Source organism: Rhodopirellula islandica, assembly GCF_001027925.1.
GTDB lineage: Bacteria > Planctomycetota > Planctomycetia > Pirellulales > Pirellulaceae > Rhodopirellula > Rhodopirellula islandica.
This window is the reverse complement of the sequence record NZ_LECT01000044.1, coordinates 57,672-115,342: the sequence shown is the minus strand read 5'-3', so window position 1 is coordinate 115,342 and position 57,671 is coordinate 57,672. Positions and strand designations below refer to the sequence as shown.

The 57,671-nt window shown below is 55.3% G+C and carries 42 protein-coding genes, 21 tRNA genes and 2 pseudogenes (2 of these 65 cut by a window edge); 14 read left to right on the top strand and 51 right to left on the bottom strand.

Going from position 1 to position 57,671, the window contains the following annotated elements:
- The 4 genes and pseudogenes from RISK_RS21705 to RISK_RS32320 all read right to left on the bottom strand — a co-directional run.
- A pseudogene (locus RISK_RS21705) lies at positions 1-883 on the bottom strand (type I restriction endonuclease); its annotated part reaches 62 nt to the left of the window's first position; the annotation flags it as partial.
- Between the two features lie 493 nt (positions 884-1,376).
- Positions 1,377-2,867 carry an ATP-binding protein gene (locus RISK_RS21695; RefSeq protein ID WP_047816410.1) on the bottom strand — a complete coding sequence of 497 codons (1,491 nt, stop codon included), beginning with the start codon at positions 2,865-2,867 and terminating at the stop codon, positions 1,377-1,379.
- Positions 2,864-4,255 carry a restriction endonuclease subunit S gene (locus RISK_RS21690; protein ID WP_236696552.1) on the bottom strand — a complete coding sequence of 464 codons (1,392 nt, stop codon included), beginning with the start codon at positions 4,253-4,255 and terminating at the stop codon, positions 2,864-2,866. Before RISK_RS21690 ends, RISK_RS21695 begins: the two co-directional genes overlap by 4 nt.
- Before the next feature lie 48 nt (positions 4,256-4,303).
- Positions 4,304-4,867: an N-6 DNA methylase family protein gene (locus tag RISK_RS32320; RefSeq protein ID WP_047816408.1), complete on the bottom strand. Its 564-nt coding sequence runs from the start codon at positions 4,865-4,867 to the stop codon at positions 4,304-4,306.
- Between the two features lie 178 nt (positions 4,868-5,045).
- On the opposite strand from RISK_RS32320, the gene RISK_RS21680 reads away from it, so the two are divergent.
- Entirely contained in the window at positions 5,046-8,819 is a 3,774-nt protein-coding gene (locus RISK_RS21680) for a DEAD/DEAH box helicase family protein (RefSeq protein ID WP_047816407.1), read from the top strand.
- Positions 8,819-9,283: a DUF6884 domain-containing protein gene (locus RISK_RS21675; RefSeq protein ID WP_047816406.1), complete on the top strand. Its 465-nt coding sequence runs from the start codon at positions 8,819-8,821 to the stop codon at positions 9,281-9,283. The genes RISK_RS21680 and RISK_RS21675 overlap by 1 nt, the downstream gene beginning before the upstream one ends.
- Positions 9,284-9,338: 55 nt before the next feature.
- Here the strand turns inward: RISK_RS21675 and RISK_RS21670 are convergent, their stop codons facing one another.
- The 7 genes from RISK_RS21670 to RISK_RS21640 form a co-directional block, all read right to left on the bottom strand.
- Positions 9,339-9,899: an endonuclease V gene (locus RISK_RS21670; RefSeq protein ID WP_047816405.1), complete on the bottom strand. Its 561-nt coding sequence runs from the start codon at positions 9,897-9,899 to the stop codon at positions 9,339-9,341.
- A 39-nt stretch (positions 9,900-9,938) separates the two neighbouring features.
- Positions 9,939-10,361, bottom strand: a complete 423-nt coding sequence (locus RISK_RS28710; RefSeq protein ID WP_047816404.1) for a protein kinase domain-containing protein — start codon at positions 10,359-10,361, stop codon at positions 9,939-9,941.
- Positions 10,362-10,408: 47 nt separating this feature from the next.
- Entirely contained in the window at positions 10,409-13,666 is a 3,258-nt protein-coding gene (locus RISK_RS21660; protein ID WP_236696551.1) for a hypothetical protein, read from the bottom strand.
- Between the two features lie 230 nt (positions 13,667-13,896).
- Entirely contained in the window at positions 13,897-14,787 is an 891-nt protein-coding gene (locus RISK_RS21655) for a M28 family peptidase (RefSeq protein WP_047816402.1), read from the bottom strand.
- Positions 14,788-14,805: 18 nt separating this feature from the next.
- Entirely contained in the window at positions 14,806-15,888 is a 1,083-nt protein-coding gene (locus tag RISK_RS21650; RefSeq protein WP_047816401.1) for an ADP-ribosylglycohydrolase family protein, read from the bottom strand.
- A complete protein-coding gene (locus RISK_RS33195; protein ID WP_236696550.1) occupies positions 15,885-16,133 on the bottom strand; it encodes a dual specificity protein phosphatase family protein in 249 nt (82 codons plus the stop codon). The genes RISK_RS21650 and RISK_RS33195 overlap by 4 nt, the downstream gene beginning before the upstream one ends.
- Before the next feature lie 208 nt (positions 16,134-16,341).
- A complete protein-coding gene (locus RISK_RS21640) occupies positions 16,342-16,872 on the bottom strand; it encodes a macro domain-containing protein (protein WP_047816400.1) in 531 nt (176 codons plus the stop codon).
- 212 nt (positions 16,873-17,084) lie between these two features.
- On the opposite strand from RISK_RS21640, the gene RISK_RS21635 reads away from it, so the two are divergent.
- A complete protein-coding gene (locus RISK_RS21635) occupies positions 17,085-17,990 on the top strand; it encodes a 3-keto-disaccharide hydrolase (protein ID WP_236696549.1) in 906 nt (301 codons plus the stop codon).
- A 184-nt stretch (positions 17,991-18,174) separates the two neighbouring features.
- Here RISK_RS21635 and RISK_RS21630 read toward each other — a convergent pair whose 3' ends face one another.
- The gene (locus RISK_RS21630) at positions 18,175-19,242 is read right to left on the bottom strand and encodes an ARPP-1 family domain-containing protein (RefSeq protein ID WP_047816399.1); all 1,068 of its coding nucleotides are present in this window, start codon (positions 19,240-19,242) and stop codon (positions 18,175-18,177) included.
- 154 nt (positions 19,243-19,396) lie between these two features.
- Between RISK_RS21630 and RISK_RS21625 the strand changes: the two genes are divergently transcribed.
- Entirely contained in the window at positions 19,397-19,753 is a 357-nt protein-coding gene (locus RISK_RS21625; RefSeq protein ID WP_047816398.1) for a four helix bundle protein, read from the top strand.
- Here RISK_RS21625 and RISK_RS21620 read toward each other — a convergent pair.
- Together RISK_RS21620 and RISK_RS31865 are read right to left on the bottom strand one after the other, a co-directional pair.
- Positions 19,731-21,365, bottom strand: coding sequence for a vWA domain-containing protein (locus tag RISK_RS21620; protein WP_047816397.1), 1,635 nt, complete (start codon positions 21,363-21,365; stop codon positions 19,731-19,733). The genes RISK_RS21625 and RISK_RS21620 overlap by 23 nt on opposite strands.
- A gap of 557 nt (positions 21,366-21,922) precedes the next feature.
- Positions 21,923-21,993: transfer RNA gene (locus RISK_RS31865), tRNA-Cys, on the bottom strand.
- Positions 21,994-22,198: 205 nt separating this feature from the next.
- Between RISK_RS31865 and RISK_RS21610 the strand changes: the two genes are divergently transcribed.
- Positions 22,199-22,546 (top strand): four helix bundle protein, encoded by a 348-nt coding sequence (locus RISK_RS21610; RefSeq protein WP_047816396.1) that lies wholly within the window; start codon positions 22,199-22,201, stop codon positions 22,544-22,546.
- Between the two features lie 267 nt (positions 22,547-22,813).
- On the opposite strand, the gene RISK_RS21605 is transcribed toward RISK_RS21610, so the two are convergent.
- The 21 genes from RISK_RS21605 to RISK_RS31835 all read right to left on the bottom strand — a co-directional run bounded on the left by RISK_RS21605 (position 22,814) and on the right by RISK_RS31835 (position 27,219).
- A complete protein-coding gene (locus tag RISK_RS21605; protein ID WP_047816395.1) occupies positions 22,814-23,620 on the bottom strand; it encodes a hypothetical protein in 807 nt (268 codons plus the stop codon).
- A gap of 71 nt (positions 23,621-23,691) precedes the next feature.
- Positions 23,692-23,763, bottom strand: a tRNA-Arg gene (locus tag RISK_RS21600).
- Between the two features lie 14 nt (positions 23,764-23,777).
- Positions 23,778-23,863, bottom strand: a tRNA-Ser gene (locus tag RISK_RS31860).
- A gap of 184 nt (positions 23,864-24,047) precedes the next feature.
- Positions 24,048-24,120: transfer RNA gene (locus RISK_RS21595), tRNA-Val, on the bottom strand.
- Positions 24,121-24,290: 170 nt separating this feature from the next.
- Positions 24,291-24,388: transfer RNA gene (locus RISK_RS31855), tRNA-OTHER, on the bottom strand.
- Between the two features lie 15 nt (positions 24,389-24,403).
- Positions 24,404-24,477 (bottom strand) — tRNA-Leu (locus RISK_RS21590).
- Positions 24,478-24,489: 12 nt separating this feature from the next.
- Positions 24,490-24,561 (bottom strand) — tRNA-Leu (locus RISK_RS21585).
- Between the two features lie 13 nt (positions 24,562-24,574).
- A tRNA-Ala gene (locus tag RISK_RS21580) sits at positions 24,575-24,645 on the bottom strand.
- An 81-nt stretch (positions 24,646-24,726) separates the two neighbouring features.
- Complete coding sequence (locus RISK_RS21575; protein ID WP_236696548.1) at positions 24,727-24,996, bottom strand: hypothetical protein; 270 nt, start codon at positions 24,994-24,996, stop codon at positions 24,727-24,729.
- Between the two features lie 50 nt (positions 24,997-25,046).
- Positions 25,047-25,118 (bottom strand) — tRNA-Val (locus RISK_RS21570).
- Positions 25,119-25,138: 20 nt separating this feature from the next.
- Positions 25,139-25,209 (bottom strand) — tRNA-Trp (locus RISK_RS21565).
- A 439-nt stretch (positions 25,210-25,648) separates the two neighbouring features.
- Positions 25,649-25,723, bottom strand: a tRNA-Glu gene (locus tag RISK_RS21560).
- Positions 25,724-25,830: 107 nt separating this feature from the next.
- Positions 25,831-25,903: transfer RNA gene (locus RISK_RS31850), tRNA-Asp, on the bottom strand.
- Between the two features lie 15 nt (positions 25,904-25,918).
- Positions 25,919-25,994, bottom strand: a tRNA-His gene (locus tag RISK_RS31845).
- A gap of 83 nt (positions 25,995-26,077) precedes the next feature.
- Positions 26,078-26,168, bottom strand: a tRNA-OTHER gene (locus tag RISK_RS31840).
- 108 nt (positions 26,169-26,276) lie between these two features.
- Positions 26,277-26,348 (bottom strand) — tRNA-Gly (locus tag RISK_RS21555).
- Positions 26,349-26,433: 85 nt separating this feature from the next.
- Positions 26,434-26,505 (bottom strand) — tRNA-Asn (locus RISK_RS21550).
- 8 nt (positions 26,506-26,513) lie between these two features.
- Positions 26,514-26,584: transfer RNA gene (locus tag RISK_RS21545), tRNA-Gly, on the bottom strand.
- Between the two features lie 52 nt (positions 26,585-26,636).
- Positions 26,637-26,707: transfer RNA gene (locus RISK_RS21540), tRNA-Thr, on the bottom strand.
- Positions 26,708-26,727: 20 nt separating this feature from the next.
- Positions 26,728-26,800: transfer RNA gene (locus RISK_RS21535), tRNA-Ile, on the bottom strand.
- Between the two features lie 325 nt (positions 26,801-27,125).
- A tRNA-Phe gene (locus RISK_RS31835) sits at positions 27,126-27,219 on the bottom strand.
- A gap of 553 nt (positions 27,220-27,772) precedes the next feature.
- Between RISK_RS31835 and RISK_RS21530 the strand changes: the two genes are divergently transcribed.
- From RISK_RS21530 to RISK_RS21500, 7 genes are all read left to right on the top strand, one after another.
- The gene (locus RISK_RS21530; protein WP_150122673.1) at positions 27,773-28,495 is read left to right on the top strand and encodes a hypothetical protein; all 723 of its coding nucleotides are present in this window, start codon (positions 27,773-27,775) and stop codon (positions 28,493-28,495) included.
- Between the two features lie 400 nt (positions 28,496-28,895).
- Positions 28,896-29,258, top strand: a complete 363-nt coding sequence (locus RISK_RS21525; RefSeq protein ID WP_047816393.1) for a hypothetical protein — start codon at positions 28,896-28,898, stop codon at positions 29,256-29,258.
- 3 nt (positions 29,259-29,261) lie between these two features.
- Positions 29,262-29,456 carry a DUF2997 domain-containing protein gene (locus RISK_RS21520; protein ID WP_047816392.1) on the top strand — a complete coding sequence of 65 codons (195 nt, stop codon included), beginning with the start codon at positions 29,262-29,264 and terminating at the stop codon, positions 29,454-29,456.
- A gap of 56 nt (positions 29,457-29,512) precedes the next feature.
- On the top strand, positions 29,513-30,979 hold the full coding sequence (locus tag RISK_RS21515) for an AAA family ATPase (RefSeq protein WP_047816391.1): 1,467 nt from the start codon (positions 29,513-29,515) through the stop codon (positions 30,977-30,979).
- A gap of 348 nt (positions 30,980-31,327) precedes the next feature.
- Entirely contained in the window at positions 31,328-31,642 is a 315-nt protein-coding gene (locus tag RISK_RS28410; protein ID WP_150122672.1) for a membrane or secreted protein, read from the top strand.
- Between the two features lie 112 nt (positions 31,643-31,754).
- Complete coding sequence (locus tag RISK_RS21505) at positions 31,755-32,723, top strand: hypothetical protein (protein WP_236696547.1); 969 nt, start codon at positions 31,755-31,757, stop codon at positions 32,721-32,723.
- Entirely contained in the window at positions 32,723-33,010 is a 288-nt protein-coding gene (locus tag RISK_RS21500; RefSeq protein ID WP_047816390.1) for a hypothetical protein, read from the top strand. The genes RISK_RS21505 and RISK_RS21500 overlap by 1 nt, the downstream gene beginning before the upstream one ends.
- A gap of 138 nt (positions 33,011-33,148) precedes the next feature.
- Here the strand turns inward: RISK_RS21500 and RISK_RS31830 are convergent, their stop codons facing one another.
- From RISK_RS31830 to RISK_RS21465, 7 genes are all read right to left on the bottom strand, one after another.
- Positions 33,149-33,400 carry a hypothetical protein gene (locus RISK_RS31830; RefSeq protein ID WP_150122671.1) on the bottom strand — a complete coding sequence of 84 codons (252 nt, stop codon included), beginning with the start codon at positions 33,398-33,400 and terminating at the stop codon, positions 33,149-33,151.
- 537 nt (positions 33,401-33,937) lie between these two features.
- Entirely contained in the window at positions 33,938-34,855 is a 918-nt protein-coding gene (locus RISK_RS21490; protein WP_150122670.1) for a hypothetical protein, read from the bottom strand.
- A gap of 439 nt (positions 34,856-35,294) precedes the next feature.
- On the bottom strand, positions 35,295-36,191 hold the full coding sequence (locus tag RISK_RS21485; RefSeq protein WP_047816387.1) for a hypothetical protein: 897 nt from the start codon (positions 36,189-36,191) through the stop codon (positions 35,295-35,297).
- Positions 36,191-37,351 (bottom strand): hypothetical protein, encoded by a 1,161-nt coding sequence (locus RISK_RS21480; RefSeq protein WP_150122669.1) that lies wholly within the window; start codon positions 37,349-37,351, stop codon positions 36,191-36,193. Before RISK_RS21480 ends, RISK_RS21485 begins: the two co-directional genes overlap by 1 nt.
- Before the next feature lie 218 nt (positions 37,352-37,569).
- Complete coding sequence (locus tag RISK_RS21475; RefSeq protein WP_236696546.1) at positions 37,570-37,869, bottom strand: DUF1580 domain-containing protein; 300 nt, start codon at positions 37,867-37,869, stop codon at positions 37,570-37,572.
- A 608-nt stretch (positions 37,870-38,477) separates the two neighbouring features.
- Complete coding sequence (locus tag RISK_RS21470; protein WP_047816385.1) at positions 38,478-39,716, bottom strand: tyrosine-type recombinase/integrase; 1,239 nt, start codon at positions 39,714-39,716, stop codon at positions 38,478-38,480.
- A gap of 119 nt (positions 39,717-39,835) precedes the next feature.
- A tRNA-Val gene (locus RISK_RS21465) sits at positions 39,836-39,909 on the bottom strand.
- A 631-nt stretch (positions 39,910-40,540) separates the two neighbouring features.
- Here RISK_RS21465 and RISK_RS21460 point away from each other — a divergent pair.
- Complete coding sequence (locus RISK_RS21460) at positions 40,541-40,879, top strand: hypothetical protein (protein WP_150122668.1); 339 nt, start codon at positions 40,541-40,543, stop codon at positions 40,877-40,879.
- 105 nt (positions 40,880-40,984) lie between these two features.
- Here RISK_RS21460 and RISK_RS21455 read toward each other — a convergent pair whose 3' ends face one another.
- The 7 genes from RISK_RS21455 to RISK_RS21425 form a co-directional block, all read right to left on the bottom strand.
- Positions 40,985-41,491, bottom strand: coding sequence for a hypothetical protein (locus tag RISK_RS21455; RefSeq protein ID WP_047816383.1), 507 nt, complete (start codon positions 41,489-41,491; stop codon positions 40,985-40,987).
- Positions 41,492-42,741: 1,250 nt separating this feature from the next.
- A complete protein-coding gene (locus tag RISK_RS31825; RefSeq protein ID WP_150122667.1) occupies positions 42,742-43,269 on the bottom strand; it encodes a hypothetical protein in 528 nt (175 codons plus the stop codon).
- 33 nt (positions 43,270-43,302) lie between these two features.
- The gene (locus RISK_RS21445) at positions 43,303-44,706 is read right to left on the bottom strand and encodes a hypothetical protein (RefSeq protein ID WP_150122666.1); all 1,404 of its coding nucleotides are present in this window, start codon (positions 44,704-44,706) and stop codon (positions 43,303-43,305) included.
- Positions 44,707-45,699: 993 nt separating this feature from the next.
- Positions 45,700-46,140 (bottom strand): hypothetical protein, encoded by a 441-nt coding sequence (locus RISK_RS21440; RefSeq protein ID WP_047816380.1) that lies wholly within the window; start codon positions 46,138-46,140, stop codon positions 45,700-45,702.
- A complete protein-coding gene (locus RISK_RS21435) occupies positions 46,137-48,419 on the bottom strand; it encodes an RHS repeat-associated core domain-containing protein (protein WP_083435105.1) in 2,283 nt (760 codons plus the stop codon). The genes RISK_RS21440 and RISK_RS21435 overlap by 4 nt, the downstream gene beginning before the upstream one ends.
- A gap of 44 nt (positions 48,420-48,463) precedes the next feature.
- Positions 48,464-49,501 carry a WG repeat-containing protein gene (locus RISK_RS21430; RefSeq protein ID WP_047816378.1) on the bottom strand — a complete coding sequence of 346 codons (1,038 nt, stop codon included), beginning with the start codon at positions 49,499-49,501 and terminating at the stop codon, positions 48,464-48,466.
- 13 nt (positions 49,502-49,514) lie between these two features.
- Complete coding sequence (locus tag RISK_RS21425; protein ID WP_083435104.1) at positions 49,515-56,789, bottom strand: RHS repeat-associated core domain-containing protein; 7,275 nt, start codon at positions 56,787-56,789, stop codon at positions 49,515-49,517.
- Here RISK_RS21425 and RISK_RS33190 point away from each other — a divergent pair.
- A complete protein-coding gene (locus RISK_RS33190; protein ID WP_053061264.1) occupies positions 56,767-57,216 on the top strand; it encodes a hypothetical protein in 450 nt (149 codons plus the stop codon). The genes RISK_RS21425 and RISK_RS33190 overlap by 23 nt on opposite strands.
- Before the next feature lie 11 nt (positions 57,217-57,227).
- Here the strand turns inward: RISK_RS33190 and RISK_RS33690 are convergent.
- Positions 57,228-57,293: pseudogene (locus RISK_RS33690) on the bottom strand (LEPR-XLL domain-containing protein); the annotation flags it as partial.
- A gap of 247 nt (positions 57,294-57,540) precedes the next feature.
- A protein-coding gene (locus RISK_RS21415) for a sulfotransferase domain-containing protein (RefSeq protein WP_150122664.1) crosses the window boundary here: on the bottom strand, positions 57,541-57,671 show its 3' end. It continues 715 nt past the right edge of the window; the window shows 131 of its 846 coding nt (coding positions 716-846); the start codon falls outside the window, past its right edge; the stop codon is at positions 57,541-57,543.

The following is a 57,671-nucleotide window of genomic DNA, read 5'->3' as shown; positions in this document are numbered from 1 at the left end:
GGCGTTTGCGAACGGCTCCATCGTCGGAATCGTCAGCCGCGATCGTGGTGACACGGACGGCTTCGCGGACTCCGTGGAACTGATGGTATCCAGCGATCTTTTTGATCAGCGAGTCGCCATCGTCTTCAAACAGGACGAAGTACCGCATGTAATTCACAAACAGCTCAGGATCGAAGAAGCCGCGAACGACTTTCTCCAACTGGTATTCCAGCAGCGGCCGATCGTCTTCGTTCTTGATCGTGTTCCATGGCATGAACCGTTCTTTGTTGGCCGTCAGCGAACCGACTCGCGCCGTAATCCCATCGCTGATGACCAGTGCCACGTTGTAGGCCAGCAGGTCGGAGATTTCGTCCTTGTAAGTCTGCAGTTGCGAGTAAGCCTTCCACACATCGGCCGATTCATCCGCCGGGTTCTTCAGCTCGACGACTGCCAGCGGCAAACCATTGACAAAGACCACGACGTCGGGCCTGCGAGCCTGCTTGGTTCCCGCCACGCTGAACTGGTTGACGACCAGCAAGTCGTTGTTGTCCGGGTTTTGGAAGTCGATGATCTGAGCGTAGAGCGTTTCCTTTCCATCATCGGTGCTGTATTCGACTTTGACGCCGTTGGTGTAAAGCCTGTGCAGTTGTCGGTTGTTTTGTTCCAAGCTGGGATGATCGGGATTGGCGACGACGTGCACCACATCATCGACGGCCGATTGCGGAAGATCAGGATTCAGTCGAGCCACTGCCTCGGCCAAGCGATCTTTCAAGACGACAACTCGGTAGTCATCCCGCTCTGGATCGTCTCCGTCGGGCGAGATGTCCACACCGTTGGCGTAGTCCCAGCCCGTCTCACGGAACCAGTCGAGGGAAAGTTGTTCGAGTTGGTCTTCGGTAATCATGGCGCTCCGTCATTGCTGCTGTGGTGCGAGATGCCGAACACGAGTGGTGCAGTAGCTAATCGTTCATTTTGCCCCAATGCCAAGACCGCAGCCGTTTCCACCGCCGCTGCTTCTTCGGTAGACGTAGCCGCCGCCGAAAACGCCGACAACGATGGCGCCGAGCACGAAGATGACGAAGACCAGTGTGCGGCGATGGGGTCAGTCGGGTGCTGATGTCCCATTTGTCGAATGCGTGAGCGCGCAGAACCCATTGCTGCGCAGCACTTTATGGCGCGCGTACGCGCGACCGATCGCGTGATGTCCCATTTTTGTACCATTTCGTCTGTCGCGCCGTCTCGGCGCGATTTTCGGCCGGATAGCGCGAAATCGACAGAAATGGAGCTGCAATAGCGCCGTCGCGGCGCTTTTAGCGGCGCTATTAGCCAAAACTTGCCGAGAACAGGGGGGGATAGCGCCGTCGCGGCGCGTTTGGCGGCGCTATTACATGCTCGGCTCATTGCGCCACCACCCTGTATGTCGTTGACCTTCCACGTCCCGAACCCGCGACCTCGACAAGGCCGAGCTTCTTAAATTGCCCCAAGTGAGTGGTCGCCGTTCGATCGGCGATCTTCATTGCATCCGCATACTCGCCCCGTGTCACCGTGCTCCGTTTCGAGAGCCATTCCCAGCCTTTGCGTTGACTGTCCGTCAGTTCGCTCAGAACTTCTTCGTCCAAACTTGTCACGACCGCCTCGGTTGAGCGATAAATCGTCAACACAAGATACGGGTCGTCGAACGTGAACTTTGGCAGCGGTAGCCCGCTCGTCTCTGCCGCCTGCCTCATCGAAGTCAGCCCCAAGCCGCGTTCTTCTGCGAGTCCCATCCGGTTGAAGACGTAATGCAAAGTTGGGTTGCGACTTCGCATTGGAGCGTTCAATGAACGAAGTTGCTCCATCGTGACCAATGGGGAACCGGGGCTCATGATCGTGACCGAATCTTTGGTTACGATTACCTGTGTCTTCGATCCCGAAACGGTGTAGTCACGATGAACGATCGCGTTGACCACGCCTTCACGCACAAGCCGAAAAAACGCTTCATCTCGTTCTTTTCGCGTGGCATCGGTGCGATCGTTTGGATTGGGAACTTTGGCTTTGATCCAGTCCATAATCTCTTGAGGAGCCAAGACCTGCGGTCCGTCGAAATCCTTCGTTTCTTCAGAACCGTCTTCAAAACGAATTGTCCCTAACACGCCTGCATCAACAATTGTTTCGCGCGGTTCATTCCCAAACAAAATGATGCCGTTGATTGTTGGCTCCGACTCTGCATCAAGTACGTTGAGACGCGTTAGCCGATTTCTAAAATCCTCAGATGCAATTGCCTCGTTGAGGTTTGCCCACGAGATGAACTGAGATAGCGCGTCGGGTGAGAGATTGCCGAAGTTGACGTTCGCTGCGGATGCCTCCAGCATCGAAGCTGAATCTTCCGATTCCTCCGCCTTTTTCCTTTCGTTGGCATTCTCGATGAACTTCTTGTTGATCTCCTCGATTTGCTCCTGCAGGTCCCGGTCATACATCACGACATCAACGCCTTTGTTCTCAAGGTGTTTGATGCCTTTTCCGTCTACGGTCACGTCAGGATCAGTGATGCCAACGTACACGGTCTTGATACGCGCGTTCGTGATGCGTCGCGCGCACGGTACTTTCGGCGGGTTTCGCTTCATGCACGGTTCGAGTGTCGTAAACAGAATGCAGTCGTCAAGTTTTCGATTGGCGAGCTTTCGTTCGAGCAACGTGAACTCACCATGGTCCCCATCGCGAAGTTCACCTCGGTAGGCGACCATATACTCCTTTTCTTCCGGGAACCAAATGAGCGCGCCAACGGCGGGCGGCACTTTGTCGCCACGATCTTCCGGGATCGACAGCTTCATCACGTCGATAGACAGTTCCATCAGCTTGTGAGCATCGAATTTGCTCAGCTTGTGCACTTTGTTCGTATCAATGGTCACGCCAATGCCTCCTCGGTTGCGGTAAGGGCGGCGGGAACGGGAAGTTCGCCGGAGAGGAGTTGGGGAAGAAGCGTGTAGCGAAGCCTCGCAAGTTCCTGTGACTGAGCGCCGTGTCTCGCAATCATCTCATAGTATCCCGCAGCAACACGATCGAATTCCTGCATGACCTCCTCTGGCGGTGAAAGAAGCTGGTGCGTGCTCGCAAACAATTTGAACGCAAGATTCTTAATTCCTGTCGTGCCATTTTCGTACTGCAAGAACTCGTCGCGGTCGTAGAGCCACCGAAGCATTGTGTAGACGTAAAACGGTGAAACACTCTTTTTCAAACGAATGAAACGGCAAAAGTTGGAACAGGTTACGGGTGTGGGAATACGGTCTAAGAACGTCTGCGTGATGAGTACCGGGCGACCGGTTGACTGCGTAGGACTTCCACCAGAAATCTCAAAGGCAAGGCTGCCTGCCAACAGGGAGCGTTTCTTCAAACTATTTGATTTGATGAATCGAGTCGGCATCTTCCCGACGCCACCATCTTGAAGATCAGGTATATCAGCACCACGAATACACCGAACTTCCTCGACAAAATCATCTCTGAACGTTTCTTTGCCCCAGTCACCTCCGATAACAAAGTCGATGAGGTCGTCGAAAACACACGGTTCCCAACCCTCCGGTATTGGTCCGAGATCGGAGTCTTGGAAGGTGGAGGGGAAAAGGTCGAGAACCTTTGGGTCGTGTCCATCCTCAGGCATCTGGCCCGCGTTGATTTTGACCGGGTCGAAATCGACGAACCAACTCTTGAAGATCGCCCGCGCAAGAGACTCCAGCGTCGCATTCATCCGACGGTTCAACTCGATCTTGTCGTCCAACGCTCCAAGGATCGACGCGATCGTGTTCTGTGTCTCGATCGGCGGAAAAGTGAGGTCAAAGTTTCGTTGGTCAGCGAGACTTACATAGTCGGCAGCCATTGATCCATGCGTCATTACCGCATGCAATTCTGACTGAAACTCATGCGAGGTCATCAGATAGAAAAGGAAGCGGGGGTTGATTTCGTTGTAGTCCAAACTTCGCCAGTAGCAAACCTGCGGAGAAAAGACGACTTCCGGCTGTCCCGGACGCAACATTCCAACCCGTCCGACCGTACCCTTTGAGATGAATGCAACATCGAGAGGTCTGGCAAGTTTGGTCTGAACCCGTTCTGATAATTCAGGACGAATGTGATCTTCAACCACGGTCGAGATATCACCTGTACCAATATCGCCGCCACGCACAAAAGGTATACCAATCGGTCCGAGTTCGACTCTTCGTACGCGATAACCGTCGTCGATGCGTAGCGCGCCACTCTCAATCAGTGATGCGACTTTTCGCTTTGGCCAATGCACTGACTTAGACACAATTCGCCTCTTCGCCGACCGGAGCGACTTGCAACGATTTCGCCCGACTCATTCCCCCGCCTCCGGCAAGGCAAAGCCCAGCTTTTGCATGTTGTCGCGGATCGCCGACTGCAGTTTTTCCGACTCGTGAAATTGAGTGGCTAACTCGCGGGTCAAGCCCTCCATCTTTCCGGCGAAGGGGACGCCGTCGTCTTCCACCTCTTCGGCTCCTGCGTAGCGACGGAGCGTGAGCACGTAGCCATGTTCGGCGGTCTCGACCAACGTTGGGCTCCTGCAGAAGCCAGGGATGGTGCGGTTGTCGACTTGTCCAGCTTCCCCTCCCCTCGTCGTCGTTCCTCCTCCTCGACCCTCCCGGAGGGAGGGTGATATGACGGGGGCGTTCTTCCACTTGGGAAAAGTCCTGGCATGCCTTGTGGTGTCTTCCTTGTTGGCCTGGAGGAATCGGTCCATCATGCACGCCAGTTCGTGGGCGTCGATGAACAGCACTTCACGCGTCTGGTCTCGACATGCGACGGCTTCATCGTCTGCGTCATGTTTCGAATTGGGGTCGGCTGCCGTCCCAAGTTTTTTGGCGAGATCCTTGAGGAACTTCTGGCCATCCGCCTCTGACATAGGCTTGCTTCATTCATTGAAATTGCGAACACACATTGCCACGTGAATCCCTCACGTGGTTGCAAACTGAAGCCCATCATCCTATTGTGCCAGAGACGACGGGACAAGCAGGCAGGGGGTCTGCCGGGCTCCAGTAGGTGAACTCGCTGGTTCGACACGACACACGTTTGAGTAACGCATGGACCGCTCACCGTTCTTAAGCGTCAACGAAAAGGATTGGATCGCTTCGAACGAACTGGCGTTCGCGTTCCTCGATCGTTTTCCAGTGACACGCGGCCATGCATTGGTGGTGACTCGCCGCGTCGTGCCGACTTGGTTTGATGCGTCGCCAGAAGAACAAGCTGCGTTGATGAGCTTGGTCAACATGGTCAAGCAACGGCTGGATGAAACGCTGGCCCCCAAGCCCACTGGATACAACGTCGGTTTCAACTGCGGCGAAACCGCGGGCCAAACGGTCATGCATGTTCACGTTCATGTGATCCCTCGCTACCTCGGCGATGTACCGGATCCACGGGGCGGTGTTCGATACGTGATCCCCGAGAAAGCAAACTACCTGGTCGACGAGACATCGGTCCAGACAGCGGAGGCGACGCCTGGGAACACGACGAACGCTCCGCGTTTGGAACTGGCGACGGGGTACCCGGATTCCACTTTGTGGGAACGACTCTCGGATCGGATGGCTGATGCGAGGAAGATCGACGTGTTGGCTTCGTTTGTCCAGCCTTCAGGTCTCGCCGTGATCGAAGGTCGGCTGTTCGAAACTCTGCGAAGGGACGCCGCCGTTCGAATCCTCGTCAGCGATTACCTGTACATCTCGCATCCCAAAGCCTTGGCTCGATTGCTCGCGTGGCAGGATACAGTCGGAGACGATCAAGACTTGCGTGGTGAGCTGCAGGCGCGGCTGGTGAAATATAAGTCGCTCTCGGGTCAACCAGAATCATTCCATCCCAAGGCGTGGCGAATCATGGATGATCACGGTTCGCTGGTGGCGGTCGGAAGCAGCAACCTGTCAAAACCCGCTTTAGAAACCGGCGTCGAATGGAATCTGATCTGTTCTAGCCGTGGACACGATGGCGTGCCCGACGATTTTGTTCAGGCGTTTGATGAATTGTGGCGGGCCGCGGAGCCGCTGACTTCTGATTTGGTGGAGCAGTATCGGCTAGAAACAAAGGCCTTCCGCAAGGAACACTTCGAACCCCAAAGCATCGACAACACAACGATTCCCGAGCCTCGGCCGTGGCAATCGGCGGCGCTTAAATCGCTTGCAAGGCTGCGTGCCGACGGTTTTGCGAAGGCGTTGATCTCGGTCGCCACCGGGATGGGAAAGACTTGGCTGGCTGCGTTTGATGTGCGGCAAGTCGGGGATGCACTCGGACGCCGCCCGCGAGTGCTGGTGATTGCACACCGCTCGCACATTTTGACGCAAGCCGAAATTGTTTTGTCCCAGCTGCTGGACGACGCGTTCAAAGAGGGCGATTCGCTGGCATCGCGTACGTCGTGGTACCGCGGCTCATGCAGCAAACTGGACGGTGAGTTGGTGGTCGCCTCGATTCAGAAACTCGCTCGCCCCGAGGGCCTGGAGCGTCTGGCGAATGAACACTTCGACTACGTGATCATTGACGAAGTTCACCACGCTGAGGCCCCGACATACCGCCGCGTGCTAGCGAAGTTGGACGCTGACTTCATTCTGGGACTGACCGCGACTCCCGAACGCACCGATGGCGTCGATGTGGTCAGTGTCTTCGACGACAACTTGGCCTATCACGCCTCCATCGGAACGGGCATCGAAGAGGGAGCGTTGGTCCCGTTCCACTATGTCGGCATTCGAGACACGGTGGACTTCGAACAAGTCCCTTGGCGCAACGGCCGGTTCGATCCCGACGAACTGGAACAACGCGTCGCCACGAGCGAGCGGATGGAACGACTGTGGCAAGCGATCAACGAGCATCCCGGTGAGCGAACGATCGTCTTTTGTTGCTCCCGGCGTCATGCCGTGTTCGCGCGTGATTGGCTGCGTGGAAAAGGCGTCAGCTCGGCAGCGGTCTTCTCAGGAGGAGGCGGTGACAGCTACGGCGAGTCATTGGAACAGTTGCGTGATGGCTCGCTTGAAACACTCTGCGTGGTCGACATGTTCAATGAGGGGCTGAATGTCCCGGCGGTCGATCGCGTCGTGATGCTGCGGCCCACGGAGTCGAAGGTTGTCTTCCTTCAGCAGCTCGGCCGTGGATTGCGAGCCAGCATGGGCAAGACACGGTTGTTGGTGATCGACTTCGTCGGCAATCACCGCTTGTTTGCTCGGCGAATGCTCCACCTGTTGTCGCTGGGAAACCACGCGGCCCAGTGGGGTGATTTGCGGAAGTGGATCCAGGGGGCGTCCCCGGAGCTGCCCGAGGGCTGCTTGCTGGATGTTGAACTTGGAGCCAAGGATCTGCTGAAGCAATTCCTTCCAACGGGAGCCGCGGCCGGGGTCGAGGCGTATCGCGGGATGCGTGATGAACTGGGGCGTCGCCCGACTCCATCGGAATTGATCGCTCGCGGGTACATTCCAGGAACGATCAGTCGCAGTGCGGGAAGCTGGTTTGCGTTTGCCGATGAGGAAGGTGATCTGAACAATGCGGAACAGCAAACGCTTCGCTTGTTCGGTGATTGGTTCAAGACGGTCGAGACGACCAGCTTGAACAAGTCGTACAAGATGGTGGTGCTTCGCGTGCTGCTGGATCAATCGTCGTTCTTTGATCCGGTTGATTTGCCAGAGTTTGCCAAACGCTGTCGGACTCACATGCTGGAACACCCTGTTCTCCGGCGAGATCTGCTGGAGGGCAAGCACGCAATCGACCATCGTCATGCAAGCGACACGGAGTGGATGGCGTGGTGGATCAAATGGCCCATTGATCGATGGCTGGATAACCAAAACGGATCGCGATGGTTCAAGCGGACAGGTGATCAACTGCAGTTGGCAATTGATTGCCCACCTGAACTGCATGCTTCCCTTGAATCCATGACGGAAGAACTGGTCGAGGGACGTCTGGCTCGGTACATCCAATCGAAACGCCTGGCAGAGTCGCCCGAGACAGCGAATTCGTTCACGGGAAAGGTCTCGCATGCGAATGGAAAAGCAATCGTGTTCATCCCAACGGTGGAGAAAGAACCGGGGCGACCGGTGGGGCCAACCGAAGTGCAATTGCCCAATGGAGACCTTTGGACGTTCAAGTTTGTGAAAGTCGCCTGCAACGTCGCGTACCCGAAAGGTGAAAAGAAGAATCGTTTGTCGGAGTTGCTCCGCCAGTGGTTCGGGGAGGACGCGGGGCTGCCGGGAACGGATTTCCGTGTGCATTTTCAATTGAGTGAGGGGCGTTGGCATGTGCAGCCGACCGGCGTTGAGAACGCGGTTGCTGCTGATACTTCCGAACGTCCAATCGCGGATGCACTGACCGAACCGGATGAACCGGAATGGGCCATTGAGCCGTCGGTCAAAGACTCCGCGAAGTACGCGAGCCACGTGCCCGTGTACGACTTGGTTGCCGCGGCCGGAGGTTTTGGACCGGAAGGTGTTCCGGAAGAGATCGGATGGATCGAGGTTGCCGACCGCAAGCTCTCAACGGGAATGTTCGCCGCTCGGGTGATCGGTCGCTCCATGGAGCCGCGAATCACCAGTGGAAGCTTGTGTCTGTTTCGTCCCAGTTCGGCTGGTTCGCGACAGAACCGCTTGGTGCTCGTTCAGATCAACACGCATGCGGACCCGGTGGATGGTGGACGTTATACGGTGAAGCGATACCATTCCACCAAGGGCGGAGGCGAAGACGGTTGGCAACACCAAACGATCGAATTGCAGCCACTCAATCCCGAGTATTCGGCAATCCAAATCGACGAGGAAGCGGCAACGGACCTCAGGGTGCTCGGTGAATTTGTTGCGGTCTTGCACGAAGCAATCTCATACGATGAAAGCCGCTGATGCCAAAGACGACTCTCGTGATCGTTCCATGCGGTAGCAGCAAGGTTTGGTCGAAGAATCCAACGGCCGGACCAACGATTGCCCGCGATGCGTACGTGGGATCGCCGTTCAAGGTGAACCGCAAGTACGCGGAGTGCATCGGCGATCAATGGCTGATCCTCAGTGCGAAGCACGGTTTCATTGATCCGGACTTCGTGCTGCCGGGCCCCTACGAAGTCACCTTCAAAAAGAAGTCGTCGGGGCCGATTGACTTGGAAACGCTGTCGCAACAAGTCAAAGATCGCAGGCTGGCAACGTTCGATGCAGTGATCGGTTTGGGTGGGAAGGAATATCGGCACGCGATCGAGACTGCATTCGAGGGAACGGAGGTGGACCTTCAGTTCCCGTTCGCTGGCCTGCCAATCGGCAAAGCGATGCAGGCCGCCAAGCGAGCGGCCGAGAATGCGGTTACTGGCGATGGTTGATCCTTCGAGCAGAATGCCGCTCTAAGCAGTTCGAAGATTGATTGGCAGTACACGGTCAGCGTGATCGTTTGCTGGTGCTGTGGGCTGACGATTGCATGGGCTGTTCTCCTCGACTGAGGCGGTCGACTCGTTGGAGGATGCTTGGAAATCGGTGCGGGCCGTGCATTGCCGCGATGTTGTGGACGGCCTGCGCAATTGGGACTCCTGCTGCGGTGATGTACAGCGGTCGTGTGCTACCGCCACGTGTCAGTGCGGTTGCGTGTTCGGACCGCTTGAACGGATTCTTGGCGACGCCGATCACGGGGATGGATTCCGCAAGCGATCGGTGCAAGTGTGCGCCCAAGCCAGGATGGTCCAAGTCGTCCAGCCAGACGTAGCCATCGATGACAATGCAAGACGGCGTGTGAGAAAGCTCCGCCAATACGGCTTGGACGCACGGCAATTCTCGGCGGTAGAACTCACCGGGCTGGTAAGCTTGGACGTCGGTCAAATGGACGACGTGCTCGGACGATGACACGGCATCTCTCCAGTTGCCAATGATCACGCAGGCAGCGATCGCTCTCGTTGGCTTTGATTCAGACTCGGTGTAGCCGACGTCGATGCAGGCGATGTTCATGTTGCGATATCCATGCCCTCAAAGATAACGAATCCACCATCAAAGAACGCCCGCGGGGATCACAACGTCTCGCAATGAGCATCCGTCAATCCACTCGCAGATGACGTACGGGCCGCCGTGAGGTGATTTGCCGTAGCCCAGATAGCGGATGACGCCGGGGTGTTGGATCTGAGACGCAATGCCTATCTCTCGAACGAACGACAGTCGTGCGGCTTCGTTTTGCCAGAACGCTTTGCGAAGAAATTTGACTGCGACGGTGCTGGCGTCGGATTGCATGTTGGCGCGGTAGACCTTTCCGAAACCGCCGCTGCCGATCAGCTTGCCGAGCACAAACTGGTTGTCGTTCACTCGCGGCAATGCGTTCCCGAATGCCCGACCGAAGCGATCTTCTACGAGGACGACGTCCCGGACCAATGGAAAGGCTTCATCGAACTGAACGCCGCGAAGTCGGCGGAATGCCATCGGCTCACGAATGAAGGATGAGATCCATTTCCAATCACACCAGTCTTCTACTTCGCACTCAGCTTGGCCGCCAAATGCTCGCGTCCCAGCAGTCGGTGTACGTGGGCCAGGGCACTACGACGAGTTCGGTTGGGGTCGCTGGTGTCATCTTTGATGAATGAGGGGCGTGATGCCCGAATCGCTCGCAGAGCAAGCGTCGGGTGGAAATCGCTCAGGACGCGGAAGACGCGTGAATACTCTGCGATCCCGTGGAAAACATCGCACTCATTGCATTGATGCCGATTGACCAAGCCGACAATCTCCGACCATCGCAACTGTGAAAGCAGTCGATGGCTGATGGCGATGGAATCGACGTTGACTCCGATTGTGAACTTGTGCCTGACGCTCAATTCGTTTTCAAATTCATCCAGCAACGACTGTAGGAATTGGGGCTTTTCGCGAACACGTGTATTGGTTGCCAACTCAGTTACGCGGCGTTTCAAGAAATCTCTGCCTACCTCCTCCAACAACACAGGCAGCAGACTTGCGTCACCCCCGTCTTTCGTCAGCCTTGCGAGCAACCCGTCATCACCGAGCCAATTTGAATTCGTTTGCCAGGGCCCGTCATCGTACCAATCCTTCGCGACCAACTTGGAAACCTTGCCGCCAGTCGCGATTGAAGTCTGCATCTGCGAAGCAAGTTGCTCTGCAAATTGATCCACCGCTTCTGCGAAGCCATCTCGAGGATTGTGCGAGTAGCGATAGTAGGTGAGGACTTCGCCAGAATCATTCAACGCAAACAAGCAGCGGCCGATAACTTTCCCCGTATCCGTTTTTGCGTAAACGACGCGTTTGTTCAAATCGACCGCATTGGCAACGGTACTGAAAAAGTTGAACGAATCGGGCGACAAGCAGGTGTCGAAATGAAAACCCATCAGAAGGAAGTCGATGACATCGCGAGTGAAGGCCAATTGATAGGGGAAACCATCGGCGGTGGTTGCGGACTGTCTGACTTGATCGCTCAACCAAGGCTCCATCCGCACTCCCGTGGCTTCCATTCGCTGGCGAAACACCACGTTTCGGGGCTCTTCGTCAAAATTTCGAGTGGTTCGTTCCGAAGTCTCAAACAAGAGCCGAATGCCCAAGTCTTGCATGGGATTATCCAAGCCATTGATTTCGCGGAGCACGCGATCAAACGGCGGGCTGAGCCATTCATCCGGAAACGTCTTTAGGCTGAAACGTCGTTGCATCGCTGCGGCGGCGTGCGATCGAGACGTCGCTGCGTACTGTTGAAGAAGTTCAAGCTCCGTTCGCTTCCTCAACTTCTCGATCAGCTTTTTACACCGCGCCGTCGACACGGACGCCACTTGCATTCTCCTTCGCCGAAGGTTCGCCAGACGACCACGCATGCGGTCTTCGTTAATGGGCTGCGCAGTATCGGCCGGCTCCGCGGGTTGGTCCCGCTGCGCGGTGCCATTCCGCTTCGCCGCGTTTTCGGCAAGTTTCGATTCAAGAGCCTCGATTTGCTGGTTCAGTTTTTCTGGGGATGGAAACGCTTTGCCCAACACGCTTTCTGCGATTCGGGGTGCGTCATCGGCTGCTTGGCCGAGTGACTCGAGAGCCGAATGGAATTCGCTCGGATACCGATTCACCCAACCCGCAGCCTGATCAAACCGCTCGCACTTCGGGATTGGCTGTTTCAGGTTGCGGAGAATCGACGTCGTTGCAGCAATCCTCGATAGAACCTTCCCATCGTTGTCAGCCAAACGCCGTGCAATTATCCGTTTCAAATCTTGGTCGTCGGAAAGTGGCTTCAACTGAGTCGCCAACTCCGTCAGATCGGAATGGTTGTCCAACGAGAGCAAGACATCGGAGATAACCTCAACCGAATCGCCAAAGTGATACGCGAGTCGCAATTCAATCGCGGTGTAGGTCGTGTCGGGTTTTCCCGTCAAGTGCTCGATGAGTGAGCATGACAAGTCGTCGTTGTCGGTCGCTTGTGCGAATTCCACAAGTGACGAAATCAATTCGGATCCGATATCCATTTGAAGGTCATAGGCAACCTTTTCCAACAGACACACCGTGCGAATTTCCAGCTTGGGCTGATCCGCTAATTCGTCTGCTGTATCCACGACGAATTCGTTGTACGCACGTTTCTCGTCGACATGGTGGTACCAATGTTTCAGCATTGACTGTGGGATTCCACGTCGCTGAATCAATGCCGAAACCAATTTGATGACTCGAATGAAGTTCCTTCGATGATCTGCCTTGTAGTTCCAGCTGTGGCACCATTTGGCAATCAGACGTATCGATAGTGCGACATGGTCAGTCGGGAATCCAGTCAAGAAATCAATCCAAAGTCTCGATTCCGTCGAACTGAACGTCTTTTGCAACTGCAGGCAATTTCCCAGCGCAGTGATGGTCGTGATTCGAACGCGGTCGATCTCCGAAGTTGCTGCGACCTTGCGTTTTAAGTCACGGTAACTGAAATCTGGCTGCGGATCTTGGCCATGCCGAGGCTGAAGCCGCCGCAATAACTTCGACAATTCTTCTTCACTGGCGACGACCTTCGCCTGAGTCTCGGCGACGACGTCAACCAGCTCAGGCGTCAGGAGTTGATTGAGCAGGCCAAAACGGTCGCGTTGTTGTTTTGGACGATCGGCACAAACTTCGAGGAAAGTGGTCGTGACTAAATGGGCGAGTGATTCTTCGGACGAATCCTTCGGGAAAACGAACTCGACTTGTTTCGCTGCCTTCAGTGTGGTTTCGCACAACTGACGCAGCCGAGCGTCAGGTCGCTTCCACAGGCAGGTGCAAATCAATGGATCAGTCAAACACCGAACGAGAACATTCAACAATTCCGACGGGAGATTCTCTCGTACGGTCAGGATGCGAATCGGAAGTTGGAGTGGTTGTTCGCGGTTGACACTGCTGAGCAACGTGAGTTCGGCAGCATGCAGCTCAATCCACACCAATGACTCGAGATCGCAATTTCGCTGGTCGGATAGCGTTTGGAACGTGACCGCATCCAGCAGACTCGCGAGCTGTGGATGCGTGGATTTCATCCGGCCAGCTAAGTTCGTCCAACGCGCCGGCAATACTCCGCTTTGAAGAACATCGTCACTGCCGAAAGTCTGGCCGTGGTGAACGAACCCTTTCAGCAAGCCCAACAGAAAGTCGATGCGTCTTAGCCAATCATCGGCATCATCCACAATTTTCGGAAGCGCACGAGGAAACCGATGACGCAGCTTGGTGACCGTCATTTGAGCCCGCCGTAGGTGTTCCCCGTCAATCGACCAGCTCGTGGAATCGTTTTCAGACGTCATCGAATTGGATTGCCAGGGACAAGGATTTTCGGGTGCGCCTTCGATCTTTGTCATCCTCATCGGGTAGCCGGGCAACCAAGCCAAATCGCGTTTGAGGAGCAAACGCGCACGGGCGATCCCCGATTGAATCTTGGTGCGTTTGTTCTCAAGCGGTTGCATGGCGACTGTGAACTATTTGAAGTCCGAGTTGAGTTGGAGGTAGTTTGACCACTTGCACGACGATCGCGTGTTCAATGCAGCAACCTTCGCATCGCCGAGGCCACGCCGAGGGTAACTTCGGTCATGCGGGGGTAGTCGAGTGTTTCGGGGGTGTCGGTGGATTGGTGGTAGTTAGGATTGCGCAGGAAGCTGGTGTCGGTCAGCATCAAGGCCGGGTAGCCCTGGTCCCAAAACGAACTGTTGTCGCTGAGCCGGATCTCGTTGATCTTTTCGGGCAGGCAGATCGAGAACAACGGCATCCGGCGGGTGCCGCGTTTGAAGCCTCGACGGAATTGCCAGTTGAGTTTCCAGGACGGCATGTTGCCGACGGCGGCCAGGAAATTGCCGCGTTGCGGGAAGAAACGATGCAGGAACTTGGGGATCGTGGGTGGGACGATCTGCGAGCCTTTGTGCAACGCGTAGTAGCCCACCATTTCTAGGCACAACATGCCGACGATCTTGTCGCCGCGTTGGCGTGACCCGCGAGCATGGTGTTGGCTGCCCATCGCATCGACGTTGAAGTACGGCGGCTCCTCGCAAGCGAACGCGACGTAGCGTGCGGTCCGCCGGCCGGTGTGCTCGCGCAGCAACCGGCTGACTTCCAGGAGGACGGCCACGGCCGAGGCGTTGTCGTCGGCTCCGGGTGTGGTTGCGACCGTGTCATAGTGGGCACCGAGCAAAATGATTTCGTCAGCCCGTTTGCTTCCAGGTTGCTCGACGATCAGGTTGGTGGCTTCGTCGCCGAGTGCGTCGTAGCATTCGCGATCATTGGAATAGCCCATCTCGGACCACTGGCCTTCGATGTATCCGAGGGTCGCTTCGATCGTCTTCGGCTTTGTGAGCGTGCGCGGACCGATCAACCCGGCAAGTCGATCGACATGCAGGCGAAGGTTCGCTTCGATGGAATCGCGGTCGGGATTCATGGGCCCAAATTCTTCGTTTCAGTAAGGCGGTGCGAGTCGGCGGAAACCGTGGAAGAGGACGATGAGTAAGAAGAGCAGATTGCGAAACAACACCGCGATCGGATTGATACGTGGAGCTCTTGTAGTGGATCTTGTTATAGATCCTTCCACACTGGGATCTTTGACAAGATCCACTACGGCTAGGCTTTCACCAAGTGATCGCATCCAGGCGATGCTTCGTGGGTATTCCCAAATGCGGTTGATCCAATTGGACGGGATGCCGGCTTCCCCGACACCGGCACCCACGATCCCGCCCATGATTGCCGCGGTCGTATCGGCATCGCCGCCGCATTCGATGATGGCGGTGACCGCTTGTAGGAAGTCTTCCGAGTGCGACAACCAAGCGTGAATGACGACCGGGACGGTGTGGTACGTGTAGCCGGTGATGCCTTTGGATAGCCCAAGCGAATCTGCAAACGACTTGGTTGATTCGCCAGCCGAAACGCTATCGACGGATCGATGCAAGAGATTGGTCAACTCCGAAGCGTCGTCACCCACTGCGTTGACAACATCGGACAGCCACAGGTTCGCATCGACCTGTTTGTGAACGCGAGAGTGTCGAGCGGCAAACGCCACCGCGATCGCACCGAACTCCGCTTTGGGATCACTGTGTGTGACACGCGAGGAAACACGCACGAATTCGAGCATCTGCGGCACGTCGTCGATCGCCGCGCCGAAGATCGCGGCTCGCATCGCCGGTCCATTGCCTGCCGAGAAGACGCCGGAGGTAGCGGGCGTTGCACCCAACCAAAGCTTGATGCCCGCACGCGCCGTTGCTTTCCCGACGCCCGCCGGCAAAGCCAGAATCCACCATCGCAGTCGACTCGCGAAGAGACGTGCGAATCGATCCACATCGCCGTTAGCTTCGATCAGCGATTGAGCCACCATGCAGGTGTGTTCGGTATCGTCCGAGATCATGCCACGCCGGAAAAAGAACCGGTACCGGTCGGGCGGCCCAAGCAACTTTGGAGCACGCTGCGTGGAAACGCCTTCGTATGGCAAGCCGAGTGCGTCGCCAATAGCAATTCCCAGAATGCATCCGGTGATGGCGTTGCGGGTCATTGGACTTGCTCCAAGATGGATCTTTGAGTGGCGTTCAATTCGATTCCTGGCCTCACGGCTTGGACCATTGCGATCGCGTCGGACGCTGTTTGCGCTGCTCCTGACACGAGAAGCACCGCTGACGCTACCAAGCCTGTTCTTCCGTGGCCTTGGGCGCAATGAATCAGCACCGGTTTGGGCATTTGCTGAATTTCGTTGGCTAGCTCGCGGAGTTCTTTGGCGGTCGCACCCGTACCATCCAACATTGGCACGCACAGGTAGTTCTTGATGTTCCAAGCGGTGACCTCCGTCCATCAAACCGTTTCCTGAAGACACTTGGTGCTGAAAAGAGATACGCCGCGGCGACAACTCCGAATGAGAACGCGGGATAGAGCAGCACCCATGCCCACGGCCCGGCCCGCAACGCGGTGCCGGCGATTCCAATGGCCAGCAGAAGGAAGAGAAAACCGTACTTCACTCGACCATCCGTGAATCGCTGAAAAAAATTAACGCCTGGTCGAGTTCCGATCGGTCACCCTTCGAACGAACGACGACCGTCAATGCCAACGAGTCAAAGCGTCGTTCATTCGCGAGCGGAGACAATGCCTTGCCAAACTCAGCAATCGACATCGGGCCATAGCCAGTCGCGAGCGTTGGTGCGGAAACCGCCATGGCTCCCAGATCAACCGCCATGTCCAGTGCTTTGGTAAGTGTTCCTCGCACAAGGTCAACCGATGAATCATAGAACGGATCAATCGCAACCGCGTGTAGGATGCAACGAAACGGCAGTCCGCCGGACTGGCTCTGAACCACCGTTCCGGCGGGGACAGCAGACACGCCGAGGTTTTTCAGGTGCAAATGCAATTCGCCTTGAATGACTGGTCCAACCGCGGACAAGATCGCTCCGTTGACACCGCCCGACAGATTTAGCCATGGGTTCGCCGTGGAGATCAGAACGTCGGCGGGAGTCTGCAGCACATCACCGACCTGCGTTTTGATCTTCATGATTCAATCTCGTGATCGTTGGCTTGTTTGAAATTAGACGATGACGATACGACCAGTGAAGTTAGCGTCCGCCAGTTAATCCTTCATCGTAGCTAGCACCGCTTCTGACGACCCACGATTCGTGCCAAGCAATACGATTGTCGAGAACACTTGGGTACGAAACAACACTGGGTACGAAACACCGGACGACGCGGCTTAGGCGGATTCATTGGATGAACGTCAATGCTGATCGGGCGCGTCTGAAGTCACTGGGGCAAGGACGAAACGATGCCGGTGGAGAAATGGGCTATAGTGATCGATTGTCGCTAGCCCGTTATTTCTCGTTCAAGAGCCTGCTGATGCGTCTTCTCTGCTTCACTTCATGGTGTGTTTTCTGGGTCGGGTTTCTTGCGCCGGCGGTTTCCAGGAGTGACGATGCGATTGGTGTCGGTGCCCGGCCGATTGCGGGAGCAGAGCTGATCCTTGATGGGTCGCGAGAAATGCTGGACGAGAAATGGACTTACTGGGAAGGCCCTCGGTTCAGTTCTTCGCTGCCTATCAAATGGAAGGTGGTCGAAGATCCGGTGGACGATGGATCGACGATCATGACTGATGATCCAGCCGCCGCAGGGGGCAAGTACGGAACCGCCGATATCGTGACCCAACAGAAATTTCGTGACTTTCGATTGCACGTCGAGTTTTTGATTCCGAACGCGGGTGGCAATAGCGGCGTTTACCTGCAGAACCGCTACGAGATTCAGATTCTTGATGGCGACAAGACCAAGCATGGACTTGGTGCTGTGATCAACGAAACGCCCTCGCCCTATCATGCCTACAACGGGCTCGGCAAATGGAATGCTTACGACATCCAATTTCGGGCGGCTCGATTTGAACAGGGCAAGCTTTCCGAGAAGCCAATGGTGACGATGTACTTCAATGGTGAAAAGGTTCATCTCAATCAGCAGATCAACAAAGTTTGGGGCGGAGCCAATTCAGGAATTGACGGTGGCAACGACAACGGATTTGGAATCACGGACACTCCCGGTGGCATTAAATTGCAGTGTGAGGGTCACGAAGTGCTCTACCGAAACATCTGGATCAAGCCGATCGAACTGAGCGACCCTAGCACGGATTTTTAGAACGATGACGAACGGCCGCAGGACCGGCTCACGTTCAGCGTTGGTTCCAGCCAAGATCCATGTGAGACCACAAAGCCCTGGGTAGCCGGCTGATTCATCATGCAACATCAACCAGAACCCGAAAACGCCTGCACCGGATTGCTCCGACGCAGGCGTTTGGCTTGGCTTTGATCTCTCGACCCTATCAGATCGAGAAGGGCTCGGCTCGTGTCCACTCTTGACTCTTGACGAAGGCACTCGTGGCTGGAAGTGATGCGTAGACGATCTTGTCGCCGTCGCGGATCACTTGGCCGGTGAAGTGTTCCGAGGTTGCGGTGTCGATCGACACGTCGGCCCCAACCCGTCGGTCAGACACCGTTTCTTCGTATTGCAAGTCAAGTGGTTCGCCGAGTAGCTCGCGGACCGTTGATCGGGCTCGTTCGTCTTCTTGCGAAGCGATCTCGGCGATCAACGATTCCAGCTCGTCGAGCGATGCGATCTCGACCGGCAGTTGCACTCGCGGCGATCGGTCTGGTGCTCGATCTCCGTTTGCCTTTGCCGCTTCGATCGCCAACGATCCGTAGCACTCGCGAATCAGGCTTGGCCAAATGCTCAGCCAGTATTCGTGAGACGGTGTCCGCTCGATGCCGACAACGCGGTTATCGACCAAGACGATCGCACCGACTTGCCGCGGAACGCACTCGAACTCGGCGACGAACTCATCCAGTTCCTTCTTGAATGCCTTCAAGAAGTACTCGAGGTGACCTTGACCGTTCACTCCGAATCGCTGGTTGAACACCGAGATGTCGTCCCACAGCTTCTGGTAGTTCTTCTCGCCTCGCTTCTGCAACGCGTGCTCGCGCAACGCGTGCGGCAGAATCAACATGCGGTACGAACCCTTCTTGATGAATCCACCTTGCGATGCCTGGATGCAGGCCGCCGTGTCGTACCGGCGATCGCCAGCAGCAGCGACCACGCCGGCGTGCGCCATCGCGTGGTCCTGTGCGTGCTGCTTAACGACATAGCCGGCATGGCACGGAACGATCATCACCGAATCGCTCGAGTTGCGGAAGCCGAGCGTCCCGTAGCTGGTCGTGTAGACATCCGCATCGCACTGCACCGGCGATACGAATCGATCGTCGTTCAAATCGCTGACAAGCGGGATGACTTGCATGTAGCCAACGCTCTGCAGGCGGCCGGCCTCGCATCCGCGCAGGACCTCGCGGATGGTAGTCTTGAGTCGTGAGTCTCGAGTCTTGCGGAAGAATGGCATGGTGGTAGTCTCCGGTCTTGAGTCTTGAAGGGTGAGGCTTGAGCCTCAAGGGGGTGCGGAATGATAAATTGGATGTGCCTTCGTGTTTTGGAGTTGCAATACATTGCTATGGTATTGGGCATTACTCACGACTCACGACTCAGGACTATCCCAAATGAGAGATCACCGGAAGCTTCGTGCCTTTGAGCTTGCAGATGAACTTGTTTTGGCTGTCTATCGCGTGACCAAGACATTTCCGAAAGACGAAATGTTCGGTCTGACATCGCAAGTTCGAAGAGCCTCGGTGTCAGTCGCATCGAACATCGTCGAAGGATGCGCAAGGCAATCACAAGCAGATTTCGTTCGTTTTCTTGACATGGCATTCGGATCACTTCGCGAGGCGGAGTATCAACTGACCATCGCGGATCGACTCGGCTACACAGATCCCGATGAAAGCAAGCGGCTCGCCGGTGTTGCCGACGAAGCCGCTCGCGTTCTCGCGGGATTGATCAAGTCACTGAGGAAGTCGTAAGCGTCATCCTCGAGTCTCGCGACTCAAGACTCACGACTCTGAACAACGCCGCAACGCCACGGTCGACGTCGGACTCGATCAACGCCTTCAGCAATCCAAGTCCGATTGCCTCAGGCTTGCTGACCGGCATCGCAACCACGGAATCGCTCAGCGTGCGAACGCCTTGTGATTCGGCCGCGAAGACCGGCGTAAATTGGTGAATCGGTGTTTGAATTCCGATTCGTCGTACGGCCGCGACCGTTTCGCCGAAGCGTCCGGCCGGCGCGTTTTCGTAACCGTCCGACAGAACGAATACGACATCCGGATCGGACTTCAGCAACTGAACCAATCCTGCCGCCAGCGACGTGTCGCCCGAAGGTTCGGCCAATTCGTAGCTTTCGCATGGTCGGCCATCCGAAGTAATCGCAACCGCATCATCTGCAGTCGCTGACAACAAGTCGCGTAGCGCAAGTGCCGTGGCGATAGGACGACGAGCCTGCGTGTCATGACCGATCATCGATTGCGATGAGTCAATCAGCACACCCACTCGCTCGAACGCCACTGGCAGTCGTGCGGCGGCTGCTTCCGCCTTGTCGCGAAGGGTCTGACGAATTTCATCGGTCATGCCCATCTCGAACGCGTAAACGTACAGTCGAACTGCGTCGTACTTCGCTGGATCGAACTCGACCTCCACGCCCGACTGTTCCGCCTTGCGCTGGACGGCGATCTTTTGACCGGTCGTCAGCTGAGACTTCGTCAGTTCGAGTACTTCGGCGTTGGTACGATCCCTGTGATATCGGCTTCGCAGACCTTCCATCGTTTCCGGTGGCAGGACTGCTCCGCGATCGAAGTCGGACTTCGCGTCACGGTACGCCGCCAAACGATTCAGTGTCACGCCATCTTCATCACCGAGGACGAAACGAACGCATTGCTCGACTCGAGCGACAGACTGTGGCTTAGGCTTCCAGCCTGAGGATTGCGACTCGACAGGCAGGATGCCTATCCCACTTGTAAAACGCGTCACGTTCTGACGGACGATCTGTGATTCCTTGTCTGAACGATCTTCCGTCGACTTTGCCAACACGCTTCGCAGGATGCTCGCCGTTCGGCGTCCCCACGCGTGCGTCAGCGCAACCCGCAGCTTTACACGGTACTTGACCGCCCAGAACTCCAGACCGTCAGCACCGAGGATTTCGCTCAGGATCAATCGACGCGTTCGCGCGTTGTTGACGCGGTCACGACGTAGCATTCCGAACAACTTCAGCATCCGCTGCGTTGGCAGGCCACGGACCAGGTGAGTCATTGCCGCTGCTTCGAACTCGGCCGGCAGGATTCCGCCGTCGCGAGTCGTTTGCAGCAATCGACGCACACCGATCTGTCGACTGTAGTCCGTCACGCCCGGCAGCATCAGAGCTGCGGTGTAAACGTCACGGTCGATATCGAACAGGTCACGGTGGGCTGCTTCGACGGCTGCGGCTTGTTCTTCACGTGAGTTGTAGAACGTGCCGCGACCGGTAGCCGTTGCGACCGAGTCAAGGAAGGAACCGAATGAAAGCGGCAGCAATTCACGCTGCGAATCGGACAACGCATCAGTCGGCCGCAATGGCAGGCTTGCAGTCTTGATCAGATCCATTCGTGTAGCTCCTTCGTGTTCAGTTCAAAAACAAGACGAATTGAAAACACAACATCGGGGCAAGGTGCGGGACGCTTACAACTGTGTGTCTGCCAATTCCACCACTCCCGCGTGTGTGCAACGACCACGGAGGCCGTTGAAAGCGCAGGAGGAGGGATTCGAACCCTCAAGCGCTTTCGCGTACAGCCATTTTGATGGCTCTGTATCGACGCGCTAGTTCCCGATGCAATGTGTTCAGTGTTCCCTTGCAATTTGGTTGTGATGCAAAAGTGCCGGGGTAAGGTTCTGGTCAATGCCTTTGGTAAAGGTTTCTCAAACCCTCGCGTTGGTAACACGCACTGAATTGACGAGAGAGTCCCCGGCACGGAGTCGTGAGTCTCGAGTTGTGAGTCGTGAGTGAAGAAACTCAAGACTCAAGTCTCGCGACTCAAGACTGATCCAAGGTAGGTTGCCAGTCATGTTTCAAGCACGGGACTCGAACCCGTTACACTCAGATTAAGGATCTGATGCTCTAACCAAATGAGCTAGCTGTAATGACGTGCTAGTCCTCGAATCAGAAACGCTGGTGGGAGTCGAACCCACTTCGACCGGGTTGCAGCCGGTTGCCTGGCCATCTGGCTCCAGCGTCTTTGGAAGTTGGAAGTTGGAAGTTGGAAGTTGGAAGTTGGAAGTTGGAAGTTGGAAGTTGGAAGTTGGAAGTTGGAAGTTGGAAGTTGGAAGAGTGAAGAGTGAAGGGTGAAGGGTGAAGGGTGAAGGGTGAAGGGTGAAGGGTGAAGGGTGAAGGGTGAAGGGTGAAGGGTGAAGGGTGAAAATGATTGCGGTACACTGCGCCAATGAAGAGCGATCTACCTGACCGAACGTTCGCGTTTGCCGAGCGTGTTGTGAGACTCTGTTTGGTGCTAGAACAAAACGGACGCGTATCCGCCACGCTCGCAAACCAGTTGTTGCGTTCTGGGACGTCAATCGGCGCAAATGTCGAAGAAGGACAAGCGAGCCAAAGCAAAGCTGACTTCGTCAGCAAGTATTCGATCGCATGCAAGGAAGCTCGCGAAACGCACTATTGGCTGCGACTTCTCGCGTCAACCGAACTTGTCTCGGCCGACCGCCTCTCGCCGTTGACGGACGAGGCAAATGAGCTGATTGCCATTCTCACAGCGATCATCAAGAAGTCCCGCTCTTAATTTCACACTTCAAACTTCGCGTTTCACACTTCTTCAGTGTTCTCGCCAGGAATTGAACCTGGTCCGACAGCTTCGAAGACTGTCATGCTATCCGGCACACCCGCGAGTCATTTGATAGTTTTCCTTATTCATAGTCACAAGAGCCGACGACTGGGTTCGCACCAGCATGAGCGAGCCATGAAAGAAACACGACCAAGAGCGGTGCCTTTCTGCATCGAGCCGCGTCGGCTTGGAAAATGGCCCTGCACCGAAGTGCGGGACCGAACTTCAGTCGATGAATGCAACATGTCGCATTGCAATCGACTCGTTTTCAGTGTTCATCAGGACTTGGTGCCAGCCATCCAGCAAGATCGTCTTGTGATCCGGATGGCGAACTCGTCCGCGAACGAACACGCTTGGGTTTCTACGTTGAGCGACCCAGTGCAGGTGACGAAGTTCAGGGCGACGGCTAATCATTTGTCGACGCTGGATCTCGGTCACACCGGTTGGGTAACGGTTGCTGACGTAAACCAACTCGCCTCCTTGCCGCACGACTTCCTCGCACATGTGGGGCTTTCCGCCACCACGCGCGATCGGCTCGTTTCGCAGGACAAGACGCTCGTTGATGAACGAGTCATTCGGAACCGGCACGAAGAACCACTCGCCCTGACGGATGAACGCTTCATTGCGTCGACGATTCCGCTTTCGCGGCTTCACGCCGAGACGGTTCTCGAGTGCTCGTACCGCAACCGGCTTGAGCGCGTCGAAAGCTGTCTTCACAGATGAAACGGCTGCCCGTTCAGGAACAGCTGCGACGAACCAGTGTCGCTCGTCGTGACCGCACAAGAACTTGTGCTTTCCGTCGTCTTGTTGCGACATCAGCAACAGGTGCCGTAATGAAGGCTGGACGTCGATCACTTGCGTCTCGGCCAACTGTGGTGGCTGAATCGCGATATCGAAGAACTCGCCCTCGGCGTCGTTACCGATGTCGATTGAGACTTCAGGAGTCGTTCCCCAACGCCGAGCGATCGGCGGATGAACGTTTGCTCGAGCACCAATCCGTGTGAATTGACGCTCAATCTGATGCATGCTCATGACGTTGCCTTTCAAAAGCGTCAAACAAGCGAATGGATGCCGGCAGCCAACGTGACTGCGAATATCGGCAGCAGCTCGACCAGGAGTCGAACCCGGAACTTCTGGTTAGAAGGCAGAGAGGATGTCCGTTTCACCATCGAGCCGTTTTGCAAACAAGCGGAAGGCGAGGGAGTCGAACCCTCATCACCCGAAGGTGGCACGCGTTAGCAGTGCGGCCCGGCAAACCGTATCCGGCTGCCTTCCGTAAATCAAAACTGAGAGTGGACCGGAAGGGAATCGAATCCTTCCACCGACTTTGCAAAAGTCAGTCGCCTCCTTGGAACATGCCAGCCCATTTCACTCAGAGGTCCGTCCGGGAATTGAACCCGGTCTTCGTCCATACCACAGACGCGTGCTGCCGCAACACTTACAGACCTTGTCGTTTCAGTGATCACGGATGGAATCGAACCATCGGTCTCCTGCTTGTCACGCAGGCGTCTTCGCCGCTGGACCACGCGATCGTTGAGGAAGCGATTAGCTGTTAGCTTTTCCTCCTGAGCCAACAGCTAATTGCTAGTCGCTAAAAGCTATTTCAGTAGCGGGTTCGGGGGTCGCACCCGACGGTCCAGGCTTATGAGGCCCGGATGAGCCTGGCTCACCCGCATCGTTGTTTCACCTGCAAGAGTGAAAGTAGCCAAGGCGAGAGTTGAACTCGCATGCCGCCCCGTTTTCAGAATGCGGTGCACGACAGTCCGGTGCCTGCGTGTCTACCAATTCCACCACTTGACTATGTGTAGATCGAAGTACTGCGGGAGGGAGTCGAACCCTCAAACACGAACGTTTGAAATTCGCCGCTTTGCCGGTTTGCGTACCACAGCATGTTGAGTCAGTACTGAGGGCGGGAGTCGAACCCGCAAGCACTTGTTCCTAAGACAAGCGGCTCGCCGTTGGCCTACCTCAGCGTTTGCGAATGAGTGGAGCACCGGGGAATCGAACCCCGATTTTCTGCGTGCAAAACAGACGTCTTCCCGTTGGACGAGCGCCCCATGAATGAAGCAAGAAGAGTGATGAGTGGATAGCGAAAATGGTTCGCCTCGGGAGTTTCACTCTTCAAGCTTCCTTCCGTGCTACGCATGCAGTCGCGGAGCACTGTCGCCAGTCGACTTGCGGTGGTTCTTGATCGCCTTGTGCGAGTCAGGGATCTGATCGCCTTCGATGATCACATCGCCGACGAATTCGACTACCCAGCCGTCGACCCAACCAACGTTGTCGTCCCGAAGTCTCAGCACTCGGCCGACCTTGGCAAACTCTCGCGGGATGTACGATGTCGTTCGCACGGATCCGCCGGCGATGCTGCGTCTCATCGCACATTGCACGTACTTCACATTTCTGGACATCGTCGTTCTCCTTGGTTGTTTGCGGGCCAGCGTCACCGTGACGCCGGCAGTAGTCCCGGATGGAATCGAACCATCGTTTCCTGTGTGTAAAACAGGTGTCGTCGCCGTTGGACCACAGGACTGTGTTTGTCGATCCGGAGAGCACGTCCCCAAGGATTTGAACCCTGACTAACTGGTTTGGAATCAGCAGTGCTACCGTTACACCAGAGACGTGTGAAGCTTTTTAAAACAAGTGGGAACGCAAGGAATCGCACCTCTCGCCAACTACCACACAATTAAAGGCAGAAGATTTACAGTCTCCCGTGTGGAAACGCTCCCAAGATTTTGCGAAACATGCGGAAGCCCCAGAGTGGGATCTGCACTCGAACACATCGACGGTTTCGCCGCAGCTGTTTTCAAGACAGTGTCCTCATCCGGCCGGGTGACTTCCAGGAATAGCGTGTTAGCATTTAGCGGGTTAGTCGTTAAGCAGATACGCAGGTGTCATCGTGTATGTGAGCCGTTTGGCGTTAGCCACGGTTCCCACGCAAAACCGGGGCTAACGCCCAAACGGCTCACAAGGTGAAACCCAATCATTCCTGCGTGCCTGCTTGGCAAAACCCGGTGGCAGAAAGCTAATCGCTAATTGGCTAACAGCCAAAAGCTAGCCAAGTGACGTGAGCGGGAATCGAACCCGCGGACTCCTGGATGAAAACCAGACGATTCTGCCAACAGAATCTACCACGCCGTTTCGTTGCTTCGGTTGAAACGAGTACCGCATGGGAGTTTCGATCTCCCTCCTGCTGTTAGAAAGACAGCCGACCTAGCCAGTAGTCGAATGCGGCGAACTAAAAGCGATGGCAACGGGAGTCGAACCCGCAGCGACTTGATAGACAATCAAGCTTCCTTCCCAGAGGAAATTGCCACCGGAAATGTTCACGAGGGTGACCAACCGGAATTGAACCGGCGACAAACTCATTCACAGTGAGTCTCTGGAAACCAACACCAGATCTGGCCACAGTCGGGTATCAGTGAGTCGCACACTGTCCATGCGTGGTCCCAAACCACACCGCTTACTCCAAGCTATACCCGAAAACATCAGCACCGGAGACTGGAATCGAACCAATGAACGACCCCCTCGGCGGAAAACACTTCCAGAGTCAGGTGCAGCGACCAGCAACTGCTACTCCGGCGTTTGGTCTTCAATAAATCAGCACTCCGTCCGGGAATTGAACCCGATCTGCGAGCTTCAAAGGCTCACGTCGCGACGACGCGCCGGAGAGAGTTTTCAACGATGAAAGAGTGTCCTGCGGGAGTCGAACCCACCTAGCCGGATTGGAAGTCCGGAACCTTTGCCGCTCGGCCAAGGACACTGAATATGCGGAAGTTTGAAGGGCGAGGTGTGAAACGAAGCGAGCTATCTCACACTTCTCGCTTCACCCTTCAAACTTCGCGAAGCTCCGGCGGATGGACTCGAACCATCACTCGTCTCCTTAACAGGGAGCCGCCTTACCATTGGGCCACACCGGATTCTGCAAAGCGCCCAGTGGGAGTCGAACCCACACTTCCGCCATGGCAAGGCAGCAGGCTACCGCTACATCATGGGCGCAAAAATGCATCACTACCAAACTGTCAAAGATCAATACGCCGAAGCGTTCAAGAGCACCGAGCCGGAATCGAACCCGCATCACCTCGTTACGACGGAGGAGTCTTGCCGTTAGACCATCAGTGCTTGTTTCAAAATGTCTCAAGTGGGATCGGTGAGAATCGAACTCACATCGCTCGGGTTATGAGTCCGATGGATTACCTCGTCTGCCACAATCCCATGTGTCGTCGTTGTTTCGTTTCAGTCGGCGTGGCGGGAATTGAACCCGCGACCGTCGCCTTATAAGGACGCCAGCGGAAGTTTGAAATGTGAAGGGTGAAGTTTGAAAGCACACAGCGGCACAACCATTTCACTCTTCACCCTTCTCTCTTCAAACTTCCTGAGTGGTAGCCCCGAGGATCGAACTCGGCACAACCTCGTTATCAGCAAGGCCTGGACAACCAGCCCTCGACTACCAAGAGTAGCGGTTAGCTTTTAGCGACTAGCCTTTCGATTTCCTGTTCTTGCTAACCGCTAATCGCTAGCGGCTAAGAGCTATTTCCAGTGGGCCGGGAGGCGCTCGAATCCTCGTCTGCGGTTCTTCAGACCGCCGCCCGCGTTAGCCAATAGGGCAAGCCCGGCGTCTCAGCTACCAGCCCAAATTGGGTTCGTTGTTGGGGTTGCCCGTTCGATGCGGACACGAAAGAAGGCTCGATGCCTGCGTGACACCGAGCCTTCGTGAAGAAGTCGTTCGCTTATGAAAGCGAGTGTCACATCAGACGTGGATACGCCGGGGCATTGCTATTCGACGGCTCGCAATGGACTGCCAGCGAGGCGAAAAGACTGCCTTCGTGTTTCTGTTCGAGTCGACTGGAATGGATATTCGTTGACATCAGAAAGCTCTTTACTCGCTCGTCGATGGATGTGACTTGTGTGTTCGGAGAGATAGACGCATTGGCGTCACGAGGGTTCGCGCAAAAAAAGGATGATTCTTGCAGTGTCCCGCCATGCCACATCCGTTTGCTGGAAGCAAGACCCCGTGGAACCGGAACCCGCCATCCAGCAAAATCTGTTGACACGGCCAGATCCACTCAGCATCCGAAGCGTGACGAACTGCATGCGGTGGATCCGGTGTTCCCGTTTTTCAAGCCCCAAACCACCACTTGAGATATGCCCCTGAAAGTGAGCGAACGCGCTTCCAGATGGAAAGCAATGCTGAAAGAACCATCGCCGGTAAAAAAAATTGAGAACGCGCTCGACATTGCGTCTGACTCTTTTGCTCTTGTTGAAAGCCAACCAGCTTCGTCGGCAACACAGAAAGAAGTGATTGCCGACTTGCGATTTGCAATTGGCGACCACTCAACTGCGGCGAGTCTACTCGCGCTTGGAAGCTTGTCTACTGAGCTTCGTCGGTACATCTTGCAACTCGCAAGGAACACATTGGCCGCGACGCCACAAAATTCTCAAAAGCGGAGACGCTCTGGTCCCATATCAGCGGGGTTCTCATGGACCCACGTTCTGAAGCTGGGAAAATTAAAGCACTCCAAAACTCGGGAACTCAATTCTGCTCGTCGCATGCTACTCAAAAAGTCGGTTCGTGAAGGGTGGTCGAGCGCGGAGTTCAGCAGGGCCATCACCGCGTGGAACGCCGAGCAGTCCGATCGACCGGACACTCAAAAACAGATTCGACCGACACAGATGATCACCCAGGTGGTCCAAAACACATCATCCCTCACCGATTTGCTAACTGAATTTGCCGCTAAAGCACGTTCGTCTGATGCTGTTCGTATCAAAGCCCGTGATTTAGACAAAGCGGCTGAACAATGCGAACTCGCGATTGAGGATCTCAAGGCATTGACTAAGTCCGCAGGTGAAGCGTCCAAACGGATTCGCGAAATCCAGAGCGAGGTGAAACGACGACTTGATCCTTCCTAGGACCAACGGATTACGGATGCTTGAAGCCGGGGGCCAGTCCCGGGCGGAAGAGGGCCGGAATCGGCGCAGCCAAACCTACCAAACACACAACACTTATACCCGTGTATACGGAAGAGCACAAAAAACACACACAAACCGACCCTTTTCCCCGTCTTTTCCGCACCCAAACGCCCCTCGACTCCGTGTAAATCTTTTTCAGTGCTCTGACGGAGGGCAAAATGCTCAAAATTCAGTGAAATGGCAGTCCTAGCTGGGCGCCCAAAACGGCATCCCTGGCGTTCAATGACAGGACATCACTGCAACATTACACCATGCACTAAATTTGCAGACCATTTGCGCTACATAGAGGTGAAGGTGGCAGCGTTGCCACCAGCACTTTTGTACGCAGGGAGATTGACGCATGTCTCACGTGGTTCAGATTGCGACGCAGGTCCGGGACGCGGCAGCGGTCCGGAAGGCTTGCGATCGACTGGGATTGGACGATCCCGTCGAAGGAGAGGTGAAGCTGTTCAGCCAGACCGTCTCGGGTCTGGCAGTTCAGCTTGCCAAGTGGCGATACCCGGTCGTCTTTGACCTGACGACGGGCGAGTCGAAATTCGACAACTATCAGGGGCACTGGGGCAACCAGAAAGAGCTCGATCCGTTCTTGCAGGCTTACGCCGTCGAGAAGACCAAGCTGGTGGCTCGACGCAAGGGCTACTCCGTCACCGAGCGTTCGCTTGAGGGCGGAAACATCCAGCTATCCGTCAACGTGGGAGCTTGAGCGATGAAGATCATTCAAGTGGTTGTCAGTCCAGATGGAACGACGAAAGTCGAGACGAATGGCTTCTCCGGCAGTTCCTGTCGCCAAGCCAGTGAGTTTTTGGAACATGCCTTGGGTTCTCGGCAAAGCGAGCGTATGAAATCGGAGTTCCACCAAAGCCACGAATCCAACCTCAACACACAAGCCCGGCAGCACTGACGCTGATAGGGCCTTCTTTTTGTATCCACTCAACCCTTCAATCAGGAGCGACGCTCATGTCACTCACAACACGGATGCGAGAACTCGTTGACGCTTGTTTCAGCGGCACCTACATCCACTCGCACGAACACGAAGATGCAATCTCGGAACTGGCACGTCTCTGCGATGCAGAGGAATGGCGAATGTCAATCTGGGACGTTGATCGCGGGATGAGCCCTTCCATCCCTGATGGTGACGATCCGCTGGGGGCGATTCACGCGTTTCAAAGCAACGAACAGGAGGGGACGCATGTCTTGATCCTGCGGAACTTCCATCGGTTCCTCCAGTCCGCTGAGATCGTGCAAGCGGTCCATCATGCGGTGGTGGCTGGTAAGATGACTCGCAACTTGCTGGTAATCCTGTCGCCCGTCGTCGACTTGCCGGTGGAACTGGCGACACTTTTCATGGTTGTCGAGCATTCGAGGCCGTGCCGTCGCCAGCTCCACGACATCGCACGCGGTGTGGCGGTCGATGAGGCCGAACGTCCTGCGGATGACCAGATGTCCGCTGTCTTGGATGCCGCTTCCGGGCTGACACGACTCGAAGCTGAGAACGCGTTTTCGCTTTCTCTGGTGCGTCATCAGCGTTTGGAACCCGACGCGATCTGGGAGATCAAGACGCAGACACTCAAAAGCTCTGGGCTGCTGACGCTTCACCGAGGCGGCAACGGCTTCGATTCGCTTGGCGGACTCTCGTCGCTCAAAGCGTTCACTCGTCGAGCACTGATGCGTTCTGATTCCGAGGGGCGGGCTCGCGCTCGCGGCGTGATGCTGCTGTCTCCACCAGGCTGCGGCAAGTCGGAGTTTTGCAAGTGTCTCGGCACCGAAGTCGGACGACCGGTGCTGACCCTGGATGTTGGCAGCTTGATGGGCTCGCTTGTCGGCCAGTCCGAAGAACGGACTCGCCAGGCACTCCGAACCGTCGATGCCATGGCCCCCTGCGTGTTGATGATCGACGAAGTCGAAAAGGCATTCTCTGGAGCGACTGGATCAGCGAATGACAGCGGTGTGTCGTCCCGAATGATGGGGACGTTTCTGACTTGGCTGAATGACCACGAGTCCGATGTTTTCGTCGTTTGCACAGCCAACGACGTGAAGCGCCTGCCGCCCGAATTCAGCCGAGCCGAACGGTTTGACGGTGTGTTCTTCTTGGATCTCCCCGGGAGGACTCAGAAGGACGAGATCTGGCGACTGCATCGAACGCACTTCGGAATCGCTGACGACGAAACGATTCCCGTGGACGATCAGTGGACGGGTGCCGAGATCAAGTCTTGTTGCCGGCTCGCTGCGTTGCTGGACGTCTCTTTGATGGAAGCAGCCAAAAACGTGGTTCCCGTGGCGACGACGTCTTCTGATTCTGTGGAGCGACTGCGTCAGTGGGCCAACGGAAGGTGTTTGTCATCGGACCATTCGGGGTTGTTCCAGACAGCCACCAACCATTCAGCCCAAGGCCGTCGAGTGCGGACTGCACCTTCGGTCAACTGACTCTCCACGAGGCCGGGGACCGATCCCCGGCGAGAGTTGATTGAATTCAATTCCCTCAGCCAAAAAGGAATCTCTCGATGTTTCCAATCTTGATTGTTTGCTTACTGCTGTCACTTGCCCTCGCTATAGCATGTTTGCTTGTGCTCCGCCTTCGGCAGCAACTCGGCAGTTTGCAAGCCCTGTTTTTTCTTTTCTCACACCGGGATCATCAGCATGCGACGCCCTCGAAGCCAGATACGTTTTTGGATAACGCTTCCCCTGGTGATGAGTCTGTTTAATGCGTTCGTTGGATGCGGGCCGTCTGGTCGTGATTTGACTGATGCCCAATGGTTGAAACTGCAACAGGAGATGCAGACTGAACGCGCGGAAGTCGGACGACAACGCGACCAACTGGAGGCTGATCGCCGCGAATGGGATGAACGGGAACGTAAACACACACTGCTGGCATCTGCACTTGAAGCCTCCTCGTTGTTGCTGGCATGTGTCCTTCCATTGGTCGTTATCCTATTTCTGCTTTGGCCACGACCTGAACCAATCGGAAGCCAAGCTGTCTGCGAAGCATTGCTTGACGAAGCTTTTTCTCCACCGGAGGCGACCAGGGCAAAGATCGAGGATCCCAATCGATCGCCACGCAGCGAGCAAGCTGCACCTGGCATCTCCTGATCCAGTGCGTCCGTCCAAACTGGAGCATTTCTGAACTTTCGACACCCCATCGGCCATTTGGTCGGTGGGGTGTTTTCGTTTCATTTCATCCACACTTGAAGAGGAAGACCTCATGTCAATTTCGATGCAAACCCAACCAGTTGATTCCCAGCCAGTCTCGACCACCAACCCCATGGCCAGCGTCAGCGAACGCTTGCAAGCCGAGACCACGGCCGTGCGGTTGAGGATCCATTGGCCTAGCGTCCGCAAGACGCTGAGCAGCGATCAAACCCGGCAAGCGGCCGGAACGTTCGATGCCGATTCCAAATCGGTCTCCGCCTCGAAGAAGCTATTGGACACCAGTCACCCGGCGTTCCGTGCTGCGACCGCTGTCCGCAAGCAGGCCGCTGATCACTGGAAGGCCAACACGTTGCCTTACACCGAACCTGGCATGCGGTTGATCAAGCGAGTCGATGTGCCCACGTTCGACGTGTTCATGACTTCGGTGCGAGCCGAACTGAATGAAGCGGTCGAGCAACTGGAGCTGCACTTCGACGAACTGATCGATCAAGCTCGCGAGCGGTTGGGCGATCTGTTCGATCCAGCTGACTACGAGGTGAACCTGCATCGTCTGTTTGGGATTGAGTGGGATTACCCCAGCTGCAATCCACCGGAGTATCTGCTGCAGGTCAGCCCGCAGTTGTACTACAGCGAATGCAGCAGGGTGCAGCGTCGTTTCGATGAAGCAGTGAAGCTTGCCGAGCAAGCGTTCGCCGATGAACTCGAACAGCTGGTCACTCATCTCGGCGAAAGACTTCGTGGCGACGGCGAGGGTTCCCCCAAAGTGTTCCGTGACACCGCAGTGACCAACCTGACGGAGTTTCTGGACCGTTTCCAGCGATTGAACATTCGATCGGATAACCAACTGGACCGCCTGGTGGCGGATGCTCGTCGCATCGTCGGCGGCGTGATGCCTCAGCAGTTGCGAGAACAGTCGGAAATGCGTCAACGCGTTGCCAATGAGCTGTCGCGAGTGGAAGCGTCACTGGAGGGCTGGATGACCGAGCGTCCACGCCGAAGCATCCTGAGACGATCACGCTGATGCGAGCTTCCACCGAGATCGTCGTGGGGCGACAAGGTGAGCTGCGAATGATCTACGACGAGTCGTTGGATTTGCAGCAGTTAGGGCACGTTCATATTGAACGAGGCTCCCACGTCGAACCCACGAAGAATGGCCAGTGGACCGCGGACCTCTCACCGGTCGGCGGCCCTGTGCTCGGTCCCTTCGCGATCCGCTCGGACGCGATTGAGGCCGAGATCGAATGGCTGCATTGCCATTGGTTACTCCATCCCCAGAATTCTCATTCCAACCACAGGAACCTGCAATGACGACACGCATTGTTGTTGGCCTGACTCAAAAGATTGGGCAGCCAAACTTCGGAAGTTTGGGAGCAACTTGCCAGATCGAAGTCGACCTGACAGACAGGCCCGACTCAGCCAGGCTGACTGAACGCATTCGAAACTCTTTCACGCTTTGTCAGCGAGAAATCTCAAGGCAGCTGAATTTGCAAAGAGGCAATGATCCGTTGCTGCTTCCAGAGCCTGAGCCAGGCAGAAACGCGAGTTGCGGTACTCGCGAACCGTTGCCAAATCGAACGTCGCCTTCCCATCAGAGAAAGGCAACGGACGCACAGCTTCGAGCAATTCATGCGATCGCATCGAAAGCAAACGTCCGCTTGGGAACTCAGGTTCAAGCGGACTTTGGTGTTGATTCACCATCTCGGCTTTCGATTCGACAGGCCAGCGAACTCATCGAAAAACTCAAGCTTCAGCTGGAGCATCGGTGAGGGCTGCGCCGAGACAGTAACGAGCGTCAATCCGATTTGGATTGACGCTCTTTTTTTAGCTACCGGACCATTTGTGAAATGGCCGCTCTCCGTTGCGGACGAACCGACAATCGAACGCGGAGTGAGTCCGAATCAAGCAGGTTATGCCACGAGGAGGAAACCCAAGCGTTGGAAACCGTGATTTTCCCACTTGAGGTTCAAACAGCCGATTTTATCCCCCGCGGACTTTTTCATATCGGGACATCTATCTCGAAAACCACGTGAATTGCGGCAGACAACACCTGCTGACCGTGCTGTCAGGGTGCGGACCGCCCCTCCACTTTCCCCCCGGGAATCCAGGATTTCCACCCCTATGCTGGAGCGTCCATCCGCACCGGAGCCCAAACGAGGGGCATTTTCAGGGGTATTATTGAGTCTGATTTTACCCCCTTCGCCTGCCGCGTCCGAGCACGTTTTCTGCGGACTTTTGCTAACGCGGCCTAATTCTTGCTAGCCGAGCTGAGAGAAGCCCACGAGTATCCTCTGGCTCGTGCAACCACTGGTCCGCAACGATGATGCGATCAGCCATTAGGGTGTGTCGGTGATCTTCCGAGCCAGGCATCAGGTGTGCTGACAATAGCAAGATGATCGAAACAATCTCGAGATCGACTCTCTGATTTGGACGCAGCTCAAGATTGCGGAGCGTCTTTTCATCGCACTGGCAGTACATTGCGAGCCGGCGGATGCTGGGCTGATATTCGTATCCAGAGCGGTGGGCTCTCGGATTACGTCGGCAAGCCTCCAGGTAGTCCCAGAGTAGCAAACGAACGTAGGGGGTGCTGGAGTCATCATTGGTTTGTTCTTCATTCAACTGGAACACCAGAAGCTTTCTGAACAGATCGACCTCCTCGTTAGTCAAACGAGTTCCTGCGAGTTGACTCTCTTTTCCAGTCTCGTTCCAAGCTTCCCCAACAGCCGACACACTCCGCCGCGTCTCTTCAGCGTTCTCGAGTCGGGGGGGCAACAAAGCGGACCTGCGGACCTTTTTGCGGCGTTTCTGTTTCGAAGACGCACGGTTGGAACCCGGCTTCTTTCTCGACGGTGAATCTGTGTGAACTGAATTCGAATCCGCCGTGGCGGCCTGGGCGGCCGGTTGTACCTTCTCCGCTTCACTATGCTTCTTCCTTCGCTGTGCTTCGCGAATTCGCTTCCGTCGTTCGAGGTTCCTTTCCGTGACCACTGTTGGCGAGCGCTTTGTGACACGAAACATGCTGGGCTCTGGTTCGATACCGAGGACCAGCAATGCACCCAAGCGAGCACGTCCATCCAGCAAGCTCATGCCTTCGTCAATCAAAACCGGACGCTTCAACCCGTGCTTCCTGATAGACCGGACCAGTTGATTGAACAAGTCACTTTTCAAAGGCCGAACTTCAGAGCAGTTCGGGTGGATCCGACGAAAGAACGATTGGTAGTGCAAGAGCAGTGTGGGAATCGACGGTTGTTCATAGCGGTTGCGTCGAGCTTGTTCCTTGCGTGTCATTGCATTTCCTCAATGCGTCAGGGCACCGATCAACGCCGAGACCCAATTCCAGTGGATCCGATGCCCTGACAGATCAGGTGACAGAAAGCGTTGATCCCCTGAGTGTCCGCACCTGCGGACATTTGCAAACTTTGTGAGAGCGGGCGTCTGGGCGAAGGCGAAGAGGAAGCCAGAGTCTGCAGTCGTCGCCATCTAAAAAAGGGTGGGGACGGCAGTCAGCGCGTCCGCAAGCTGCCGTCCAACGCAAAGCCAAGAAAGACCGTCAAGCAAACGGCCAGTTCCTCGCCCAACCTCTTTCTGCCGGGGCTCAGTCCCCGGACGAGCACTTCTTCACAGATCCGTTCGGTGATGCGTAAGGGATTCTCCCGGTTGCGGTCTGCACAGCAATCACCAGGCTGTTGGAACCAAATGCCTCCTCAGCACAACTTGGGAGGTCCGCATCACAGACACTAGGCGGATCTCGTTCGATTTCATGTCGGTCCCGTTCACCCAACAGATAGCCCTTGCGATTGGCCGGGTTCGTCCGAAGCGTCAATTGCCTAGGAGTGAGTCCCAGCCTGAGGACTGCGTCCAAGCAAACTTTGCAGCGAGCGTAGTTGTCGCCCAGACGTTCAAAGAAAGTTTCGAGGAAATGAGTCACCATAGGCTGTTGCTTCTCGCAATTGCGTCGTTCGTCGAAGTAGCCGTAGTACAGATCGTGACATCGAAAGTACTTGTAGAAATAGGGCCAAGGCGTCATGTCGCGACGGCATACCCCCGGCAATTGCAAAAGATGCTCGAACTGTATCCCCTCTCCGCTGACTTCGTCGAGCACAACGGACCGTTTATCGAGTGAAAGGGGAAGGCAGATCAAATTGTAGCCCAAGAAATGAACGGCATCCGACACGAACTGATGCTGTCTCACCCCACGGTCTTTCAGCAACTCTGCGAGCCAACGGACGTTCGAAATGGTGTTGGTGATAGTGCCTTCGAATGCTGCCGAAGTCGCCCAGACACAAAGCCGTTTGGTGTTGTCGTGAGCTAGATTCCAAGTCATTTCAGAAACGCTGCGGATAGCGTTGGATCGCAAGTCAAGGTCGAAAGGGGACTGCATCGATGCAGCAATGTTGTCGGCGGTTTCGACCAGTTGGCTGTGTGGATCCACTCCTTTCCAATTGCGGGGTGTCGCATGGCAAGAAAGCGGGTGGCTGTAGAGCACTGTCATCAAACGCCTCCTTTTCGATTGTCGCGGTATTCTTGCCGGATCTCGAGGAGATCGTTCCTGATACTCCGAATCGCTTGATTCTTTGCTTGGCAGTAGTCTTCAGCTTTGATGGGTCGGAATTCGTGCGTCAGTACATCAAATTGCAGCACAGAGTCTTTTTTCAAGGGAAGTGGATCAAAATCGCACGGTTGCGAGGTCGGAGAAGGCACCTTCGCCGAATCGTTCTTTTTCGTTCGGGAGTGTGTGAAGGTCGTAGGGTATCCAAGGTCGGCAAGCATCTTGTGCCGCATGGTATCCGCGATGATCGAGTACCCGCCGGCACAATTTCCCTCGGTTTCTTCGCCTACCTCCTCCATGCTCATTGCGTATTTCATCCTTCGCTCAAGGTCCTTCCTCGTAATGCGCCGTCCGTACTGAAGAGACCGAACATCCCCCGCACTATCAACGAAAAAGCGGTCAAATTCGCCGAACCGAAACGGAATTGGGGCCATCTCGGGCGTTGCGACCCGCAAACACTTGTCCATACTCTCCTTCAAACTTCGCCCATTCTTGCTTTCAAGTTGCAAGCCGTTCTCCGCAATCAGTAGGACGTGGACGTGCGGCCAGAGTTGTTGCTGGGACTCCACGAAACGAAGGTGTAGACCTATGGCGTACTCCAGGATTCTGTCTGGGCGGCCGTGCTGGGCGGACTGATTCCATCTGCAGAACATGTTCGCAATTGGCTTGACAAGACCGAGAGCCGCACGGGCGGTGTCCAACGTCTCGTGGTAGTCATGATGTTGAGGAAACGGAATGACGCAGGGGATACAACAAGCATTCTTTTCCCCAGGCAGTCGATCGATGATTTTGCGTGCACAGTCGCTGAACCTTGCAGCGCGGCATGCCTTGCAATGCTTGTTTACACGGCAATAGTTGAGTCGCTCGTGGACTTGGCGCACGTTTTTCCCGCCGATAATCGTCCCACAGACCATTGTCTTCGCGATCAACTCCGCATCCCCGGTACCTTTCTTGAACTCATCAACGAGTTGTTGATTCCTTTCAACCAGATATTTCTGGTGTGTTCGGAGGCGATAGATTCTGTCGGCGATTTGAATTGTGACGTATTCCCCGTGTCGCTGCGGTAGCACACTACTCGCTCTTCCTCTCTGTGCGATGGGCAAAGCAACTCTCCCTTTATTCTTTTATTAACTCTAGACGGTATAAGTACAGGTGATTGGCGACGGACTTTCGCTTGTAGGCTGGGATCGGCTGCAAATCCTGTTTTCCGATCAAACGACCAGCGACGGACGTCGCACATGTTTCCGCATCACTGGGCAGGCACGAGAGTGCGGGACCCTCAATGCGGCCAATGCATCTCTGCATGATCCAAACAGCTTCCTCAGCGACTCGATGTCTTTTCCAGAAAACGGTTGACTGCCTGAACGCTGGTGACTCTTTTGCCGCCGATACTCACGGTTTCCAGCTTGCAGTTCTTTAACCCTCGCGTGGCCCAGCGCCAGACCGTGGAGACATGAACTCGGTCCTGGAGCAGCGGCGGCACTTCCTTGAACTGGATGAGCTCCTCGGTGAGGAGTTTCATGGGGTTGGCAGCTTGCGATTTAAATGCCTTGTTCTTGTTGCCATGTGGCATAGTGACCTCCGGTGAATGAAAGAAACAGAAGGTCACATCAAAACGCATGCAACAGATGACTCAAGGTACGTTTTTTGAAAAGACAATTTCATTTCCGTTCACACCGTCCTTGGCGAGCCCGATGCTCTATAGCAGAGGGTTCTGCGTAGTCACTTGGGCGTAGCAATCAGACGTCATGCACAATTCTTCAGCTTCTTTGAAAACGAATCCTGTACGCCTCGCTCAGCAACAGTCGTGCGACGGACATGGCCGTTCGGCACTTCTGTAATTGCCGGCGACTCAGTTCTCGATACCCTTCGCGTCTGCTGCGGAGTGCCGGGGACCGGGCCCCGGAAGGACCGGGCTGGATTGCGTATCAATCAATATCACGTCCGGGATTCGCATTCCTGTTCGAGGGGTAGCGGTAGGTCCAGACGGACATTGTCCTGGCTAGCCCAGCGCCAACTGTCTGCGTTTTGCAGCCCTGGCAAGTGCGAGTTGTGATCGCTGATACGCTGTGACCACAGATTGTTCCTGCAATTTTCGTCCCCCATCCCAACGAGCAAGGAAGCTTGGAAGCATTCAGCCGGCGGCGTTTACCGCTGGCCGATTCATCGCTTCGCCAAAGTGACTCGAGAGGGTACGAGCCTATGGTCGGTCCACCTGGAATGGCGAGCCTAGATTTTGGGACCGGCCTTCGCTGCTTCGATCGCCTTGTCGAGAGACTCCTTCGCGTAGTGCTCGGTCATCTGCCGCTTGGAGTGCCCGAGCAGAGCTTGGGCTCCTTCGATCCCGAGTGCTTCCCGGATCACAGTCGCGGCGGTGTGCCGGAGTTGATACGGCGTCCAGTGTTCCGCCCCGGCCTTCTTGGCCGCACGGACAATTGCTCGGCGATAGGAGTCCTTGTCGAACTTCGGGGAGTACTGACGTGGTTTCGATTCACCCGCACGGGTGCGCTTGTTGTAGCCGGGGCGATCGCCTTGGTTGGCTGGTGTTTTTCGCTTGGCGGATTTTTGTTCCTGATACCAACGAGCGGATTCCTCCGGTTTGAAACAGTATTCCGTTGGCTCCCGATCCAGGTAGGGCTCAAGAGCCACTTGGGCGTCACCGACGATTGGCACCTGTTTCTTCTTGCCGTGCCGTTTCGTTTTGTGTTCATTCGGACGGTAGACCCACACACCGTCCGCTCGTTTGTCGATGTCGATTGGACGCATCCGGAGCACTTCGCTGGGGCGCATGCCGGTTGCCGCCTGGATCCGCACCATGGTCTTGAGGACCGGTGAAAGGTGCTCGGCGGTCTGTCGTACAGCCTCAATCCCCACCGGTTCTCGGTCGGTGGATTCATTTGCCACGGTCTCGCCTTCTCGCAGCGAGTCCAACGCCTTCAGTGCCGTCCAGACTTCGACTGGAACCAGTTCTCTCGCGACAGCACGTTTGAAAACTTGCACGATGGTCTGAACTTGCTGGTTGATGTAGTGGCGTGTGTTGTGCCGGCCACGGCGGTTCTTGGTGGCCACGAGCAAGTCACGTATTTCGGAGAGCCGTCTCGGCCCGAATTCGACCGCCGGCAGGTCTCCGTATTCGTCATCGAGAAGGTCGCAGAGGCTTTCATGTTTTGAGTAGTCTCCTGGCGACTTGGCATACTTCACCTGCGCAAACTCGAGGTAGTCTGCGGTGACGCAGCTCACCGTGATGGGCGCGTCCTCGCTCGGATGGGTCGAGCTGTCCTCGGGCATCTTGCAGCCGTGTTTTTGGTACTCCTTGCAGAGGGCGAAGTACCGGGCGTGACTCTCGGGCGAGTCGTGGGTGCCGAGGTAGAAGTACCGTCCATCGAGATAGACTCGGGCTTGGCCCGAGACGTGGTAGAGGTACTTGGGGAGCTTTGCTTTTTGTCTTGGCATGCGATCCAACTCCAATCGTTTACGGTACGCGGTACCGTAAATACTGAAAGTGGGTCGCGCAGCCTGACTGAGCTGGTAACGCCTGAGCAGCGTTTCGACCAGTAATTTACGAGGTATTCGGCAAGCTGCCGAAATGGGCGATACAGAATTCGAATCTGTGGCCTCTGCCGTGTGAAAGCAGCGCTCTAACCAACTGAGCTAATCGCCCGCACCGTAATTTACGGTGTTTTTGCGTTTCCACCCCGTGCACGTTTCGCACGGAATTGCACGATTTACATTCGTTTCGTGCATTGAATCGTGCACTATAAAACTCGCCGAAGATCGACGCAAGATAGGGTTGAGCGGATCTCGCAGGTGACGAACGGATCACCCGAAGTTGCTCGGCAAGAGCTGGCAATTCAACGCCTGCACTCCAAATCGCTTCCGTCGACATTCCGCTTGACCGGTACGCCGCGGATAGAGGCGTTGGTCACGAATTCCCTGCACCCCCAGTCGAGCCGCTCCACCCGCAAACCCTCGTATTCACTGGGTTTTATGCGAATTCGGATTCCAGGAAGTGCACGATATGGGCCTGTTCTCCATGGGAAACGTGCACATTTCGTGCACAAATTACCCTTCTGCCTGGAGGGGGACACTCTGCGAAGCTCGGTTTTGAAAACTAAGGCAGGCATCCGATAAACCACATTCGTTTTGTTGGGTGCCGACAAAACGCTGGCAGTGCCGCTTAGACAATCCAGCTGAATTGACACAAAATCACTGTTCCAGAGTGTTTGGCGGGCCCCGAAATGCTCGTGGTAACATTGAGGCGTTCGCATGTCTCCCCAACCCAAGGACTGAAGGTGTACGACGCAGAAATTGACGGCACTTGTGACGATTCCGCCTGGAAATCTTCAACCACGGACAACAATATTGCTGAATTCCTGGACGCAATCGAGAGATTAGAGATTCGTTGGAGTACTCAAATCCCGAGTGATGAGCATGCACGCAATGTTGATCGGAAGCTGAAACGCGTCGACGTTGCGAAGATAAAGTCGGAGCTTCCTCCGACCGCCGGGATGAGCTACGGCGAGTTCGTCGGTTTGGCGAAGGCGCTTTTGGAACGTCACTGCCTTACAAAGAGTCTCCCACAAGATTGCACGCTTTGCTTGGTAATGAAAGACCGTTGGCACGGCTGGTAGTCCATTTCCGACACACCACGAAACGGCACTTTTCGGTACAAAAATCCACTTTCTCTGCGATGGGAACGGCAATCCACTTGCCGCTGTATTGGCGCCCGGACAAAATCACGAGTCGATGTATCTCGACGAGGTCCTCGACGCAGAAGTCATTTGCGGCAACGAGCGTTCTGAGCCGATGGTTTCAGTCCGATTGGCCGGGGACAAAGGGTATTGAATTGATGATGTGCTGCTTGCGAGAGGCATTCTCCCCGTCAGCTGATCACGCACGTCGTAGCCGTAAGCGGTTGAGGTGCCATCACGATAAGAAGAGAACTGCGTCAAGCGATTGTCCGCGTCATACTGGAACGTGTAAGCGGCCAGCAAATCAGAACTGCCAAGCGAGGAGGGGAGTGTCGACGTCCCGCCCCAATTCTCACAGTAGGAGATCGCGGTCCCAAGCAAGCCGATCAATTGGCTTTCCGGAATGAGCTGCGACCGGTCGTCGTAAGCGAACTCAAAATCAGTGGCGAAAGAGTCACTGTCATCAATCGAAATCAGGCGATCGGATGTATCGTAAGCATAATCGAACGTCCGATCAGTCGTTCCGCCAGTCTTCCACGTCTCCGTCTCCAATCGGTATCGATTGTCGTGGGCGTATTTGGTAACGCGTCTGCAGATTTATGCTACCGACCCTTGAAACACCGAACACATGGCCTGGCGCCGGTGAAGTCTCCCCCCAGCAAAGCCTTTCCCTACCGTTTGAATCCCGAACCCCGAGTCTGACCCCACGCGAAGCGTCCCCGCAAAGATGCGTGGTCGCCCAGAGTGGCCCGCATCCAGCCGGGAGTTGAGATGGCTTCCTAGCATCTCCGAAGTTGCTTCGCAACGCTAGATTTCATCGCCTTGAATCACGACTTGCTTTCGTTCGTCTGTTATCAAATGGGGCCAGTCGTTAACCGCCTCAGTCAACGAAATTTCTGTCGCTTCTTTCGCGGCCAATCGAATCCCTGTTTCGACAGATTCGCTTTCCATACAGAGTGCAAAAACACAGGACATTTTCCCGCACAGCGACTTCAAGAACGATGCGAATTCACTTCGTCCAACTCGACTTCCAGCGATATGTAGCTCACTTGATGTTCGGACCGGTGGCATCTTCTTGCCACGTCGTATCAGCGGTTGCGGTGGTGGACCAAGACACCCGTTGTACACGCCATGACTGTCACCGACCACAAAAATTCTTCGACTCGTATGGCGTCCGGAAACCTCCAATTTCACCTCGCTAAACACTCGCAAACTTGCCCATCGAAAACGGCGATTAAGATCAATAAGATCGTGAGTGTCAGAACTCGTTCTTACGCAAGCTAAGATCTGATCTGGCATCAAAGCATCTCCTTCATTCTCAGCGTATTGTTTGCCCTGCCTCTCCGTCATTCCAGGGCGTTTGAGAGATCGGTTCACCGTCGGGGCCAATCGCTACCGTTTGAAACCCGAACCCCGCGTCTGACCCTACGCGAAGCTCCCACCGAGCGTTATCAGATGCGTGGCGGGATCGAAGCGACCAACAGTATTCTCGAACGCGTAACGGGCCTTGGTCGTCTTCGGGTTCGCGGTCGACCGTCGGTGACGCGAAGCGCGATGTTGAAAGTGGCTGGTTAGAATGTGTTGCGGGCAGCAGCTGCGCTTCGAGCAAAGCTGATAGAGCAAAATGAGGAACAAGATGGCATGTGCAGCAAAGTTAGGCAAGAGCGGAGCGAAATGTGGGAGTGAACAAGGCCTGCAGAGCACACACTGGCCGCCTAAAAACGTTCTGCCGCAAAAAATGTTCAGTTCATCAGCGATAATGAAATATTCGCCAATTCACAAAGCTGCTTTTGTCGCTCGTGTCACCATCCCCTTCCTAATTCAACGAAATGAACTTCCGGCGAAAGAAACTTGGTCAAGTGGTTCTTTAAAGACGAGGAAAATAGGACCTGTGTGTCGCTATCGACAACAAAGTCCATTTTTGAATCAATTTGAGCATTCGTTGCCAATCGACGCGGACCGAAAAACTCATCCTCTGGATCCGGTACGGTAACAATGGGCAATTCATCGTAATCGAAATGCCCAACCCAGAATACACGCTGCTCCAAAGGCAACTTATGACCGTCCACAACAGTTCTTATCCAATCCAATGATGGATGTATGGAAAAACCTTTAAATTCTTCGAAAATGCGATTTGATACTATTGGTCCAACTGCCGAAAAGGTGCCAGGAAAATCCACAAACTGTGTGCCGTGGACAAGTTCACAGTTAAGTGCTCTCGCCGTTCTAGGATCGCTGGGGCACCATGAACCGCCTCTCTCATCAACAAAATTTCCGAGACGAATCAGATTGCTTCCTCGATTCTCTGTTTGATACAGTTCAATCTTCATGAATTAGTCAAAATTGGTGTGATGTGTATTGTTCTAAAATTTGGGACCTGCTCCGAGGCTAATTAGCGGAGTACCAGTTATTTCGTGATGTTGGCGAGCGTTTTCTTGAGAGGGAGTTTCGCCGTAAGGATTTCCACCACCGATAACATGTAGCATGTACTCAAGCTGCGCTAACGACGCGGCATCGCTTGCTGGATTGAAAAAATCAACAGTCCACCCAAGCCAACCATCGCCGAGCCAATTCTCGGTGCATGCAAGCGCGCCATCTGAGCGTTGTTTGCTCAATACTTCCAATTCATCAAACACGGAATTGGCTATCGCGTCTTGAGCCTCTTGAAATCCCTTGCTGTTTCCTAAAAACGCAAATGCCGCGAGACTGGCCTGTCGTTCATAGTAGCGTTTCATTGCATTCTCTTCATCGCGGAGCTTTTCGGTACCGTCACGAAGTCTCTTTTTAAGGCCTTTTTGAAAATCAGCAATCTTCCCTTTATCGACGTGGACGCGTTCGTTTCGCTCGTTGAAGATCATCAAGTTGATTTTCATCACGCCGGTGGTCGTATTGCGTTCCACGCCGCGGACTCGGCAGCGACGGGTTTCGATGCGCAGTGTGATTTCCCCGTTGGCTTTGCTATGCTCAACCTGGATGTCGTCGATCGGCGCAGGCGTTGGTGATGCCGTTGGCGTTTCTTTCATTAGCTGCTCGTCTTTCGTGGTTGGCTTGTTCACAGGTTGCAAGCCCGCGCCACATTCAATGACCGAAGCGGCACGGATGCGCTTTCCCAACGCATCGTCAACCGTTCGGTTTTGAATCGCGTATTGGTTGACGGTTGTTTCTTCGGGAAAGTGAATGCGCATCAGCTCGATTCCATCGAAGGAAGATTCATCAAGTGAAACGTCCGCAAGCAAGATGTATTTGACGTTTGCTAAGTATTCTTTGTTTAGCTGCTGGCCTTCGGCTGCGATGGCATTGGCATGACCGGCAGCGTGGAAGGTCCACGCATCGAGGAGACTGTCACAGAGGATGATTTCATTGAAGGGCGTCAGCGCTGTGGCGTTGAAGATGCCGTTGCCGAAAGTCAGTTGCGGTTGGTCCTTACCTTTGTTGTCGATGCGCAGACCGTAGATGCCTGTCGTGTTTCCTTCGCGGTCGGTTAGCGGCACGGTGACGAAGCCGCGTAGGGATTCGTGGCCGGATGCTTTGAGGATGCCGACTTGTTTGAGCCTCGCTCGGATGTCGCGGCCGAGCTTGAGTTGTTTCGCCGGAATCTGCTTGCCGAGTGTTCGGTCAGCAAATCCAACGCGTAGCGAATCATCGGCTGAGAGGCAATTCTTTGAAAGGAAAGGATGGGCGTTGTCGTTCAGGTGCCGGGTGTAGTAGTCGGCGACGGTTGCCAGCGGTGAATCAAGAAGTCTTTGAGTGAAAGTTTTCGTGGTCATCGGTTTGGGTTCCATTGAAGGTGATCCGGTCAGCGCGCAGCGGTAGCCGTGACGCCTTGGAGGACGTGAAAAAGCAGGGGCGACGTTTACCCGCAGTGGTCCGGCTGCGGTGCGAACATCAAGAAAGGCACGGGCCGTTTCTTGATGACGCGACACCTTCGCCTGGTTGTCAAGAGCCGCAAGCCGTTCTCGCAGCAGCTAAAAAGAAGAATCTGTTGGCAAGGTCGGGTTGGGCGGTTTGGGTTCACTTCGATGTAGACGTTACCCGTAGCGCCGGTGCGCGGTCCGCGGGGCGTGGTTCTGATCGTCACTCGCGGACGGACTGCGTGTGCTCGCTGTCGCTGCGTTACTCCGCCGCCGCCTTGCAAGTCCACTGGTGGTCCACCGCTCCCGGCTCACTCGCTTAGGCTCGTTCGCGGTCGCTACCGCACTCTAGGGCGGAACTCGGCCTCCTGCCTCATACAGTCTTTATCGGCATCCTGCCTTGGTTCGTCGGTCGTGCGCTGCGCCATCCATGGCTGCGCGAGCTCCCTCCTCTCGACGCCCGGTCTCCGCTCGGGCGCTGCGGTGCGGTCTCCGCTCCTCGTTCCTCGTCGCCGCGCCTTCCCTACGCTTGGTCGCTACGACCCGGCTACACGCGACGTTGGGCGATTGATCGGTGATTCAACCATCTTCGCATTGGTCGAATCCATCGGAGTTTCAACCGTTTTTTCTTTAGCTGCCCTTCGTGTCGCGTTCCTCCGGGCGGCATCGTGCCGCCGCGCCACGTCATTGGCGGGCCATCCGGGCCCGCCTGCCTTCGGCGAGTGCGCTCTAAGCCCAAAGCGGCGGGCATCGTGCCAGAGGACCCGCGACGACATCCTGTCGTCGCTGTCGCTACCGCTCCGGTGCGTTCGGGGTGTGCGCGGTCGTCCAGCGTGGCGGGCTTCCGGCCCGATCGTTGCGATGGCTTCCTGCCATCGCCGCGGTCGCTTCCGATCGTGTTGGCTACCCTTAAACGATTTCTGTTGAATCTAACTCAGTTAGATACCTGGCGAACTCTGACGACGCATTACGCATGTCATCCCTCTTTGCAGTGGCGGCGGTCCAATCAGATTCAGAAACAGCGATGTCGCCCCAATCAGGCCAAATCTCTCTTTGAATTTGAATCGTGTCTCCATTAGACACGATTTCAAAGGATGCACCGTCAAGACATTCTGTAGTTGACAACCGTTGGAGACGCGTGGCTCCATCGGGCGAAGCCTCCGGTGCGTTTGCTAGTTCGTTTAATACATCGAGTATCGACTCGAAGTAAAACGGATGATTGCTAGGCCAACGAAACAGATTCTTTCCACCAACCAGAAGAAGGACGGAACCATAGGGCACCTTGCTTTCCGCTCTTGGAGAAGCGTTAACAGTGACTGTCGGAGTCGTGAATTTGAAATCCTGAATCATTCTTGAATCGCCCAGCCTCCGTTTGGTGTTTGACGCCCAATTTCCCGAACGGGAACATCGCGTAAGGCGATTGCTCGGTTCGTTCCTCGGCTATCGACACCGCAAGTTGAACCGCTCCAGTGATACTCACCGCTCGAGTGTGGTTCAAAACGATGATAGATCGTCTGGTTACCGCGTTGCTCTCGGGCCCAACGAAGAATCTTACCTTGCTGGTTTCGGACCCCGACACTTCGAGCGAATAACTGGACGTGATTTGTTGGCAATACGCTCTTGCCCGCAACGTACGTTGGAGTTCCTGGAACGTGATGCCCTGGGTTGACGTAGGTGTGCGGAACTGCGGTAACTCTTTGCGATGGTTTGCCAGATGCAACGTGGGTTCCAAGATTATCCAGTTCATCTAGATGATCGACCTGGGCAAGAATTCGGTGGCTTGTTCGCCTGGAAACAGAACCAACAAGACCACCTCCCAACATCGCCGCATTTCCTTCGATGGCTGACTCAGCCAACGTTTTCACTCGAGCTGACTCTGCCGCCGAAAGTCGTTTGCTTCGGTTCAAGCGATCAAGACTGTCGAGTCTTTCCAATGGATCGATGACACCATTGCCATTTGTGTCACAACCGTTAACGCCCGCGACGCGATCATTCGCCCGCAGTTGGCGATCGAGTTCTATTGCGAGGTTTTCCGCCGAATGGTATCCCGTTACTCTGTTAATCGCCCAGCGGTGAGGCCCCCACCAACCCCATACTTGAAACCAATACGTGTCACCCCACCATCTTGGGTCATCCTCGGCTAGACCACTCGGGTCAATTGCATTGGTTGGCCCGTTCCCAACATACCGATACAGATTCGCATCCCCCGCCGCGAAGCCGATAGGGTCATTGCTGAGCCATCGGCCCGTTGCCGGGTCGTACCAACGGGCTCGGTTGTTCTGCAGATCCGCGTCAGCGTCCCAGTCGCGACCCGTGTAGCCGAACAGTGCGTCAATCGCATCGGGGTGACTGCTGGAGATTGCGGTTCCTGAAGCGTCGTAATCCTGCTCAACGATTCGGTTGCCGAAGCTGTCATAGGCGACGTGCTGGCGGATTTCGCCGCTGTTGTCCACCAAGTCACGCACGCTGCCCAGGTGATCGTTCAACGCCCAGTAGGTCTCACCGGACGTTGCAGCCGCGGTCGTCGTTGAGATCTCGGGTCCTGCTCCATCGTCATACTGCTCGTCGGCCAGCAACTGGTCCACCATCTCGCCGTACAGGTAGCGACTAGACAGTGTGAACGTCTCGCTCGCCGCCTCTCCGTCAGAGTCGACCGCACGCAGCACCGTCTGTCCCTCCGTCCAGACAAACGCTTCGTCACGATCAAAATCGCCATCCCCGTCGCTGTCCAGGCGTTTGCCGACGCGATTGTCAAAGGCATCGTAAACGTACTCGATCTTCTGCGTCACGCTGCCCACGGACGACGTCTTCTCGGTGATCGATTCCAAGCGATTGCGATGGTCCCATTCGTACAGGGTCACCTCGCCCGTGCTGATCGACGTTCGACTGAGCGTGTTGCCTTCATCGTCGTAGGTGTAGTTGTACGTTCCGTCGCTCTGCAGTTGATTATGCGTGTTGGCAGACGACTGCGACGCACCGCCACTGGATTTGCGATTCCCGCCGGCATCGAAGTCGTAGGACTCTGCACTCGCAAGCCCAAACGGCTGAGACAGCCCGCTGATCGCTGTGCTTGAAGCCGAGGTCAGCTGATCACGCACGTCGTAGCCGTAAGCGGTCGAGGTGCCATCACGATAAGAAGAGAACTGCGTCAAGCGATTGTCCGCGTCGTACTGGAACGTGTAAGCGGCCAGCAAACCAGAACTGCCAAGCGAGGAGGGGAGTGTCGACGTCCCGCCCCAGTTCTCACCGGAGGAGATCGCTGACGATCCATGAGTCAAACTGCTGAGCCGACCTGCGTCATCATACGCCATCCGGCTGTGCACTTCCAAATCCGATGAGCCAGCAGTCGTTGCGGAGTAGCGGTGCAAGTCCGTCAATTGAGACGCGCGGTTGTAGTCGAATTCAGCCAGCTTGGGATCAACAGCATGCCCGCCGGACTGCGATTGCTGAACGATCGAGGTCAACCGATTCAGGTAATCGTATTCATAGCCATTTTCGAAGTCGTCCACGCCACCGGAGATCACGCCTCCCGAGAGCGTTCCACCCCAATTGCCCCCCAAATTCGATGCGGTTGCCGCGATTGTTAAATCCACGGCTGAAGTTGATCGCAATCGAACGGTGGTTGGCATCAGCCAACTTTCGCCAAGAAGAATACCACCTCCTGCTTGCCTAATTAGGCATTTCGGTGTCCGACACCTTTTCCTCCTCCCGATTCTTCTTGCCAAACAATTGTCCCTTGTGGATCGACGTAGCCAAACGGTATTGGCGTTCGGATGGAAGCGTCGTTGGAACGCGGAAAGTAGACTAATGAGCGATCACTCTTGAAATCGTGGACGCGCATAAATTTAGGTGGGATTGCGACAGCCCCCTTATCGTCCACAAATCCTTGAAGCTCATCACAAGGCATACCAAAGTCACCGCGATAATCACCCTTGATTACGGCTGACCACAATCCTGATGACCGGTGCCCGATAAACGAAAACGTCGCTTCAAATACCCAATTTCCTTGGACATCAACCACGCCCCAGTGATCGTTTACCTTCGCTGCAATCATGCCGCTCGTGAAGTAACCACCAAGATCATCAAATCTATCTGCGCAGACACGATTCCCTTGTATGTCGATCCACCCCATCTTTCTTGATTTCGTGTATCGAACCGGAATCAGTCCTTCTGATTCCAACCTGACGTCTAGAAACTCTTCTTCGATCGTACGCCTACCTAACTCATCAACGACGACGTACTTGTCCGAGTCGACGAGCCTTCCGCCACTGAACCTCCCAATATTGGCAAGGTCGCGTAGGAATGCGTAGCGTGGTTCTTCGTGCCATTTGCCCTGCGGGCTCAAGCGTCCCCATCTTTCTGCGTCCGCTGTTCCGACGCATGCTGTTGCTGATACTTTTCCGAAAGTTGTTGCAACCTCGAACTGTGGCGCTATTACAACTTCTCCGCGCTGATTGCAGTACCCAACTTTGTCGTCACGATGAATCGCAAGCAGTCCCTGCGAAAAAGGGTTCATTGACCAAGCATTTGGAACAAAGCTTAATTCTTCTCCCGACAATGACAGTATCGCGATACCGTCATCGCGAATCCCATAAGGGTTGCCACCGTCGACTTTTCCTGTGGATTCAAACCTTGCTTGAATTACGATTTGTCCCGATTTATCTAAGTAGCCCCAATTCTCCCCGAGGCGATAAGGGAGAAACACATTCATTCGAGTCACGGCATTATCTCTTTGGTCTCACGTTGTCGCTGACTCCGCCGGGACGGGTGCCAGCATGTATCGGTATGTTTCCGCCATTTTGTATTCCAAGAATTGCTTCGAATCGTGTTCTGTTCGTTTCAAGCGCTCGGTTGGCGAGATTCTGATACGCCATTCCTGCATCGTGAAACTCTTCGTAGCCGACAGGACACGGATTAACCTCTTCAAGGCCGGCGATCATCCCGGCTTCAGCGGGTGAATTTCCATTTGCTCTGGCAGTGTTGTACACCGCGACTGCACCGATGAAGGGCAAGATCGTACGAGCTCGCTTTCCAACCCACTTCCGAAACTGAGAGGGAGTGCGAACTGCAATTCCAGTTATTTTGACTTCGGGAACATCGTCATACCAAGGAAGTTTATGCCCTCGACGATTCCACCACTCAAGCACTGCATCCGGTCCTTCTTTCGCGTGCTTGTTGAACTCCTTGATAAACGCTTTACTGCAGTTACCGAATTTCACTTTGTCAACAAACTGTTTTGCGAAGGCCATTTGTTCGTGCACCGATAGCTTGCCACTCGTTCGTCCTCCCATGTATTTGCGTAGCTCACCGCGCATCTCTGCCCGAATGTAACCGGAATACCCTGTCAGCTCGCCGTGAGCGGTGTAGTTGTGGCCGTTCGGTGTTTCGATCCTCGCGTAGTCGCTATCCAAAAACTCGTAAACCTCTTGTGAGAATCCGAACTCTTCCCAAACTTCTACCGGCACAAGATGGTGACCTGTGCCAACAACAGTGTGCCCGCCGACAACGCGCGGATCAGCAAGGCCGCTTGGATCGGTAGAATTCGTTGGCGCATTCCCCACATACCGATACAAGTTCGCATCACCGGCTGCGAAGCCGATAGGGTCTTGGCTGAGCCAGCGGCCCGTTGCCGGGTCGTACCAACGGGCTCGGTTGTTTTGCAAGCCCGCGTCGGCGTCCCAGTCGCGGCCCGTGTAGCCGAACAGCTCATCGATCGCATCGGGGTGACTGCTGGAGATTGCGGTTCCTGAAGCGTCGTAATCCTGCTCAACGATTCGATTGCCGAAGCTGTCGTAAGCGACGTGCTGGCGGATCTCGCCGTTGTTGTCCACCAAGTCACGTACGCTGCCCAGGTGATCGGTCAATGCCCAGAAGGTCTCACCGGACGTTGCAGCCGCGGTCGTCGTTGAGATCTCCGGGCCAGCTCCATCGTCATACTGCTCGTCGGCCAACAACTGGTCCACCATCTCGCCGTACAGGTAGCGGCTGGAAAGCGTGAACGTCTCGCTCGCCGCCTCGCCATCAGAGTCGACCGCACGCAGGACCGTCTGTCCTTCCGTCCAGGCAAACGCTTCGTCACGGTCGAAATCCCCGTCCCCGTCGCTGTCCAGCCGTTTGCCAACGCGATTGTCAAAGGCATCGTAAACGTATTCGATCTTCTGCGTCACGCTGCCCACGGACGATGTCTTCTCGGTGATCGATGCCAAGCGATTGCGGTGGTCCCATTCGTACAGGGTCACCTCGCCCGTGCTGATCAACGTTCGACTGAGCGTGTTGCCCTCATCGTCGTATGTGTAGTTGTACGTTCCGTCGCTCTGCAGTTGATTATGCGTGTTGGCAGCCGACTGCGACGCACCACCACTGGATTTGCGATTCCCGCCGGCATCGAAGTCGTAGGACTCTGCAGTCGCAAGCCCAAACGGCTGAGACAGCTCGCTGATCGCCGTGCTTGAAGCCGAGGTCAGCTGATCACGCACGTCGTAGCCATAGGCGGTCGAGGTGCCATCGCGATAAGAATTGAACTGCGTCAAGCGGTTGTCCGCGTCATACTGGAACGTGTAAGCGGCCAGCAGATCAGAACTGCCAAGCGAGGAGGGGAGTGTCGACGTCCCGCCCCAGTTCTCACCGTAGGAGATCGCTGACGATCCATGAGTCAAACTGCTGAGCCGACCTGCGTCATCATACGCCATCCGGCTGTGCACCTCCAAATCCGATGAGCCAGCAGTCGTTGCGGAGTAGCGGTGCAAGTCCGTCAGTTGAGACGCGCGGCTGTAGTCGAATTCAGCCAGTTTAGGAGCAACAGCATGCCCGCCGGACTGCGATTGCTGAACGATCGACGTCAACCGATTCAGGTAATCGTATTCATAGCCATTTTCGAAGTCGCCCACGCCACCGGAGATCACGCCGCCTGAAAGCGTTCCCCCGAAATTGGCCCCCAGTTCAATGCGATTGCCTCGATTGTCAAATTCACGATTGAAGTTGATCGCGGTCCCGACCAAGCCGATCAATTGGCTTTCAGCCACGAGCTGCGACCGGTCGTCGTAAGCGAACTCAAAATCGGTGGCGAGAACGTCACTGTCATCAATCGAAATCAGGCGGTCGGATGTATCGTAAGCATAATCGAACGTCCGATCGGTCGTTCCGCCAGTCTTCCACGTCTCCGTCTCCAATCGGTATCGATTGTCGTAGACGTATTCGGTGACGCGTCCGTTGCGATCCGTCAGTGACCGTAAGTTACCAACACCATCGTAGGAATAAGATCGGCTTTCGGTGCCACCGCTGTAGACCTTGCCCTCCGTCACCAACTGATTGAGGTGATTGAAGGTGAAGTTGGTGACATTCCCGAGCGGATCAGTGACCGACGTGACGTTACCAAACACATCGTACTGGGAATCAGTGGCGCCCGAAGCCGGATCGGTCGTTGTCGTCGGGCGATACCAAGAATCGAGATCCAACGAAGTGACCTGTCCAAAGGCATCTTCCACCGAATGAACATTCCCGAGGCTGTCCAATCCGTACTCGGTGAAAGCTGAAACCAACGCACCTGCACCATCTGGATCCGGCTGAATCGATTTGACCAGCCTGCCACCATCGTCGTATTCAAACGTGGTCGCTCGCCCCAATGGGTCAGTGATCGAATCCACCAACGAATCAACGGTGTAGCTGTAGCTGGTGGTCGGTGCCCAGACGGAGCGACGTAGATCCAGCGACTCCACTTCCGTCAGTCGGCCGCGGTCGTCGTAGTCGTAGCTCGTAAAATTGCCTTCGGCATCGGTAACGCTCCGAACGTTACCATCGTTCCAATAACGAACATTGCTGGTCGGGATGTCGCCGATGATCGTACGCTGACGCCCCATCGCATCGAGTTGAGCCACGACGGAAATGCCCGAAGGGTCAGTCGTCTCAATGTCCCAGCCAATCGCATTGGGCGTGTAGCTAACCGTTGTCTCGTATGGGCTGCCGGAAACCGGGTTTGGAGTGGACGTTTTGACGAGGCGATTGAGATCGTCGTAGGAGAAACTGGATTCGTTGTTGAGCCCATCAACGACCCCAACGAGATTACCTAGATTGTCGTACTCGAAGGAAGTAACGAAGCCACCGCCCTCTCTCTGATCCGAGCCGGTGGTTGTCAGTCCGCTCACCGGATCGGGGCTGACCGTTTTGACAACCTGCCCAAGGCGGTCAAGCGTTGTTTTCGTCGTCCGAGTCGTTGTCGATGGACTGGCGGCGGTCATGTCGGTCTCAGAAACCGTGATCACGTTCGCTGTCGAGTAGTAATCGATCGTGGTTTTGAGACCTTGGTAGCTGACCGACGTCACAGGCGTATTGGGGATCGCATCGTTGCTTCCACCGTAAGCTTCTAGATCCGCTGCCGTCAGCGTGGTTCCAGCCAAAGCGGTTACTTTGCTCTGGGTGCGAACGATGTCTCCGCTCCCGTCTTTGTAGAGGTACCAAGTGACACTCGGATTCTGAGTGTAGTGAGCCGTCAGGCGGTTTCCCGCATCGTAAGTCGAACTCTCCGTCAGCGAGGTGACCAAGAGCTGCCCTCCCTCCACAAAGGAATTGATCTGCTCACTTGCGATAGCATTCCCGAAGACGTCGTAGTCATAGCGCACGAGCACTGGAAGAAGAGATCCGGCACCATCTGGATCCGATGACTGCTGCGCAATCATCCGGTCACGGGAGTCGTAATAATACTTCGTAACGCGTCCGGAGGGATCGGACAACTCACTCAAGTTGCCGCGGTCGTCGTAGCTGTATTCGGTGACCGCCTCAATCGCCGTGCCATCCGACTCGGTCACGGTTTTTAACTTGGCATGCCGGGCCGGGTCACTGGGCGTGTTGTAGTACTCGTAGTCGACGACGGTATCACCCGAGGATCGCCCCGTGTCAATCACACGCTGCGAGACCAAGTATGTTGGGAGGCCAGCAGTGCTAACGTAGGTGAGATCGACCTGCCCAATGATTTCGGGCTCTGGATCAACCTCGTTGCCAACGCCGGGATTCTCGAGATAGCGAATAACGAGGGCCGCATCGACCGAGGTGACCCAACCGTCACCATCAACGTCGTAGAAAGATGTCCCACCACCGCCAACGGGAGTCCGAGTCTCACCGTTTGCACTGATGTAGTTCATGATCCGCAGAGCGTCGATTGCGGAGACATAAGTATCAACGCTTACATCGAGCGGACGAGTCGGGTTTTGGCCCAAAGAAGCATTTTGCTTCCACTGCATCTGGGTCACGCGACCGGATGCATCCACCTGCTGATGATACGTGTTGCCAGTGGCATCCGTCGATGAAGTCATCACATCGAAGGTGTCGTTCCAGGTCCACGACGCGGACGTGCTTTCCGGCATCGAGGAACTGACAGGGTTGTTGTTGCTGTAGGTGTAGGAAGTGGATTGGCGCCCCGCCGGGCCGTTGCTCTGCAAAACACCATTGAGCAACGTTTTATCAGGGTCCGGCGTTGAGACAGAAAGAACCTCTCCCCAATCGTTACCGGTGACCTTACCAAGTTCATCCCAGCTCGTGGGTGTGCGAGTGAATTCCGTGCTCAAGTCCACATTCGCTTGAAGCAATGAGATCTCGGTGTCACCGAGAGTGCCGACACTGGTTAACCCAAGAGCCTCAACCTGTTTCGGGTCCCATGTCCGCAGCAAACGTCCACGATGATCGAATTGAGAAATCGACCGTTGCGGGTCACTCGAGACAGACCGCTTCCATGTCGAGATCGCATAATTGGGGATTGGGTTCTCGTTCCCACTGCCAGCCGAAGTGACGCGAATTGCACGCGGGTCACTGGCCAGGATCGTCCCGCCAGCATAGTCCTTGCCAATGAGCCCATTCTGCTGGCGAGAAAGGTTGAATGTCAAGCTAGAACCATCGGGGTAGCTAATGGATGACAGACGCCCGTCCAATGAGTTGTAGGCCATGCTTGTCGTATGGGAAGCTGCACCGACTTCGCCAACAGAGAGGCTGGTAACTCTTCCCTCATTGTCATAGGTAAAGACCTCTTCTCTGGACTTCCGAGAGCCTGCACCGTCAGGATCGTCGAAGACGATTGACAATTCACCTGGGGTGCTCGCTGTGTAGGGGAGGTACTCCATCTGGATATGGCGATTCAGCGTGGAGTCGGAGGTTGAAGTGACGGTTTCAATCGAAACTGTGTTGCGGCCGGACACTGCATTGACACCATAGGAAAACGAGGTTTTCAGGCCTCGGTGATCCGTTATTTCAGCGACAGTCCCATCACTGTTGTAGGAATAGGAAATTGCATTCCCCGCTGAATCAGTTCGAGCAACCAAGTCACCGTTAGCGTTGAACTCTCGCGTGTTTCCATATCGATCAGTCAGCGTCCCACCAGAGAGCGTGTCCTGAATACCTGGAGCAGACCCCGAATTTCCCTGAAACCAATACGAAGCGCCAGAGGCATTGAAAAGCATGGATCCGTTCTCAAACTTCACCTTTCCACCGGAGGGCTGCCCGCCAGACGAATCTGCAACCATCGAGTCATAGCCGAGTATCATTCGTTCGAGGGACGCTATCGACGAGCCTGGCGCTTGGTTCTCTCCGAGCGAGCTTGCACGACGGTCAGTCGCACCATGATTCACCCGTCCGACCCAACCGCTGACCATATCATCGGTTTCCAGGGGTGCTCCACCAGGCCAAGTCGGTGGGTAATTTGGGTGCGCTAAAATCTCGATCGGGATAATCTGCTGAGTGATTCCATTCGACCCATCCTTCGTATCGCCCGAGCCACGAGTCCAGGAATCCAAATGAGCTGTTAAGTCTGTTTGTCTTCTGAACCAAAGTGTGTCGCCCGGCGAAGCACCTACCGGCACAGCCAAGTTGAACGAGGCGGTGACAACCGCATTGGCATCAACCGGCTTTCGCCCTAGCGATTTCAGCGAACCATCGTCTCTCTGGTCGGCTTCGATGATCTGAAAAAACACGTCAACGCTATATGGAACAGCTGTGTCATTCGGAACGGTGAAGCCGATATCAAAAACAGGCTGCGCCCCTCCCTGATACGAAGTTGTGATTTCAATCGTGCCTGCGGACGGTTGAAATGTCGCAACCGCCTGAGCGCCATCGGTACTGACTGGCACTCCATCTGGGCATGTTGGACACGAACACGAGCAGCCGTACTTGTCTTCCCTTACTTCGCTGTCGTGGTAGTTTTCCTTGATCTGCACTGTTTCTTCAGAGGTGTATTCGTTCTCTGATGGGTCGCTTAAAATGGGTATATGGGCCCGAACATCGACTGTCTCGATGCCTTCGAGCAAACGATCATTGATCGCGTGAACGAGCAATTGAAAGTCATCATCACACGCGATCGATCTCGCGTTTGATCGGAAAATCCCAGACCCTGAATACGTCTCATTGAAAATGAGTGTCGTGGGATCGTCGTCGGTCAATGTGTAATCGACGCCTAGTATGGCTTGATAGAATTCGTCGCTCTCAACATCATTTGTGTTCACTTCCCAGTAGATGGTCGTGTTGACCGTGTTGCCTGAATCGCTTGGCTTCAGGCTAAATACGCCAGCAGGTGGCCCCAGTTCCGAGGTGTAGCTGACTGGCGTTGTTAGCTCGAGCGATTCATCTTCGTCAACGATCGACACAGAGCCTGACCCTTGCAGGTCGATCCCGGGAATATTCTGACCAGGTGCCCATGCAAACGTGACGTTCTCGGTTGCAGATTCGTTAGTCCCACCCGGCTCAGATCCGTCCTGCAACGCGGTGACGTAAATCACAAAGGAAGCGGGCCCAGCCGGTAGACTAAGCGTCCATATATCGCCGCTAAAGCTCGACGTTATCCCAATATTCGTTCCGAGCGAATAATCGGTACCACGAATCGCGGAGCCAGAAATTTCAATATCGACATTTCCACCTCCGAATGCAGCTGGGATATCAATTTCGACACTACCTTGCTCCTCAGTGTCTTCGCAGTAAATCAAGTGCGGCTCTTCCGCTTCGGTGTCCAGATCTCCAAGCGGCATCGGCACGGACGAGCTCGAACTGCTTGACGAGCTCGAGCTGCTTGACGAACTCGAGCTGCTTGACGAACTCGAGCTGCTTGACGAACTCGAGCTGCTTGACGAACTCGAACTGCTCGACGAACTCGAACTGCTCGACGAACTCGAACTACTCGACGAACTCGGGCTACCTGACGAACTGGGACTGCCTGAAGGCGACCTACTTGGTGATGCGGTCGGCGTGTACGAGCCGCGAATTTCTGAAGATTGCATTCCTCCATCATTCGGGTTTAGAACAGAACGCTTCGGAAGTGGCAGGGGGCCACTTGGCAATTCAGCAGCAACCTCGCTTGGCTCAAACGGTGAAGCGGATGCGAAGGTTACATTTGGACTAAATGCTTCTGAGCTAGTCGATAAACTCGGGCTCGAAATGGTGGCGACCTCTCGCTGAACCGAGAGCTCATCAGGCACTGCTGCAATGTCGGCGGCAAGCAGCACTCTTCGTTCGAGTGACTCAACTCGTGGCATCCGATGTCGCCGACGAAAGATTCGCTGACCACCAATTCGCGATTTCCTGCCCCGCTTTGACATCTTCTATGCCCGTGTCTGATGGAGTCATTCTGTTCAGGTGATGATCGACAGCCACAAACTGAATGAGCGAAAAAGATGGCGACACGCAAAGCCCGCAAACTGCGGATGCTCGCCAACTGATATGTGCCCTTGTCAGTACTGCATCACTGCCCGGTTTCGCCAGTTCCCACGCCCATGTGTAAAACTAGCAATACTTCAATTGCTGAATCACAGCTTCATGGTGAGCGTTTATCTGCTCTGCCTGCTCGGAAGTCAAGCGTTTCTTTCCCGTTCCTACCCTTCCTTCACGAAAAAATTTTCCGCTCACCGAACGAT

Bases quoted from the DNA above. Each gene is read 5' to 3' on its own strand.
- RISK_RS21485 (WP_047816387.1), bottom strand. From the start codon at position 36,191: ATGACAGTGCTCTACAGCCACCCGCTTTCTTGCCATGCGACACCCCGC.
- RISK_RS21440 (WP_047816380.1), bottom strand. From the start codon at position 46,140: ATGATTCAGGATTTCAAATTCACGACTCCGACAGTCACTGTTAACGCT.
- RISK_RS21640 (WP_047816400.1), bottom strand. From the start codon at position 16,872: ATGAAGATCAAAACGCAGGTCGGTGATGTGCTGCAGACTCCCGCCGAC.
- RISK_RS21500 (WP_047816390.1), top strand. From the start codon at position 32,723: ATGCGAGCTTCCACCGAGATCGTCGTGGGGCGACAAGGTGAGCTGCGA.
- RISK_RS21475 (WP_236696546.1), bottom strand. From the start codon at position 37,869: ATGCGTTTTGATGTGACCTTCTGTTTCTTTCATTCACCGGAGGTCACT.
- RISK_RS32320 (WP_047816408.1), bottom strand. From the start codon at position 4,867: ATGTCAGAGGCGGATGGCCAGAAGTTCCTCAAGGATCTCGCCAAAAAA.
- RISK_RS21610 (WP_047816396.1), top strand. From the start codon at position 22,199: ATGAAGAGCGATCTACCTGACCGAACGTTCGCGTTTGCCGAGCGTGTT.
- RISK_RS31830 (WP_150122671.1), bottom strand. From the start codon at position 33,400: ATGGTGAATCAACACCAAAGTCCGCTTGAACCTGAGTTCCCAAGCGGA.
- RISK_RS21445 (WP_150122666.1), bottom strand. From the start codon at position 44,706: ATGACCACGAAAACTTTCACTCAAAGACTTCTTGATTCACCGCTGGCA.
- RISK_RS21435 (WP_083435105.1), bottom strand. From the start codon at position 48,419: ATGCCAACCACCGTTCGATTGCGATCAACTTCAGCCGTGGATTTAACA.
- RISK_RS21655 (WP_047816402.1), bottom strand. From the start codon at position 14,787: ATGAATCCCGACCGCGATTCCATCGAAGCGAACCTTCGCCTGCATGTC.
- RISK_RS21670 (WP_047816405.1), bottom strand. From the start codon at position 9,899: ATGAACATCGCCTGCATCGACGTCGGCTACACCGAGTCTGAATCAAAG.
- RISK_RS21575 (WP_236696548.1), bottom strand. From the start codon at position 24,996: ATGTCCAGAAATGTGAAGTACGTGCAATGTGCGATGAGACGCAGCATC.
- RISK_RS21650 (WP_047816401.1), bottom strand. From the start codon at position 15,888: ATGACCCGCAACGCCATCACCGGATGCATTCTGGGAATTGCTATTGGC.
- RISK_RS21660 (WP_236696551.1), bottom strand. From the start codon at position 13,666: ATGACGTCTGAAAACGATTCCACGAGCTGGTCGATTGACGGGGAACAC.
- RISK_RS21620 (WP_047816397.1), bottom strand. From the start codon at position 21,365: ATGGATCTGATCAAGACTGCAAGCCTGCCATTGCGGCCGACTGATGCG.
- RISK_RS21430 (WP_047816378.1), bottom strand. From the start codon at position 49,501: ATGAATGTGTTTCTCCCTTATCGCCTCGGGGAGAATTGGGGCTACTTA.
- RISK_RS21675 (WP_047816406.1), top strand. From the start codon at position 8,819: ATGCCAAAGACGACTCTCGTGATCGTTCCATGCGGTAGCAGCAAGGTT.
- RISK_RS28710 (WP_047816404.1), bottom strand. From the start codon at position 10,361: ATGGCATTCCGCCGACTTCGCGGCGTTCAGTTCGATGAAGCCTTTCCA.
- RISK_RS21680 (WP_047816407.1), top strand. From the start codon at position 5,046: ATGGACCGCTCACCGTTCTTAAGCGTCAACGAAAAGGATTGGATCGCT.
- RISK_RS21425 (WP_083435104.1), bottom strand. From the start codon at position 56,789: ATGCCGCTTGGAGATCTGGACACCGAAGCGGAAGAGCCGCACTTGATT.
- RISK_RS28410 (WP_150122672.1), top strand. From the start codon at position 31,328: ATGCAGACTGAACGCGCGGAAGTCGGACGACAACGCGACCAACTGGAG.
- RISK_RS31825 (WP_150122667.1), bottom strand. From the start codon at position 43,269: ATGAAGATTGAACTGTATCAAACAGAGAATCGAGGAAGCAATCTGATT.
- RISK_RS21520 (WP_047816392.1), top strand. From the start codon at position 29,262: ATGAAGATCATTCAAGTGGTTGTCAGTCCAGATGGAACGACGAAAGTC.
- RISK_RS21525 (WP_047816393.1), top strand. From the start codon at position 28,896: ATGTCTCACGTGGTTCAGATTGCGACGCAGGTCCGGGACGCGGCAGCG.
- RISK_RS21530 (WP_150122673.1), top strand. From the start codon at position 27,773: ATGCTGAAAGAACCATCGCCGGTAAAAAAAATTGAGAACGCGCTCGAC.
- RISK_RS21505 (WP_236696547.1), top strand. From the start codon at position 31,755: ATGTCAATTTCGATGCAAACCCAACCAGTTGATTCCCAGCCAGTCTCG.
- RISK_RS33195 (WP_236696550.1), bottom strand. From the start codon at position 16,133: ATGTTGGATGGTACGGGTGCGACCGCCAAAGAACTCCGCGAGCTAGCC.
- RISK_RS21635 (WP_236696549.1), top strand. From the start codon at position 17,085: ATGAACGTCAATGCTGATCGGGCGCGTCTGAAGTCACTGGGGCAAGGA.
- RISK_RS21630 (WP_047816399.1), bottom strand. From the start codon at position 19,242: ATGCCATTCTTCCGCAAGACTCGAGACTCACGACTCAAGACTACCATC.
- RISK_RS21515 (WP_047816391.1), top strand. From the start codon at position 29,513: ATGTCACTCACAACACGGATGCGAGAACTCGTTGACGCTTGTTTCAGC.
- RISK_RS21605 (WP_047816395.1), bottom strand. From the start codon at position 23,620: ATGAGCATGCATCAGATTGAGCGTCAATTCACACGGATTGGTGCTCGA.
- RISK_RS21625 (WP_047816398.1), top strand. From the start codon at position 19,397: ATGAGAGATCACCGGAAGCTTCGTGCCTTTGAGCTTGCAGATGAACTT.